We start from the raw sequence: 57,671 nt of genomic DNA, 5'->3' as shown, positions 1-57,671 counted from the left end.
TGTTCTAGAAAAACAAAAAAATACGAGTCGCATCGACCCGCATCCTAGTCCTAACGTTATCGGCCATGCATGGAAACCGAAGCTTCCGCATATTCCGTATCGTCGGCTACGCAAACCCATCAGCCAAAGCCGATCAGGTGAGAAGCGGGTGCTTCTGCTTGCGCGTGCTGAAAGATTTACATAAATCAGTCACAACGAACACTATATCACTACGCGGCAACGATGTCAACGCCTACGTTCTGAAGAAAAGAAAACCCCGAGAAATCTCGGGGAGTCGTCGTTTGCCTACATTTGTTTGCCTTGCACTTCTTCCAATCGAATGACGCGAGTATGCTCCGTATGGCTCCAAGTTTTGTTGTTCTGGGTGAAGAAGGCGTAGAACGCGATCGGCCACCAGGACAAGAAGAAGACCGGGAACAACAAGAGCCTCAAGTATACTTTCCAGTTCACTTTCTCGAGCAGCATCGCGATCGGACATTGAAGGTAGCCGTAGAGCACGATCGTCAGCGACAAGCCTAACGGCATCTGAGAATAGATGGACGTCAAGTGCGGGTCACCCGGCAACATAATGTCAAACCAAAGCGTCATCGTAACCATGAAACCGATCAAGTAAATGAACGCGTTAAAAATATACAGCGCCGCATCGATCTTAACGATGCTTCTTTCTTTAATCCCTTGCCAGAACAGCGGAAGCATATAGCGGCGCGAGACGTCGAAGTGACCTTGCATCCAGCGCAAGCGTTGACGGGCAGAAGCCCTGAACGTAATCGGTTTCTCGTCGTAGACGCGAGCATCGTAATTGAATTTAGGGTAAATGCCCCGTTGGATACACCGGACCGTGAACTCCAAGTCCTCGACCAAGCTAGTCGCGCCCCAGCCCATATCCTTCAGCAGCTTCGTTTCGAAACACATTCCCGTGCCGCCTAGAAAGTTGGACAGCTTCAGGTTGTAGCGCGGCAATTGCCACAGCCGGTTACAGAACCAATAAGTAATGCCGTTCGCGGCGCTGATCCAGGAATCGTGCGGGTTTTTCGTATCCAAGTACCCTTGGATGACGCGATGCCCGTTGCATAGATCTTCGTTCATATATTGCAGGAAGTTCGTCGCGACAAGATTATCGGCATCGAACATCACGATGGAATCATACTGTCTGGGATGTTTCCACAATTCTTTGAGCATCCACTCGATGGCGAATCCTTTGCCTCGCTGGTTGGGATTCGTTCTTTCGAAAGCATATACGCCCTCATAGCTACGCGTGATCTTAGCCGTTCCATCGGTGCAGTTATCGCAAATGACAAAAATGTCGAACAGCTCGCGAGGATAGTCCATCTTCAGAAGATTTTCGATCAACGCTCCGACGACCGTCTCTTCGTTGTGCGCCGCTACGAGCAAAGCGAACGACTTGGTCGGTTTGTGCGTAATCCGTTCTTTCCTGCGGTACCATCCGAAAAACGATAGAATGATTTGGTACACGCCAATTGCGGCAGCAAGTCCCTGAACAACCAAAAGAAGATTGTTAAACATATTCAGTTGTACCCCCTAGATCCCTTTTTCTTTTTCTCTGTTTTTTCTCTGTTTTTTCTCTGTGTTTTTCTTTGTGTTTTTTTCTCTGTTTTTTCTCTCTCTAATGTGATTTAGCCTGCCTGAAGCGCCTTGCAAAAGTGACATCCTTGATTTTGTTCGCTTTCCAACCGTTTGTCAAAAGGGTATTGCCTCCATATTTACGGCTCACAGCCGAGATGAGGGGATCTTGGCATCCAAGCATCGTACATAGCGGCAATTACTACTTACAGCGTAGATTTTCATCGATTTCCATTCTTTTTCTATCCGGAGACCTATGCCCTGTTCACAGTATATTAACGAATAAACAACGAGCTATGTTGCAACCCCCGCCCTGGTCGCTTCTTCCATGCTTATCTTCAAACCGCCGAACACCTCGTCCCAAGAGCGGTAATCCGCTTCCTGGCTACCTGCTGCGGAAAGCCGGGCGCGCAAGGAAGCGTCTTTATACAACTGCTCCAGCTTCCCCGCGAATTCGCCGGCATCTCCCGGCAAGCAAAGCAGGCCGTTCTCGCCGTGCCGGATCGTATCGGGTACCGCCCCTCCCGCTGCGGCCAATACGGGCAATCCGCATGCCATCGCCTCCAGCAGTACATTACCGAAAGTCTCGGTGGCGGAAGGGAAGAGGAGAACGTCCGATGCCGCCATCCACTTCTGTAGAGTAGGTTGCGGGACTGCGCCCAGAAACCGGGCATTCACCCCTCGCTTTGAAGCTAAAGATTTAATCTCGCTTGCGGAAGGTCCATCCCCGGCAATGACAAATTCCACGTCTGCCCCTGTCTTGGAAACAAACCGGGCTACTGCCTCAATGGCTACTTCCGTTTGCTTCTCAGGCGCTATTCTACCTGCATACAAGATGACAAACCGAGAGCTTGGCATCCCGGCCTCCCGCAGAAGCGCTTCACGATCAACACGAGGATGGAACCGCTCCGTATCGACACCCCGGCTCCACACCTCCAGCCCATCCCAGCCGTCATTCCGGCATTCTTCCAGCACGGATCTCGATGGGACGTATATCCGCGCGCAAGGCCGGTGAAACCAATGCAAATATCTCCATAAAAGTTTACCCATCCATTGGAGATTGTAAAACGGCAAATACCGCACGAAATGAGTATGATGCGAGGCCATAAGCGGAATTCCGTGTTTCATCGCCAAATATCGGCCGGCCATTCCGGTGCCGAACGGTGTCGCAACGTGTACGACCGTCGGATTGAAGCTCAGCAGCTTGCGTTCTACATTGCCCGTCTGAGGGACGGCAAGCCTGCATTCCGGATAAAGAAAAAACGGCAGGCTGACAAGCCTTTCGGCCGTTTCCGATACCGTCTTTTCCTTCCTAGGCCTTGAGGGTGCGAATACGATGCATTCGATTCCTTGCTTGCGTAAATACCCGATCCACCGTTCCAATGTTTTGGCTACGCCATTCACCTCAGGCGAATACGTATCGGTAAATAAAGCCAAGCGGAATTCCGACATCTGCAATCCCCTCTCCGTTTAATCCTTACATTTTACAGAAAGGACATTAACGGAGTATCAAAAGCAAGTTAATACTGAGGTGACAATCAGGCTGTATTCTTAAGTAAGCAAGAGCCGTCAGCCTAAGAAGGCTGATCAAACCCACTTACGTAAAGGAGAGGGAGTATGAGCCGAATTTATCGCCTGCTTCAGGAGGTCGAGCGCCCGCTATTCCTGCACGTCAACATTCGTTGGAACCGTTCCGCCTTGAACTGGCTCTTTCATATTTTATCTCTGATTGCCGGGGCGACCTGCAGCCTCTGTCTCTCGCTCGCCGCGGGGTTGTTCGCGCCTGAACCGTGGAGCAGCGCGGGATGGTTAGCTTTCGCCGCCGTTATTGTTAGCCATATCCCCGTCGCTATCGCCAAGAAAAGCGCGCCAAGGCTCCGTCCTTACCAAGTATTCGCCCAGATCAATACCAATCGCCGTCCCCTTAAAGATCCCTCCTTCCCTTCCGGCCATACGACTGCGGCATTCGCCATGCTGACTCCTTGGATGCTGGCGGAACCGAAGCTCATCCCCGCCCTGTTGCCGATTGGAATCGGAGTCGCTTTATCTCGCATTTACTTTGGACTGCACTTCCCTAGTGATACCGTCGTAGGCGCCATGCTAGGCAGTTCTACCGCCATTCTTCTTTCCGTCTGGATATAGGGCTAGTTAGCATCGCGACAAAAAAATAACGTGCTCGCCCTAAGGCAAGCACGATTATTATAACGGCCGTACCTGGCTCTCACCCGGGTACGGCCGCTGTTTATTCTTCTTCGGAATCGTCGCCCGATTCATAGTTGCGCGTCGGCCCTCTGCTGGATTGCTTCTCTAATTCCTCAGCCACGGCGCGACGGTGTTCCTGTTGCACTTTCTCCCCGAGAACCGCTTCGAGTCTGTAGATCGGCATTCCTTGCCCGACGAATTTCGTCTCGTATTCCGTCAGCACGAGATCCTCACGAATGCCATGGCGATGAAGATCCAAACTAATGTTGCGCATCTGGTACTCCACGGCGGAAAAACTGTTTAACGAAAACTCGAACAAACTTAAGGAATCCGTCTTGAAATGGATTTCCCCGATATCGTTCAAAGCTTCCTTGTATTTCATAAGGAACCGGGGATGCGTTAATCTGCGTTTGCCATGTTTGGACTTCGGCCAAGGATCGCTGAAGTTCAAGTAAATGCGTTCCAGTTCCCCCGGCTCGAACATTTTCTCCAGAAACTCCACGTTCCCGCGAGCGAGCGCCAAATTCGGAACCTTATCGACGCCCTTCTCGTTTTGCCATAATGCCCGGGCCTTCTCGCTCCCTCGACGCAACAATTCGTCATAAATATCCATGCCGATATAATTGATATGCGGATTGTTACCGCTCATGCGGCTAATAAATTGCCCTTTGCCCATCCCGCACTCGATATGGATCGGATTATCGTTACCGAAAAACTCGTGCCAACGCCCTTTTAACCGTTGCGGCTCCAGCACGACAAGATCAGGCTGCCGTTCCAAACTTTCCCGAATATTTTTTCTACCGCGCAATCTCATGCTCATCCCAATATCCTCCCGCAACGCTTCGTTGCCCAACGTCAATGAATCTTATTTTGCCCAATGTGGCGCCTGTTGTAAAGGGAGATCTGACAATCTAGGCAGATTGAGGAATGATTCCTGCAGGATCGCCTTTGTTCGGCGCCTGCTCAAGCACTACCCAAATATATCTGTCCATTGAGGAGCGATTATTTCTCGAGAATAAAGGACATACTACCTCCCATTAAAACCTCAGGAGGAATACTCGAATATGAAACTTAAACCCAGTTTGTTTTTCACTGTAGCCCTTGCAGCAATATTCGCTCTTAGCGCATGCGGAAGCAACAACGCGAACAACAATAACCTTTCACCGTCACCGTCGGCTTCAATAAGCCCTCCCGCTTCTTCCCAAGCCGCTGGAGGCGCAACGAAAGAAGTTACAATAACCGCAACTAACTGGAAATTCGATCAAACGGAAATCAAAGCAAAAGTAGGCGATACGCTTAAACTGACTTTGAAAAACACGCAGGGAGCTCACGGTCTTGCGATTCAAGATATGAATGTGAATATTAAAAACAACGAAACAGCAGAAATTAAGCTCGATAAAGCAGGTACGTACGAATATCATTGTTCCATTCAATGTGGTCAAGGTCATGACAACATGGTTGGACAACTTATTGTTGAATAGTCATGATTAATCTTTTAACAAGGGAGGGGGCTGTCCATCTGGACGGCCCCCTCCCTTGTTAATATGAAATACACGATCAGTTAGCAATTCCATTCCTTAGATGTGCTTTTGGCTAATTAGTTTTCCGTAAATCTGATCCAGAAAAGCGATTTCCACGTCAGTAAGGCAAGCAAAGATGTGATCAAACGTTTGATCCCTGACGGTTTCCAATGATTTAAGTACCTTACGGCCATCCTCGGTAATCTCCATGAGTACCGATCTACGATCCTGGTATTCATCCCGCTTTCTGACGATAAGCCCTTGCGAAACCATTTTATCAGCTATGACCGTTATTCCCCCGGAGGTAATAGAAAAATAATCAACCAATTCCTTGGATTGTTTGGGTCCTTGCTCATCCAAAATGTTTAATATCAGTAATTGCGAAAACGAAAAATCCGTCATGTTCCTACGGTTCCATTCCGTCTCCCACATTCGCCGATGCACCGAAAATTTCTTCGAATAAGAAATCAGAAGCTCTCTTCTATTTATCATCTGCCAGTTCCTTTCTGGAAAATGAAACTACTATAACTATATAATAACATAAATAACCGCGTCTCACGACGCGGCAATTACTCTGGATCCGGTTGTTTGCTATTTCAGTTCGCCCTTAATGTTACGTGGAGCGTCCGCCGTCATTTCGATGAAGGAGGAAGGCAACGAATCTCCTGCTTGGAGTTCGTCCTTCTCGATAAACTTGCTCATATTCGTTTCGAAAAAAGTCGGGTTTTGCTCCCAGACTTTTGTAGGAACCGTAATAGAAAAATTGCCCGCTGCATCCGGTATGGTTACGGTATAATTTACATCTTCCGCAACATCAAGACCAACTAGCAAACCAAGGTAAAGTGCACCTGGAGCTGTGTGACTCACGAGAGTCGGCGGTTTATCATCGATCACCGAGCCCTCGGAGGGTAAAGTGATATCAACGTTCAAACTGGTATCCTCGGGAAAATGAAATACTTTATTCTCGGGAAGTGTGTACTTGACGGAATTATAATCGACAGTTAAGTTCGTGTCCTCATCTTCCTCGGGTAAGTAGAACATACTATAATATCCATTCTCGTCCGTTGGAGAGGATTTAGCAAATCCTTCACCGGTATCCCGATCGATCCATACGATCGCTCCTTGAACCGGTACTCCGCTCGAGTCTTTCACTATTCCGGAAATTCGGAATTTATCCTCTTGGAAGAAAGCTACAGAAGCTGTTTTATCTGCCACGAGCCTTCCTTTGATTTCTGTTTGCTTGGGATCTTGAGTTGAGACTGCGGTAGAGAGAATCTCGATCGGATAATAAACATTCAATGATAAAGGAGCAACCTTGTCTATGTCTGACTGATTCTTCGATAGCGGTTTACCCCCAATTGTAGCATGATCGAGTGATACCACTTGCACAGGCGTCTCGCCTAATAAGCTTTGGTCGAGAAGAATCTGGAAGGAGCCGTCATCACCGGTCTCAATGCTCCGTTTGTTTTTTCCAACCTGTAAGACTGCATTTACGACTGGCTTTTCACCTTGCATAAATGTACCACTAATATGATTGCTATGGGAACCGTCCACTTTCCATTGCTTTAAAGCAAACGTAGTTTCGTCCATTTTAAGTTGTAATTCTTGAGCTTCTTTGTCCGAATTCGAATCGGTACAACCTGCAAGAGCAGCAGCTAGTGTGCATATTGCAATCATTTTTGTATATAACTTCATATGCAATTCCCCTCTCTTACAGTATGAGAAGCGGGTTCCAAGGAACCCGCTTCGTTGCGGTTTCAATATTCAATAATTATTATTATTTACTAACATGAACGTTGCCATTGTCAGCTGAACCTTCGCTACCTTGCGTTTTATCTCCGCCGAGCGCAAAAACGTGAATTTTCGGTTTAGTGCCACCAGAGGTAAAGGTCAGATATTGTTTGCCATCGACAGTATAGAATGCAGGTGCTGCTTGGATATTGTCGCCAGCTGTCTGGAACGTCCAGAGAACTTTACCTGTCTTAATATCCATCGCATTGATCTTACCATCCAATTCACCATAGAACGCAAGACCAGTAGCCGTACTAGTCAGACCGCCACGCATCATATCTGTTGTTTTGTTCTGATACACTTGTTTACCTGTATTTACATCAATTGCCGTAATTGTACCGTAAGGAATGATATCAGCAGGCGTCTCGCCCAAAGCCGTGCCGAAAGCCCAAGCTCCGGTATTCGCTTCGTTGAACGCTTCATCTTCGTTAGCAGCGCTCTTCATCAGAGATGGATATTCGATACCAGGGATCAGTACATAATTAGTAACTGGATCGTAGGTTTCTGGAGCATAATTCTCTCCGCCGAGAACACCCGGATAGACGAGTACGCCTTCGATAGTCGGTTCTGGATGATCGATCTTAGCGAACGGAATGCCATCCCAGACAACCTCGCCAGTCGCTGCATCCCAAGCCCACCATTGACCGGATTTACCGCCTTCAACAACAACCTTTTGTGCTTTTCCATTAACGGTCGCATTGAGGATCATTGGAGAAGCTGCAGCATCATAGTCCCACAAGTCATGGCTGATTTCTTGCTGTGCCCAGACAAGCTTGCCTGTTGCGCTATCTACGGCTACGACAGAATCCGTGTGCGGATTTGCACCAGGACGGTCTGCACCATAGAAGTCCGGAGCTGGGTTTCCTACTGCAAAGTACATGAGACCTGTTTCTTCGTCAATGGCAACTGGATTCCATACTGCACCACCACCATGATACTTACTATTAGCCAACCAGTCTTGACCTTTCGGAGGTACGGTCCAGAATGGGGAATCCCATGCCGGAGTCAGATCGCTTGCCTTGTAAGCTGCGACAAATCCCCGAACGCCGTTGTCGCCGCCGCTGCTGCCGATATAGATATTTCCCTTATAATAAATCGGTACAGTTGTTTCATAATAGCCGTTCTCGACTGTTACTCCTTCAATGGTGTCCGCAATCTTGACCGAATTCAACAATTCGCCAGTTTTCTGATCCAATGCCACGATTTGGTTATCGATAGTCAGCATGAACACTTTACCTTCACCAACGGAAACACCACGGTTAGCTACGATTCCGGCTTTACCGAAGTCTTTAGCCATATCAGCAGTCGGTTTGAAGTGCCAAACTTGCTTACCTGTAGCGCCATCGAAAGCAAAAACCTGGTTACCACTTGTTGTAATATAGATTACTCCGTCTACAACAACCGGATACGATTGGTTTCCGTTTTTAACGTCTGCATCCAGTGTTTTAAGATCTGCCGACCACACAACGCCCAGTTCATTAACATTGTCTGCAGTAATTTCTTTAAATGGAACGTTGCGCGTATTCGCTAAATCATATCCGTAAGTCGGAAAGCTTTCAAATGCTGCAACCGTTGCCGAAGCTGATGCAGATGCAGAAGGTGATGCGGAAGGAGACGGTGAAACCTCCGAATTGTTATTGTTACTGCTACACGCAGAGAGTGCGAGAACCGCTGCCATAACGGCACCGGACAAGGCTAATTTCTTTTTCAAAGTGTGTTCCCCCTAAAGTTGGTTTCTTGATGGTTCTGAATGAAAATGAATTCTCTCTAACGAAAAATACACGCACAGAAAGAGCCGCCAGATTGGACCGCATAAACGATCTGACAGCAAGCCGACTTTTCGAAGAAAGAGCACTTTTTCAAAATGACATGACGGGTAGATACCTTACTAATAAGATATATTTCAATTCCGAATATACGCCTAGATTCACATAACGTCAACATATATTCTAGCATTTTACAAAACGATTCAATATATAAAAGGATTGTTTAATGTATAGTTGACGGGTATATATTTCAAGGAGTATAATGCTTTGTTGACGGGTTTCTTACTAGTAAGAAATATATGCATCTAAGTACATTAAATTCTGGAGGAGAACATCATGAAAAAACAATCCAACAAATTATCTCTATTCTTTGCACTAGTTGCCCTGGCGGCTGTACTGGCCTTGAGCGCATGCGGTAACAACAATGACTCAGCATCGAGCCCTTCGGCCTCTGCCGAGGCGCCAGCTTCTGCTTCTGCAAGCGCACCAGCAGCAGGCGGGGAAACAAAAGAAATTACGATTACTGCGACTAACTTCAAATTTAGTGAAGAAGTGATCAACGCTAAAGTCGGCGATACGCTTATTCTGAATTATAAGAACGAAAACGGTAACCACGGTCTAGGAATCAATGATCTGAACGTGAAACTTAAAAACGGCGAATCGGCAACGATTGTATTGGACAAAGCAGGCACATATGAATTCAACTGTTCAATCATGTGCGGTACAGGACATGACAACATGGTCGGCAAACTGGTTGTTGAATAATCCGATTATTTTGCTCGCTTGACACACAAAAAAGTACTTGGACAAGGTTTACCTTCCAAGTACTTTTTTTGCTTTTAAGCAATCGCTAACTGTGTATGATTCAAGGTTCTAATTGACTCAATGGCTCTTGTACCGATAGGTTATTATACGAAATACTTCAATCATGAGTCCAAGCCATACTCCGCTAGCTAAATAGCCCCCTACGATGTCGCTTGGATAATGGACTCCCAGATAAACACGGCTAATCCCGATGCTAAAGACGATAATCGCGCCAATCGTTACTAGAAGTGCCCTGCCTCGGCCGCTTTTCACATGCTTCCAAAGCAAATAAGTTAACGCTCCGTATAATGCAAACGCCGCCATGGAATGGCCGCTCGGGAAGCTATACCCCAATTCCTCAGCAAGCCTATGCAAATTGGGCCTTTCCCGTTGAAAAGTGATCTTCAGTACACGATTAAGCAATGAAGCTCCGCCAAGCGACGCTATCAAAAACAGTAGCTCCATGCGATGACCAAGAATAAAGGCCAAAAACAATAAAATCAACAGGGCAATCACTATGACAACCGATGTCGAACCCAGCCAACTGAACGTTTTCATTACACTCGTAAGCCCATTGCTTTCCCAGCCTTGAACTTCCGATATCACGCTCGAATCAAACCCCGAGATCCCTTCGGATCGGATAAGCAAGCTGATGATTACGAATACTACGGCGGCCAAACAAGCCCATACATACGCTTTTCTTAGATGCTGCTTACTGCTCACTACTTCAACTCCTTGTCGCAATTCAAACACTTTGAGTGAAGTGTATCATATTTTTCCGACAGGATGAAAATTGAGATGACCTACCCTGTTATGGTATCCTAAGATTAAGAAACGAAGGGGGGACACAGAATGAAGAGACCGATTCAGCCATTTCGCAGCCTAATCTTCGTCCTTGTCTTGCTTGGTGCCTTCGTTCTGCTTAGCATGCCTACCATGATGGTTGGCGACAACTTCACTACATCGGACAGCGCGGTCCTCATTCACGACGTTCCGAACAGCGTCAAGTCGACCAAGCGGCCTACTGTTTCCATAAACAGCAAACTGCTGCTTCTATCCGTGCTGCTTCTGCTTGTGGTCCACTTCCGTTTTCGTGCTTTCCTCCCTTATCGAATGCCCCATCATAAGTCTGCCTTTCTCCCCTTATTCACTGTGCATTTGCGCAAAAAATTACTCATGCCCCTAAAGTTCACCACTTCTTACGAACGCGTCTAAAGACAACTCTAATTCACCTCAGCAGCCATTAGATGAGGTTTATTTGAATTGTCCATTTGTCGTTCGTCGGAAAGTGAGTCATAACTTTAGGAGGTTTTACCCATATGAATATCCGCGAAATCGATCTCCCAGGAATAGGCAAGAAATTTCAGATGAATACCCGTAACGGCGACAAACTCGTCATTATCGTTCACGATGACGGTCGTCGCGAATGTTACCACTTCGATCATAAAGATCCCGATAATAGCATTTCCTTGGTCACATTAGACGATGATGAAGCTCGCATGGTCGCGGCTATGATCGGCGGCATGACCTACAAACCCAAAATGCTGGAAACGATTGAAGTCGCTTTGGACGACCTTATCATTGAGTGGTACAAACTTGAAGCCCACTATGCTTGCATAGGGCAAACAATCGGCGAGCTTCACGTTCGCAGAAACTCTGGGGCCACGATCATCGCCTTGCTTGGGGCCGACCACATCAAGCATATTAACCCGGGCCCTGATTTCAAGCTGGCTCCGGATATGACATTGGTTGTCGCGGGAGAGCGCGCGCAACATAAAGAACTTAAAAACATTCTAGTACACGGAAGCGATTGATCGAAGATGGATCATATCGTTCTGGAAGTCGGCCTCGCGATCGCTCTCATCGCCTTGGCTGGTTTGTTGTCGGCAAAATTCAGGTTTTCCGTCATCCCCTTCTATATTCTCGTCGGGATGGCCGTCGGGCCCCATTCCGTCGAGCTGTGGCATTTCGATTTCCGCTTCATCGAAAGCGCGCCGCTAATCGAATTCATGGGCAGGCTCGGCGTCTTGTTCCTGCTCTTCTACCTCGGATTGGAATTTTCCGTCGGCAGGCTGATTAAATCCGGCCGTTCCATCGCCGTAGGCGGTACAATCTATATCGCCATTAATTTCACGCTTGGTCTTGCATTTGGTTGGGCCGCCGGGTTTCCTTTTCAAGAAACGCTTGTCGTTGCAGGGATCACGACGATATCCTCCAGCGCGATCGTGGCCAAGGTGCTCGTGGACCTCAAACGGACGGCCAATTCCGAAACCGAGATGATCCTCGGCATCATTATGTTCGAGGACGTATTCCTTGCGGTCTATATTTCCATCCTTTCCGGGCTTGTGCTTAGCGGCTCCGCATCGGTATGGGGAGTCGCTCTATCCGCCCTAATCGCGCTTGTCTTTATGCTTGCCTTGCTTATTATCGGACGCAAAGCCGTCCCTCTGCTCAACAAGGTGCTAGATATCCGATCCAATGAACTGTTCGGACTCGTAATCTTCGCAGGGTTGTTCCTTGTCGCCGGATTCTCCGAAACGATCCATGTCGCGGAAGCCATTGGAGCCCTATTGATCGGCTTGGTGCTGGCGGAAACCGCGCACATGAAACGAATCGAGAAACTTATTCTTCCCTTTAGGGATTTCTTCGGAGCGATTTTCTTCTTCAGCTTCGGCTTAACGATCGATCCGACGACGCTCGGCGGTGCGGTATGGTTGTCGCTTGCGGCGGTCGTCGTGACCTTGTTCGGTAACTTTACTGCAGGCATGCTAGCTGGAAGAAGCGCCGGATTATCGCCCAAAGCTTCCGTGAATATCGGATTTACGATCGTTGCGCGAGGGGAATTCTCGATTATTATGGCCAATATTGCCAAGGCGGGTGGGTTATTGCCTATTATTCAGCCCTTCGCTGCGCTATACGTGCTCATTCTGGCTATTCTAGGACCTTTGTTAACAAAGGAAACCAAATGGATCTATACCGTGCTGGATAAAGTTTTCCGGTTCAGCAAGTCTGATAAGAAAGTCGAGTCCTCATAAAACAAGAAAGGGTGAATGCGTCATGGCTAACACGCGCGTTTCATACCGGCTTGCCTACGTGATGTTTGGTTCGATCTTATCCGCGATCGGCTTAGAATTGTTTCTCGTCCCGCATAATATGCTCGTCGGAGGGGTTGCCGGGGCATCCGTCCTCCTCTCCTATTTAACGGAGATGCGGCTTGGTCTATTTCTGTTCTTCCTTAATTTACCTTTCCTACTCTTCCGGTATCGCCGATTCGACCCGAATGCCAGACTTTTAACCCTTGTGGGCATATCCACGCTTTCAATAGCCGCGTTCTACCTGCATCCCGCTCCGCCTTTGATGGAGCACTCTCTTACCGCGGCAGCGGGTGGTGGAATCGCTTTGGGCGTCGGCATCGGAATGGCCCTTCGCTACGGTGGATTTCTCGATGCAGCCGATACGGCGGCGCTGGGAGTTACGTCGAACCATTTGGTTAAAACAAGAAGAAGGTTTTGGTTAATAAACGGCGGAGTTCTATTGGCGGGAGGATTCGTGTTCGGTTGGGAAGAAGCATTGTATTCCATCGTCGCTTTCCTGCTGGCCTTCCGCATGACGGATTTCTCCATGAGCGGTTTTGCCATGACGAGAATGATATGGATTACGAGCGAGCGAAGCGAAGAGATTCGCTTTGCGATGCGCAGCCGGTTCGGTAAAGAGGTCATCCTGTTGGACGATAACGAGCCGAGACGCATAAGAGGGGGCACAATAATGCTCTGTACGGTTAATCGCATCGAACAAGCCAAAGTGATGAGAGAGATCCGGGAATTGGATCCCGAATGCTCCGTAACTTTTCACGCCGTCCACCGTTAACGAACTAAGAGGGCAGTCCGAAGGATCGATAAGATCCACGGATTGCCCTCTTCCTTATACGGTCGCTTTGCGAAGCAGCACATAGGATACGAGGATACAAATCAACGTGCCTACGAACAAGCCGTTTGCCAGTTCAATGACGGCGAGATCGGCAAACCAGTCGATTATGGCTTTCCATTTATCGTACTTGGATATGAAGTAGCTCGCGGCAGTAAGTACGACCCCTAGTCCAATGAAGAAGAAGAAAACGCCGTTTCGTCCGAATTTACGATGAATGCTAGAGATCGCGAAGCCGCAGAAGTAGAGGTTGATCATCATCGTGAAATAGACCCAGAATCGTTCCAATATCGGACCGTCGCTCAAGTATCTCACATTGAAGAAATACAATCCCACTCCCCAATAGCCTGTTTGCCGTTCAATATATCCGAGTATGATCAACACTATTGCGGATAAGACGCTAATGATGGTTATCGATGCTATCGTTCCCAAGAAATAATCTTTTCTTCTAGCTCCGAATCCAATAATGAACGGAAAAGTCTGCCCTACGGTAACGATTCCAAGTACGAACAAGTAAACATAAATGGAAGCCAAACCGCCCGTATAAATCTTATCGTCGGCTAAACTGCCAATAATCAAATTACACACGAAGCTCATACCCATGATCACCCACGGTAGGACGAGCCATGCCCATCTATCGGCTAGATGCGTCCTAACGATGCCAATGACTCTATTCATCGCGCTTCCCCTGCCTCTCTATGGCTTCGGCCATTCGTCAAATGAACAACCATCTGTTGCAAAGAAACAGGCAAGATTTCCAGGCCTAGCTCGGTCGCTTGAATACGATCTTGCGCGTTGAGATGACCTAGTATCGTCGCGGACATAAGGCCCGCGAAAGGTTCGCGATGGATAACTTCCTTTCCTGCTAAGAACGCCTCCACCTTTGCTGCCGTTCCCGCTACCGTCGATGCCCTGCCGCGCAATACGTCGGCCTCTTCATTAAGAATCAGCTTCCCTTGATCGATAACCATCACATGTTCAAGCATCTGGCTGACCTCGTCGATTAAATGGGTGGACAGGACGATCGTCCGAGGATGTTCCGCATAATCTTCCAACAATCGGTTGTAGAATAAACTTCTGGCTACGGCATCCAATCCTAAATAAGGCTCATCAAAGATCGTTAGCGGAGCACGGCTTGCCAGCCCTACGATAATTCCAACGGAGGAGAGCATTCCCCTGGAGAGTTTCTTGATTCTACGTTTCAACGGAAGCCCGAAATCTTGAATTAACGAATGCGCAAGTTCTTTATCCCAATTCGGATAAAAGAGAGGGGAGACGTTCAGAACGTCTATGACTCTAAAGTTCTCGGGATATTTCTGGCTTTCTTTAATAAAGCAAATCCGTCTGAGTACCCGATCGTTCTCGAACGGTTCCTCCCCGAACACTCTAAGCTGTCCGCTCGTAGCGAATAACTGAGCCGTGATCATATGCATGATCGTCGTTTTCCCCGCTCCGTTCCTTCCCAACAGACCGTAAATCTTGCCCTCTTCAAGCGTAAAACTAACGTTATCGACAGCATTTAATTTACCGTATGTTTTCGTAAGCCCGTTAACCTCAACGATACCGCCCATTATGCTTTATCCCCTCTCCGTATCATTTCGGTTAGCTGCTCCGCCGTAATGCCGAGCTTCTCTGCTTCCCTGACCATCGACACGACGTATTGCTCATAAAATTGCTCTTTGCGTTTCTCCATAATTTTCGCTCGGACGCCTGTAGCCACGAACATGCCTATCCCTCTTTTCTTATACAAGATTTCTTGATCAACGAGCAGGTTCACGCCCTTCATGACCGTTGCGGGATTAATCTGATAGAATGCCGCGAATTGGTTCGTCGATGGAACTTGCGACTCTTCCGGCAGCCTTCCTTCGATAATGTCGTTCTCTATTCGTTCTGCGATTTGTACGAAAATCGGGCGGCTGTCGTCCATCTCTATCGTCATTTCTTCACCACCAAGTTAGTCGGTTAGTTACTCATGTAACTAACTATATAACTACTGTACGTCAAAGTCAAATAAAAAAAGGCCGAATCCCCAAAATGGGCATTCGGCCTTTCGTATCATAAGGTTACGCCTTAATTAATCGGTTTGTGTTCTTCGATGTAATGATCCTCGATGACGCTATTGATTTTCTTGCGGGCGGATATTTCAATGCTGTGGTTATTCGGGAACTTCGCTCCCGCCAATGCCATTGCCTCTTTAACCGTTAATTCGATCTTTACTGTATCGTCCCCTTGCGGTATGCGTACGCTTGTATTCATTACAGTCACCTCTCCAGTCGGATAATTTGAATGGTGTACCTAATCTGCCCGAGATATGGAAATGGTATGAATTGGGTTGTGGATAAGATGAACGATGTCAGATAAGTTTGTTGATTTGACGCACTTTTAATATAACACTTCATGTTAGGTATTGCAAGTTGATCAGGCGGTATTTTTGCCTGTTTTTCGATGTTAAATGACGATGGAATTCGCTGTCATTCATCGGTATTCGGAATGAATACCTCTATCCTCGCAATTTGCCCTGATTTTCGCTACAATTATACCGACTTCTATTAAGGACGGATGCATTCATGACAACGATTGAAACTGACCAACAAACTCCGCTCTTATGGGCGGACAAAAGATTTCATACTTGGAATTCCGAAATGCGGGACACGTTCGGCAATAAAGTTTTTAAAGTGATGCTGGACGCGGGCTTCACATGTCCGAACCGCGACGGTAGCATTGCCGCCGGCGGATGTACGTTCTGCAGTACGCGAGGCTCCGGGGATTTCGCCGGGAGTAGGCGCGACGACTTGGTATCACAGTTTAACCATATTCGCGACCGCCAGCATTTGAAATGGCCGGAGGCGAAGTATATCGGTTATTTCCAAGCCTATACGAACACTTACGCACCCGTCGAAACGCTGCGCGAATATTATGAAGTTATTCTCCAACAACCCGGCGTTGTCGGCTTATCCATCGCGACCCGGCCTGATTGCTTACCGGATGACGTCGTCGATTATTTGGCCGAATTGAACGAGCGTACTTATTTATGGGTGGAAATGGGCTTGCAAACGATACACGAGTCGACGTCCAACCTGATCAACCGCGCTCATGACACGGACTGCTTCATCGACGCGGTTAACCGGCTAAGAGCCCGGGGCATCCGCGTTTGCGCGCACATCATCCATGGCTTACCGGGAGAATCGCGCGAGATGATGCTCGAGACTGTGGAAGCCGTAGCCAACATGGATGTACAGGGAATCAAAATCCATCTGCTTCATCTTATGCGTAAAACCCCGATGGTCCGGCAATGGCGCGAAGGGTTGCTACGTTTTCTAGATCAGGAAGAGTATGTCTCGCTAGTCGTCGATTCTCTAGAGATGCTTCCACCCGAGATGATCGTCCACCGCTTAACGGGAGACGCGCCTAGAGACTTGCTCATCGGACCGATGTGGAGCTTGAAGAAATGGGAAGTGCTGAATGCCATCGACGCAGAGCTCGTTCGCCGCAACAGTTGGCAGGGGAAAGCATGGAAGGGGCGATAAGATGGGTTTTCTCTCTGTCTTGAGCCAAGCCCAGCGATGGGTGAAGGAACGTGCCCAACCGGGGGATATCGTCGTGGATGCGACGGCCGGCAACGGATCGGATACCCTCTTCCTCTCGCGTACGGTAGGCGCTCGCGGTTCGGTGTACTCGTTCGATATCCAAGCCGAAGCGCTCGAAAATTCAAAAGCAAGACGGGATGCGGATATAGACCCTAGCGCACTCTCTCCTATATATTGGATTCATGCCGGGCACGAAACGATGGAGTCTGTTATCGACTCGAAGCATCATGGCCGAATCGCCGCGATTATGTTCAATCTCGGCTATTTGCCGGGCGCGTCGCCCGACGTCATTACGAAGCCACCGACAACGTTAGCCGCCCTGGATGCTTCGCTGCGATTGTTGCGAAGCGGCGGAGTGCTCACTATAGTCGTCTATCCCGGCCACGATGGCGGGCAAGAAGAAGCCGACGCGGTAGAACGTTGGGCATCGAACGTCTCTCCTTCCATCGCCCAAGCCGTCACGTATCGGTTTCCTCAGAAGAAAGCTTCGCCATACTTAATCGCGTTGAACAGAAAATAGGAGGTTGATGATCATGGCTGTACGTAAAATCGAGCATGTTGGCATCATGGTAAGCTCATTGGAACAATCCATTCCTTTCTACGAGAATGTCGTCGGACTTAAACATACCGAGACTCTCCTACATACGAATGGCGTTATTCGGCTCGCATTCCTCTCCTTCGCTTCCTCTTCGGAAACGGAAGTCGAATTAATCGAGGGCTATATGGGCGAGTTGGCTAAAGCGGGACGAGTGCATCACATCGCGTTTACCGTGGACGATGTCGAAGCGGAATTCGCACGTGTTCGTCCCTTGAACTTAGCCGGTCTTGATGAGGCGATTACGACATTGCCTAATGGCAGCCGGTATTTTTTCTTCGATGGCCCGGACGGCGAAGCGATTGAATTTTTCCAAACTACCCGAGGAGGAACAAACTAATATGAGCATTCAACCTTATCCCTTGCATTTTAAACCGGAATTCAAAGAAAGAGTCTGGGGCGGACGCGCGCTAGAGAAATTCGGCTTCGACGTTCCCGCGGGCGCAATCGGCGAAGGCTGGATGATCGCGGATCACCCGAACGGAGTTTCTCACGTGACGAATGGAGCGTTAGCCGGCAAAGGGCTTGACGAAATTCGCGAGCTCGTCGGAGCTAGCTGGTTCGGAACGAAAGGCGGAGGTTCAAGCAACGGCCGTTTTCCCTTATTGATCAAGCTGCTCGATTGTAACGACGATCTGTCGATCCAAGTCCATCCTAACGACGAGTATGAAGGACTGCCGAAAGGCGAGTTAGGCAAGACGGAAATGTGGTACGTACTTGACGCCAAGCCGGATGCCAAGATCATTTACGGGCTGAAGCCAGGGGTCGATCGGACGGAAATGGCCAGAGCGATCGAAGAAGGCCGGATCATGGACAGCCTTCAAGAAGTATCCGTTAAAGCCGGCGATACGTTCTATATTCCGGCCGGTACCGTCCATGCGCTGTGTGCAGGAGTCGTCGTGGCGGAAATTCAGCAGAATTCGGATACGACTTACCGCTTGTACGATTACAATCGTCCCGGACTGGACGGCAAACCTCGCGAGCTGCATATCGAGGATTCCTTGAACGTTACCGCTTACGAAGATTCCGGCGCTGCCCGTATGGACACGGCCGGAGCGAAACCGGGCAAGTGGCTGACGCTCGCGAACTCTCCGTACTTCAAGACGGACAAAGGTATCGTAAATGGACAATGGACATTATCTACCTCTACCGATAGCTTCGTCATCGTCATCGTCTGCGAAGGATCAGGCAGCATTAGCTGGGCTAGCGGTTTGGTGGACGCCAAAGCCGGAGATTGTTTCCTGCTCCCGGCTAACTTGGGAACGTATACGCTTGACGGTTCGATGACCGTTCTTCGCAGCTTGGTGCCTTAAGAGGAATTCGACGAATCTCGTCGAATAAATGAGCAGATAGTCACACTAAGCGAATCATCGAAAGGACGGGTCCTCATGCGTCAATGGCTTACATTAACAGGCTTGGGAGTCGCGGTTTGGGCTGTGCCAACCCTCTTCTTCCTCTTATTCGGAGATTGGGTCGTGCTTCAGGTCGGGGATCCCTATTTCGGATCGTCTCTGTTCCTCTTAGAAATGCTCAGCTTCCTACTACTAATCGGATTGGCTTTAATCGTGAGGCTGAGACTGTGGCCAGAACGAGGCTCGGCTACTCGCTTCGGATTTATGGCAACCGTCATCGGCTTGTTGCTCAATACGTTCTCGATATGGAATCGAGACTCCGTTTTTCCGTCGTTTTCAGAAGGTCAGCATCATGCCTATACGCTCTGGATGACTCTAGCTTATATGTTGACGCTTGTTGTTCCGGCTATCGTGGACCGACTGGTGAAAGAGCAGGCTAAGCCTGAAGCTGCGGAACAACCGGTTGTTCCGGCTCCATCCGCCGAAGAGACGATCGAGGAGAGCGATCCAACTTCTCATCCCGCACAACCCTAAAGTAATTGGAAAGGGGCTGATCGATAAGGTCTTTAACTAGACCTCATCGATCAGCCCCTTTAAGTTATAAATACGATCCTAATATCTCGTTAAATCGGATCAAATACGTAAGATCGACACTGTCGAATCGCTTAAACAACGGGCTATCAATATCCAACACGCCAATCAATTGGCCATCGCCCGTTCGCAGCGGAACGACGATCTCCGAATTGGATGCGGCATCGCAAGCGATATGGCCGGGAAATTCATGCACGTCATCTACGACGATTGGCTCGTTCTTCTGAGCGGAAGTTCCGCATACCCCCTTGCCGAGGGGAATACGAATACAAGCGGGCAAGCCTTGGAAAGGGCCTAGCACCAATTCCTCCTTGTCCAACAAATAAAACCCCACCCAATTGATATCATCCATAAACTGCTTCAGTAAAGCCGACGCATTCGCCAAATTTGCAATTCGATTGGATTCATCCTCGACCAGACTCGCTAGCTGACGGAGCAAAACTTCGTAATTCTGCTCCTTCGTACCTGAATATAACTCCTTGTCAAACATCCGTATCACCCTTCCTTAACCGCTTCCTCGCTGCGATCGGTCGCCAATGGCGGATCAATCGATAATGCCGTGATTTCTCCGCGCCATTCGGCCGTGAAGTCGAGATCTACCGCCGCGAGCGAGGGCTCCAGTTGTTCAACGTTACGCGCTCCGATAATCGGCGCCGTGATTGCCGGGTTACTGAGCACCCATGCTACCGCCAACGTAGCCGGGTGAACATCGCGCTCTCGGGAATAGGCGGAGAATCTGTCTGCGATATCGAAGTAAACGCCCTCTTCATAACGCTTCGTATAATTGCTCTGATCGACCAATCTGCCAGAAGCAGGTCTCTTGTCGACTCCGTATTTGCCGGTCAACAACCCGCCGCCAAGCGGGCTATAGCTGATGACTCCCAATTGCTCCGATTCCGCTAGAGGAAGAATTTCTACTTCGGCTTGGCGCTTAACCAGATTATACATCGGCTGGATTAGCTCGAAGCCCGCTAACCCTTCCTTAGCAGATATGCCTAATGCTTTGGCAATTTGCCATGCCGCCCAGTTGCTGACCGCGGGGTACAAAATCTTGCCTTGCTTCTGCAAATCGTCCAACGCCCGCACGGTTTCCTCGATGGCGGTCAAAGAATCGAAGCGGTGGATAAAATAAAACTCTACGCGATCGGTCTTTAATCGCTGTAAGCTTTGTTCCACGGATAGGAAAAGATGACGGCGCGAAGCTCCCCGCGCGTTTACATCGGTTCCGGTCGGAAATCCGGCCTTAGACGTAATCACGAGTTCATCCCGATTGCCTGCGATCAGCTCGCCCAATATTTCTTCCGCTACTCCTCCGCTATATACGTTCGCGCTATCGAAAAAGTTGATCCCTTTGTCCAAACAACGATGGAATAGCTTCTTGGACGTTTCCTTATCGGCATTCCCGCCGAATGACATCGTCCCGAAGCATAGCTCCGACACTTTGATCCCCGTTTTGCCCACCGATTTATACTTCATCTCGTCTATTTCCTCCGCTAGTCGATTTCATTGCTTTCAGATCGTTAATTTGCGATATTGCGCAGCGGGGTGATGCTCCGGAAGCAGTCTTTGCCCCTCACCGAATAGCTTCTCCCGAAGGGTTCCCCGCTCGTAGTCCAACTTATAAATCCCTCGCTCTTGAAGCTCGGGAATAACCGAATCGACGAATTCCCGCAAGCTCCCCGGAGTAATCAAGTGCGCTAGATTAAAGCCATCCAGTCCGGTTACCTCGACTTGTTCTTGCATATAATCCGCGATATCCTTCGGTGTCCCCGTTCGTAACCACCCTTGTCCGCCTAACGTTCCGATTCGATCCATTACTTCCTTGACCGTCAACTTATTCGGGACATTCTTGGTGAACTGCGCCGCTCTGGATTGTCCGTGATCCGTATGCTTGTATTCCAAATAAGAGTTAGGCTCGTATGAAGCCAAGTCGTATCCACTCGAACCGCCGAACTGCGCTAGCGCACCCTCCTTGCTCCATAATCGGGAATAATCCTGCAGCTTCAGATTAGCTTCCTCTATCGTATCCCCGATAATAACGTTCAGACCGGTGAACATCTTAATGCTCTGAGGATCTCGACCAAGCTTCTCCGCCTTATGACGGATGTCCTGAATATTGAACTTGAGGGCTTCCGTCGTCCCTCCTCCAACGAATACGCATTCCGCATGCTTCGCAGCGAACGCTCGCCCCCTCTCCGAGCTTCCCGCCTGGTACAGAACCGGCGTCCTCTGCAAGGAAGGCTCGCTGAGATGAGGACCAGGCACTTGATAAAACCGGCCCTGATGATTGATTTTATGTACCTTGGCAGGATCCGCGTACACGTTACGTTCCACGTCTCGTACGACAGCCCCTTCCTCCCAGCTTCCTTCCCACAGCTTGTAAACGACTTCCAGAAATTCATCCGCTAACTCATAACGGTCATCATGCTTGATCATTTCGTCTAAACCATAGTTTAACGCGGCATTCGGCAAATAGGAAGTCACGACGTTCCATGCTACTCTGCCTTTAGTTAGATGGTCAAGCGTAGAAAACCTTCTCGCATGCGCATAAGGGTGCTCATACGTGGTCGTAACCGTTATGGCGAAAGATAAGTTGTTCGTTACCGCCGCCATAGCCGGAACGATCAATGCGGGATCGTTCAACGGGACTTGAACCCCGTCCCGAATGGCCGGCGCGCCGCTTTGCTTATAGACGTCGTATATCCCCACAACGTCCGCCAAGAATAACGCATCGAACTTCCCCCGCTCCAGAAGCCTTGCGATCTCTACCCAATAATCCAGATCCGTGTAACGATGCCGCTCATTGTCGGGATGTTTCCATAAGCCATGGGAATTGTGCATCGCGCTGTTCATGTCGAAAGCATTCAATATGATCTTCTTCCCCATTATTCCGCCTCCATTATACTTTGTACTCGTGATAGACCCCGTTGAGAAACCACTTGCCCACATGGTGAAGCTTAAGGCGCGCCGGATCATGCAGCGTATGGATACGGACATTCCGCCAGTGCCGGTCATAATTATGCTTCCGATCCATGGAAGAAGTTCCCGCGACCTCGAAGAGGGCATTCGTAATTTCAACGGCCGTCTCCGTCACTAACCATTTAGCGGAATCCACCGTTAGCGACGCTTTCCCCGCCGATTCCGCATTCAAGCTTGCTCGCGCCTCGTCGATCGCATCCGCGGCTCGATCCAACAGAGCTTCCGCCGCTTGCAGACGTATGCCAAGCTCTCCGAACCTGCGTATCAAGTCCGGCTCATCGGAAGCTTTCTCCACTCCGCTGTTATACGATGGCCGCGCATGCTCCCGAACGAACAACGCTGCATCCTCTAAAGCGGCTTTCGCGATTCCAACATCAATAGCCGCATGCATGATCTGACCGAAAGCGGAGAAATACTGCGGCCCCTCGAATATTCGCCAATGGGGGAGAATATGCTCCTCGGATACTTGCACTTCCTTGAGAATAACGGTGCCGCTCGCCGTAGTGCGCTGCCCGATCCCCGACCAGTCGTCGAGAACGGTCACTCCCTTGTGATGCCTCGGGACAAACACGGTCATCCTTTTCTCTTCCTCATCAAGCGCAGTAACCGGTATCCAGTGGGAATACAAGGCGCCGGTTGAATAATACTTGCTGCCGGACAACTCATAACCTGCTCCATCCCGCTTCCTTAATCGGGTCGACATGTTCTTGATACCTCTGATGCCTCTCTCCGCGAGCGCGTTACCGAATTGCGATCCGTTCAAAACTTCTTCGAAAAAAAAGCCCTTCTGCTCATCGGAACCAATCAACTCGATCGTCTTAACGAAGAAATGATGATTTTGCGGAATTTGCCCGATCGCCCCATCCGCTCTGGAAATAATTTTGAACACCTCTACTAATGTTCGGGTGGTGACGTTAGGACCGCCATAAGCCTTAGGCACAACTAAACCAAGCAACCCGAATTCCGCAAGCCGCTTCATCTCCTCAAGAGGAAGATTGCGGTAACGATCCCGATCCGAAGCCCCCGGCTTAATCTGCTCGGCGAACGCCTTCGCAGCCTCGATCGCTTCTTCATCGTTCTTCAACAAACGTGCCGGTTTACGGTCCGTAAAAAAAGCAAGAGGCAAATCGCGATCCGCATAGTCCGAGATCGGTTCCGTGAGAGGAGCATCGATCTCTCCCCTACCGATTAGAGATCGAGCCCTCTGGAGAGTCTCCCGGTCCAAAGCTTGATCCAAGTCAAAGTTTTGACCCAACAACCCGTGGGCTAATAATTGTTCTTTATATTGAAAGAGACGAGCCCGCTTTTCCTCCGTAATGTTCAAGCTGAATTGCTTATGCAGTTGTTCCGAGAAAACAGACTCTATCGCGTTCTCCGATAAATCTAACCCTTTGGCAACCAATCTATTCGCTTCTTTACGGTTATCCGAAGCCCACTCTGCGGCAAGCACGAGGTGCCCGATAATTCTATCCACCCATTCCGGATGTCTTTCTATTAGTTGAATCGGTGCCGATAATACGGATAGCTCGGGAGAATAGGAAGTAAATCCGGCTATCTCTCTGACGCCTATGTGCCGTTGCGCCTCCGCGGCCAATGCTCCGCTCGCGTAGATAACATCCACATCTCCTCGAAGCAGAGCTTGCAGCGCCCGCGGTCCGGAATCGGAGCTTTGCCGCTCCGGTCCCCCAAGCTCGATCCAAGTGACGTCTTCTGTCGTTAGTGCTTGACGGAACAATTCCAATTCGATGCGCTTGACCGCTTCTAGCTTGCGAATTTGTTCTATTGGATTGCGGGAATAAGCGATTCCAAGCTTAGCCCCTCGCAGATCGTTCATATTTCGCAGATACGAATCGCCTCTCGTGAGCAGAGTCTCCCTCTTATCCTGCAATGTCAGTCCGATGACCCTATGATCGTCGTTACGGGACAATGTTAGTAAAGACTGGGCTGGATTCTCGAAGCGAATCGCATCATGCTGATCCGCATCAAGCCATATTTGATTACCTGCTTCATGCTGGCTCATCGTGATGCCTTTCCGCCTTAGATCCATCTGCAATTCGCCGAGCTGCAGAGCAAGCCCGATCGCGTCGGCACCTTCTAGTCTTGTCAGTGAAATACTATCCAGCTTGATCGACATGTCGCTCCTCCTTCGTCAGGTCAAGGTCGGTTGCTTACGGTATCGCGCTCCGGGATGATCATCAGGCAATCTCTGCGCTCCTAACCCGAACAATCTTTCGCGCAAAGTACCTTCCTCGTATTCCTCCCGGAATAATCCCCTTCGTTGCAGCTCGGGGACAACGAGCTCCACGAAATCGCGGAGCGTATCCGGAGAGAGAATCTGCGTGACGTTGAATCCATCGATTCCCGTTTCGTCTACCCAATACTGGATTTTATCGACAATCTCCTCCGGCGTACCGACGACAAATAACCCTCGACCGCCTAAAGTGCCTAACGTTTCAATCACTTCCCCAACCGTCTTCTTGCTCGGACTGTTCTTAGTGAATTGCGCCGCAGCCGTTTGCCCATGATCCGTCTCCACGTATTCCAGATAATCGTCAGGATCGTAGGCCGATAGATCATACCCGCTTCCCCCGCCATAATGGGCAAGAACACCTTCAACGCTATATAGTCGCTGATATTCCTCGTATTTTTTCTCCGCTTCCTCCCGCGTTTTCCCTACGATGGCCAGCAGTCCTGTCATAAGCTTGATATGATCGGGATTCCTTCCGAAGGATATCGCCTGCTTGCGTATATCCAGAACATATTGCCGTAGCGATTCGACCGTCCCTCCGCCAAGGAATACGGCTTCCGCGTGTTTGGCCGCGAATGCCCGTCCTCGAACGGAAGTTCCTGCTTGATAGATAACGGGAGTCCGTTGGATCGAGGGCTCGCTTAAGTGCGGTCCTGGAACCTTGAAATACCGGCCCTCATGGGAGACAAGATGAACCTTATCCGGGTCTGTGTATATTTCTTTGTCCGCATCCCGGATAACGGCGTCATCCTCCCAACTGCTTTCCCACAATTTATAGGAGACGTCGAGATATTCCTCGGCGATCTCATAACGCTCATCATGGCGGACCATCTTTTCCAGACCGAAGTTTCTTGCCGCGCTCGGCAAGTATGAGGTGACTACGTTCCAAGCTAGCCTCCCCTTCGTCAAATGATCCAAAGTTGATATCCGCCTAGCATGGCCGAATGGCTTCTCGTAGGTCGTGGAGAAGGTCACGGCAAATCCTAAATTTTTCGTTACGAGAGCCATTGGAGGAACAACGAGAAAAGGATCGTTGCATGGAATCTGCACGGCTTCCCGAATTGCCGTATCCTCCCCTTGTTTGTAGACATCGTAGACTCCAACGACATCTGCGAGGAACAGAGCATCGAACTTCCCCTTCTCCAGCAACTGCGCCAGTTCCGTCCAGTAGCTCAAATCCGTGTATCGATGCCGATTATTGTCCGGATGACGCCATAATCCGTGCGAGATGTGGCCGACGCAATTCATTTCGAACGCATTGAGATGGATTTTTTTCGCCATAACCTCTTCCCTCCTCTACAACCGTTTATCTAATTTGCGAACGATGAAGTTTCCCGTGAATTGAAACGCTTGAACGAACAGCACCATGATGATGATCGTAACGAACATGACGTCCGTCTGATAGCGGTAATAGCCGTAACGGATAGCAAAATCCCCAATCCCTCCACCCCCCACAAGCCCTGCAACGGTGGAATAGGAAAGGAAGCTGACCGTAACGATCGTAATCGCGTTCGCTATTCCGGAGCGTGCTTCCGTATATAACACCTTCCATACGATTTGCAATTTATTCGCTCCCATGGACTCCGCCGCATCAACCACTCCGCGGTTCACGTCTAGCAAGATTTGCTCGATGAATCTAGCGAAATAAGGAATCGCGTTAATGATCATCGGTATCGTCGCGGCGGTGCTGCCGAGTGCGGTACCTACGAGAAGCCGGGTGAAGGGAATAATGGCAATCATGAGAATGAGGAACGGAAACGACCGCACCAGATTCACGACCCCGTTCAGGATAAGATAGAATTTTGGCCATTTAAGGAAGGAATCCGGTCTTGTCAGGAACAAGATCGTCCCGAGCGGCGTACCGATAGCTACGGCAATCGGGATCGTCAAGATAAGCATGTAGAAAGTCTCGATAAGAGCTTGAACGAGCTCCGGCCATGCATAGATGACATTATCAAGCATATTGGACCTCCCTCTCGCCCGCTAAGACGATCTCGTTCTTGAACAAGAACTGGGCGATGTTGGACTGCGGGACGATATTCTTCTCTCGCAAATCGAATTTCTCCACGATTTGCCCTTGCTCCATCACCGCTACCTTATTGCAGATCGCATTAATCACGTTCATCTCGTGAGTGACGATAACGATCGTAATGCCGAGCTTCCGATTGATCTCCTGCAGCGCTGCCAATATGCTTCCCGTCGTCTGGGGATCAACGGAAGAGGTCGGTTCGTCGCAGAGCAGAATTTTCGGATTGTTCGCTAATGCCCGTGCAATCGCTACGCGCTGCTTCTGGCCGCCGCTGAGCTTGGCCGGGAAAGCCTTCGCTTTATCCAAGAGGCCGACCATTTCCAGACAGTTCTCGATGCGCTGCTTGCGCTCGGCCTTGGACACCTTCGCGATCTCCAACGGGAACGACACGTTATCGTATACATTCAGATTGTTAAGCAGATTGAAATGCTGGAAGATCATGCCGATCGACAAGCGTTTCTTCCTTAGCTCGCGCACGGAAAGTTTCGTTAGATCTTGCCCCTCCACGATGACCGAGCCTTCATCCGGTCTCTCCAGCAAGTTGATCGTTCGCAACAACGTCGATTTGCCCGCACCGCTGAACCCGATCAGTCCGTAAATATCTCCCTGCTGAATATGCAGGCTGGCGTAGGAAACTGCGTGCAGCGGTCCTCCGGCCGTATCAAACGTTTTGCTAATATTTTGTAAAGTAATCATCTCAAATCACTCCTTATTAGGTATTGAAGTTAGACAATCCACTTATTTGTTTAACTCATCCAAGAAATCGATCGCATCGCCGTATTTGGATTTATAGAAATCTTTAATCTCCTGGCTTTCGTAAGCTTTCTGCAAAGCTTTGATCTTAGGCGAACCGAGCAGATCGTTGCGCACGGCTACGATTCCTTTGTAAGGTAGCCCTTCGCCCGTCTCCAAAGCCAGCGCGTCTTGTTTGGGTTTTAATCCGATCTGCACGGCCGTTCCAGCGAATAAAAAACCGACATCCACATCATCCAGCGTGCGTTGCAACATTAACTGATCGACTTCTTTGAACTTGAATTTGTGCGGATTGTCCGTAATATCCTTAAGCGTCGTATGAATAACCTCGACACCGTCTTTCAATTTGAGTAAGCCCAAATCCCGGAGCATGAACAGCGCGCGGCCGTTGTTGGCGGGATCAACCGGTATACCGATCAGTGCCCCGTCCGGAACTTCCGCGAAAGATTTGTACTTCTTGGAATACAGGCCCGACGGGGTAAAAGTCGTGTAGAACGCTCTAGAGATGTTCTTCAGCCCTTGATCCGCTACGAATTGATCGAAATAAGCCTCGTGTTGGAACGAGTTGCTGTCCGCTTCACCGTCGTTTACGATTTTATTAGGCTGTATAATGTCGTTCACGACTACGTGATCTAACGTGTATCCGTCTTTGGCTAGCTGCTCTTTCAGAATTTTGACGATATCCGCATTGAAGCCGGCATCGCTCATGATATGATGAATGACTTTATCCTCCGGATCTTCGGAAGACGATTTATTGGCTTCGGAAGAGACATGGGTCGCACTGGCTTGCGGATTACCCGCTGCCGATTGATTCGCTTCATTGTTCTTGTTGCCGCATGCCGATAGGACAATAGCTAGGATCGTTAATAGGACTAATACAGTTGTTTTTCTCATTTCCGGAACACTCCTTCAATTTGGTTTTATCTATTTGTTGTAAAAAAAGAAGACATCGACGGCAGCATAAGCCGCATCAATGTCTCCAGTTGTCTGGTCAACACTTGAACTCTTCAGGTTGAATCATGGCTAGCGGCCAATAGATCGCCTTCGGGTAGATGGATGTTACCCGTTCGCCAAGCAAAGGGCGGACTCGTTCCGTTCACCGTATAATCTCCCACTACTCTCTCTTTATAGATGAGAGGATTATGGGATGCGATCGTCCGGGCGTTGCGCCAGTACCTATCTAACCCCTTGCTTCGGGCTGTGGCCGAAGCACCCAGTGCGTTAAATATCAATTCTGTAGCATCCAAAGTTAGCTTGGTGATCACGGTCTGTGCCTGAGCGACTTCAATTTCAGCCTCGATATTCGCAAGCTCCTCATAGTCCGCATCCCCATATGTACGGGAATCATAAGCTCTTTGGACCGATTCCGCCGCTTGCTGGACAAGCGCACCTGCAGCATAGGCAAGACTGTGAACGGCTCCAACCACTTGAAGAACCTGCGGATCTTCGCTTGATCGTGAAGCTGCCGCATGAGAGTAGGTTCTCTGACGTTTCCCAACCTCCCTGGTGACTTCTTTGGCAGCTGCGCGGGCAATACCGGCAAGCGTCGCGAGATGTACCATTTGAACGAATGCGGTACCATACCTTGTGCTCGTCTCCGTATCCAGAACTTCATTCTTTTGGATCGGGGTATTAAGAAATGTCGTCGTACCGCTCCCCGTCAGGGTTTGGCCAAAGCCATCCCAGTCATCCAAAATGGTGACTCCGTCGGCTTGCGAGGATACGATTACCGAGACCAAGTTCTCGTCTTCATCCGATGCCGAGACTACGATCCAATCGGAATAAATCGTCCCCGTAGAATAATACTTGGTTCCGTTCAAGAGCAAATGCTCCTTGTTGCCGGTCAGCTTCGTTGCATAGCTGCCCACTTTCGCTTCGCCGATCTCGGTCAACGCATTCCCGATGAGGTCTCCATCAACTATGCGCTTGAGCCATTTTTCTCTTAACTCGCCCTTAGGTAAATTCAGAATCCTCTCTACGAAACCATAATGGATTCGCAAAGCTTGAGGCAAGTTCGATTCCGCTTCGGCTAACTCGAGCAGGAGGTTGAACAACTGGGGAAGCGTCGCTCCAGCGCCACCTTCCTCCCGAGGTACACGAACAGCTCCTATACCGGCTTCGCGAAGCCACTCAATTTCTTCATAAAGCAGCTTTCTCTCCCTCTCCCGTTGAACGGAGTTATTGCGGATACGATCAAACACTGACCTGAACCTTAATGCCAACTGTTCATATTCCGCAGAGGGATCGGTGCCCCATACTCCATCTGAATGTCCCATCCTTCTTCTCCTTTCCTTCCAACACAATGCAGCTTGTTTAGCAGCCTTTGTTACACTCGCGCAATTCCGCCTTTGCTTGCCTGTTTCAGCAATTCCCAGATCGGGTCGATGAGGCGGTCTTTATCGTAGCCGAGATATTGGTTGGCATATCCTCTTACCGGGTCGCCCGCATAAAACCGTTCATACAACTCGTGCCTCGAGCCTAGCGGACTTCCGATCAAATCCCATGCAAGCTTGAATAGCTGTACTTTTTTCTCGGCGCTTACGGTTGCCCCTTCGAAATAGAGATGCATCAGCTTAGAGATCGGCCCGTAAAAGTCTTCCATGCCGGAAGGCGTCTGCATGAAACCGCCGGCACCGATCTGCTGCAAAATGTCTACCGCCCGCGGATAGAACTTCGTCCCGATGTTCCTCGCGGTATCGATGTAGGACAGTTCCGGAACCAGAACGCCCGAGTTGTCCGGCTTGGCCTGCGTTTCCGCGGCGATGATCAAAGCCTTAATGACATCCATTTGGGTAATCAGTTCACCTAGCTTCTCTTGAACATGAAGAAAACCGGTCACCCCTATCGACTCCGCCACCGCGAACGTTACGCCTGTAATGAACTCCAACTTAGCCACGAAACGAACGACGTTCTGATGGAAGGCTAGAGCATTTGCCGTTTTGTTGGCTCTTAAAGCCAGTACCTTCTCCGAGTTCCCATGCAGCAGCACCCTTTCCCAGGGGATGAGTACGTCGTCGAAGAATAAAACGGCATCCATCTCGTCGTACTTCGCGCCCAATGGATGGTTCTGCTCGAACTGATCCGCGAACGACTCCCGACAAACGATATGCAACCCGGCGGAATTTGCCGGAACGATTAGCACATGTGCATGCTGGGCGTCCTTGGCAGTGAATTTGAGGAAAGAAGAAATAACGAAATCGTGCGTGTAAGGTGCTCCAGTTGCGATCATTTTGGCCCCTCGCACGATAATTCCATCCTCCGTCTCCCGGATGACGTGCAAGAACCGTTCCGCTATTCGGCTATCGTCCAACCCGTTGGACCGGTCGATCTGAGGATCGATAATCGCCGTAGTCAAGATCAGATCTTGATCTCTGGCATGCTCGTAATAGCTTGTGATTTTATGCTCGAAATGCGGATCAAGGGCCTTTAACTCGTGCCGGGCGGCATACCACCCCGTTATCAGGGAACGCGCATAGTCCGAGAGGCGGCTCATCATGCCATGGGTTTCCGCCGACCAATAGGAGAATGACCGATTTCTCTGAGTCAACTGCTCCTGCGTATAAGGGACGAGAAACGAGCTATGCGCATAGCGTTCGCGGCCAGGAATCTTGAATCCAACCTTGTCGCGGAGATGCGGCTCATCCAGCATCTGGAATAGATCTCGTATCGTGGACAATGTTCCCTTAAAGGCGGGGTGATCGCGGATACTTTCGAGCCTTTTCCCTTCGAACCAAACCGATCGCCCATCATTTAAGCTATTAAGGAACTTTTCTCCCCTCACCTGCTTGCATCTCCCCCTCGAAATCAATAACCTAATATTCCGATTGATTTTGTTTGATTTATTCACTATGATAGCTATTAAATTAACAAGATCAACACTCAGTTTCCTTTTTATTGATGTTTAAACGATAAAAAATCGACTTTTAATTGTTTAACTGAGAAATAACCCTACATGAGCATTTATTTTGTGGGGGAATAAATCGGGGGGGTCTACGGGGGGGATTGCCCGTTGGCGGCAACCGTTCGTTACTTCAAGGTCCAAAGCGCCTAATTCCATTTTGTCGGATAATCAACGTTAATGAATATTTTGTTGTCTTAGGAGGGAATTCCAATGCCAGAGCATTCATCCAAAGCCCTATTGGACCGTCGCATTCTCCGCACCCAGCAACTTATTATCGATGCATTTCTCTCTCTTTGCTTAGAGAAGGAATATGGGGATATCATCATCAAGGACATCACGGAGCGGGCCAATGTTAATCGTTCCACCTTCTATGCGCATTATAACGACAAAGAAAGCTTGTTGAGAAAAATTACGGGAGACAAACTGGAGGAATTGATCAGCTTGTCTAGCGATATCTCCCCCTCCGATTATTCGCCTCATTTCGATGTGCCTGATCCTTATTTCGTCGATCTGTTCGAGCATCTAGCCGCTCACAAAATGTTCTATAGCGTTATGTTAGGCAAAGTAGACGCCGCCCTCTTCTCGGACAAAATGCTCGCAGTCATCCGTGAAAGCTTCTATCAGCGCATAGCGAGAATTAGCAAGGATCAGAAGCTGCTTATTCCCATGGATGTTTTATTGGATTACATAAGCTACTCTATACACGGTATAATTACGAAGTGGCTCACCCATCAGATGATCTATTCCCCTGAACATATGTCTCTACAGCTTACTCGCTTATCATTGCTAGGTATCTATAACGCGATGGGAGTCACGCAAACCAATTAAGCTTATACGGCTAAAAAGGAGTACTCCAAACTCATGACAACTTCTACCGAGCAGCATCGGCGGGAAGCGCCCAAAAGCGTTGCCTGCGCGATTATAACCGTGTCCGATACCCGCACGCCGGAGACGGACAGCAGCGGACAACTCATTCGCCAACTGTTAGAGGAACATGGCTATACGGTTGCGGAGTATGCCATCGTGAAGGATGAGTACGACGGGATCTCCCAGCTACTGCGCGAGGCTGCCGATAATCCCCACGTTGAAGCCGTGTTGCTGAACGGTGGGACGGGCATTGCGGGCAGGGATACGACGTACGAGGCGGTACGCGATCAACTGGTCAAGGAGATGCCCGGTTTCGGCGAAATTTTCCGCTTCTTGAGCTTCACCGAAGATATCGGCTCGGCCGCAATCCTGTCCCGCGCGATCGCGGGAACGATCGGTAAGACCGCTGTCTTCTCGATGCCCGGTTCGACCGCCGCGGTACGGCTCGCGATGACTCGCTTGATCGTGCCCGAGCTGGGCCATGTGATGCGGGAATTGTATAAAGATAAGTGAGCTGTTCAAGCTGCGTCGCATGGAAAAAAAAGCGGCAGAGCCGCTTTTTTTTCTGATCCCGCGTTAGCAAACGACAGGATATCCAATCCAACCGCAGACCACTCGCGGATAACCGCTACTTCAGTAATTTCTCGGCAATGAATTGAAGAGCTTGACGGTTCTGGTCACCCGTTACCGCATGTCCCGTGAAAGGGTAAGGGACGATCTTCTTCTCCGACTGAACCCGATTATAAGCGGCATAGATCGTCTCCGGCATCGTCACCGGATCCTTCAGTCCAACGGTTACGAAGAGGGGAATGCGAATACGATGAGCTAGGTTCATCAAGTCATAGTAACTGAGAGTCGTAAGCACCGCATCCAAATGATGAGGAAATCGTTCGACGAAGGAAGCCGCTTCCGATAACGAGCTGCTAGAATTCAATATTCCGAAATCCATATAACACATGTTAGGAATGTGCGGAACCGCTATCGCAGGCTTGTCCGAAAGCGCCGCGGCGATCATCGCCAGCCCTCCGCCTTGACTGCCCCCCATAGCGCATATCCGGGCGGCGTCCACCTCCGGCTGCTCGCTGGCCCAGTCCAATGCTTTAAGGGCGTCTATCGTAATCGCTTTGTAGTAACACGTATCCCGATCCAGAATGCCCTGCGTGATCCAGCCCTTCGTCATTCCGAAATCCTGAGCGAGTAAATTTCCCGTATCTCCCGCTTGGCCCCTCACGTCAATCGCGAACACGGCGATTCCCATTAATAGATAAGATGCGTAATCCTCCGGGTAACCTTTGCTCCCCGTATATCCGTGATAGAGCACGACGCATGGAAGCTTCTCTTCACGGTTATGAAAACGAGGAAGCAAATACCAGCCATGAATCGGCGTAGTATCAAACCCTTCATACTCTACCTTATAGGCTTCCATGTATGGAAACGGCGTCTCTATTAGCGTTCTCTTCGCATTCAAGGGCTTACCGGCAAATTGCCGGAGCGTCTCATCCCAGTATTCGTCCAAATCAGGTTGCGCCGTCAATGGCGGGCTCAGTTTTTCAAGTTCTTCGATTCTTCTTGAAATCGCGTTACTCATAGATTCGTTAGCTCCCGTATTAGAGATATATAGTGCAAAAACCCGCCAACGATCGGCGGGCTCATCCTGATATTTTATTTTAATATTTCTTCAATGCGCGCAAGTTCGGCCGCAGAGAAATCCAACCGGCTCAGCATCGCAACGTTATCGTCCAATTGGCTAACTTTGCTTGCGCCGACCAGAACGCTCGTCACGCGTTCGCCGCGAAGCACCCATGCTAACGCCATCTGGGCAAGGGACTGACCGCGTTCCAACGCGATTTCGTTCAAGCGGCGAACCTTGTCCAACTTCTCGGCTGTCAGGTTGTTCTCGTTCAAGAACACGGAAGCGCCCGCCGCGCGGGAATCTTTCGGAATGCCGCCCAAGTACTTATTCGTCAATAAGCCCTGCTCTAGAGGCGAGAACACGATGGAGCCGACTCCGCCCTCTTCCAACACGTCCTGCAAGCCGTCTTCGATCCAGCGATCAAACATGCTATAGCGTGGTTGATGAATCAGCAGAGGCGTTCCCAGCTCTTTCAGAATACGAATCGCTTCTTTCGCTTCGGGAGCACGGTAGTTGGATACTCCGACATACAGCGCTTTGCCCGAACGGACGATTTGATCCAAAGCCATCATCGTTTCTTCGAGAGGAGTGTCAGGGTCTGGACGATGGTGATAGAAAATATCGACGTAATCCAAGCCCATGCGCTTGAGGCTTTGATCTAGGCTGGAGATCAAATATTTGCGCGAGCCGAAATCCCCGTAAGGCCCATCCCACATGCCGTATCCGGCTTTCGTCGAGATGACCATCTCGTCGCGATATGGCTTCATGTCGGTCGCCAACAACCGGCCGAACATTTCTTCCGCGGAACCCGGAGGCGGACCGTAGTTGTTCGCCAAGTCGAAATGAGTAATCCCAAGATCGAACGCATGGCGTACGAGCGCCCGTCCGTTCTCGAATGTGTCGATTCCGCCGAAATTATGCCATAGTCCGAGCGATACCGCCGGAATTTTGAGGCCTGAACGTCCTACTCGATTGTATTTCATCGTTGCGTAACGATCGGAGCTAGCTTGATAGACCATGTTCCGTCACCTCATAAGTTAGGATTGTAATGTTGCCGTTACACCTTGCTGCGGCAGTGCCACCAACTGCGGTCCAGCCTCTTCTCCCGAGTATAGGAACACGAGGACGGAAGGATTGGATAGATCCACTCGCCCTTCCTCTACCCATACGCCGTAATCGAACGGAAGACGGTCCAGCGTTCCCTTTTTCTGCAATTCGCGGTCATCCATGCCAAGCTTCTCCGCCGCGTACTTCAAGCCGGCTGTCCATTCTTTCTTCTCTAGCCGGTCTTCCCACCAGAGCTTGCGCGGCTTGTATTTGTGCTGCAAGTAGTAGTCAATTTTCAGTAAACCGAACGCAACGTCGCGATCCAGCTCCTGCCTTGCGTCATGCTCCAAGAATGCCCATAATCGGGAAAACAGATCTTCCAATTGATGCCCGATCCGGCTCCAGCCTTTCGCTTCCCAGAAGTCTCCGAACGCTTGGAAAAAGTCGAACGGAGAAGGATACGCCTTCTCGATCAAATATTCCATCGTCCGATCCATCCGGTGGGCATTCCAGAATTTCTCCAACACGTCCTCGACCCGCTTAATCCGCACAATATCGGCGAATGGCATCAGATCGTTGCCTAGCATCTCATAAGGCGCGCGCTCCGAGTACACATACCCGAACTTGGCGGCATCGATTCTCAGTCCCGTGCCCCGCAGCATTTTCAAGAAACCGAGCTGCAGCTCTTCCGGCCTTAAGGCGAACACGTCGTTAAACGTCTTGCGGAACGTATCGTAATCCTCATGCGGCAGTCCGGCGATTAAGTCCAGATGCTGATCGATTTTGCCGCTTTCCTTTACCTTGACGACTGTACGGGTCAGCTTCGCGAAATTCTGGCGGCGTTGAACGGCGAGATTCGTCGGATCGTTCGTCGATTGGACTCCGATCTCGAAGCGGAATACCCCGGGAGGCGCATTGTCAGCAAGGAAGTCGAGTACCTCAGGCCTCATGATGTCGGCTGTAATCTCGAATTGGAACACGCAACCTCTATGGTTGTCGATCAAGAATTGAAAAATTTCCATCGCGTACTCGCGCTTGATGTTAAACGTCCGATCCACGAATTTGATAAGCTTGGCTCCATTATCGATCAAATACGTAAGCTCCGCTTTAACCCGCTCCATATCGAAATAACGGACACCCACCTCAATGCTGGACAGGCAAAACTGGCAGCTAAACGGACATCCTCTGCTCGTCTCGAAATAAACGACGCGGTTCCGCATCGACGGAATATCCATATCGAAGCGGTGCGGCGAAGGAATGACGTTCAAATCCAGCTTCGGACGCGGAGGAGTGATGACCACTTGCCCCTCCTTGCGGTAGGCCATTCCGAACACGAAATGATATTTCCGTTCCCCGGAAATCTGCCGAAGCAAGTCGCGGAAAGTTTCTTCCCCTTCGCCCATGACGATAAAATCGACGGAAGACAAGCGATTCATCCAATATTCCGTATCGTAGGATACTTCCGGGCCGCCCAGCATAATTTTTACGTCTGGCAGCACTTTGCGCAGCATATCGACGACGACGATCGTTTCTTCGATGTTCCAAATATAGCAGGAGAAGCCGATCACGTCCGGTTTCTTGGAGAACAGATCGGCCGCGATTCCCATTGCGGGATCTTTAATCGTATATTCGGCAATGTCCACCTCGAATTCGTCCTGAGCGAAAGACTTTAAGTATCTCAAGGCGAGCGAGGTGTGAATGTATTTGGCGTTCAGCGTCGCTAAGACGACGTTCATGGTGTATTCCTCTTTCCTAGAAAGGCATGTTCTTTTATTGTAACGGAAAACGCCCTAGGAATAAACCTCTTGTGAACGCGCGTTTATCATCGTGTCGGAAAAACCGGAATGCTTGCGCACCCCGGCCCATGATTACATTTATACTTCAAAGCCGTCGTTCTTAATGACATCCTGGATGAAATAGTAGCTGTCTTTCGGATGGCGTTCGAGCGTTTGGTAGTTCGTATAGACAATTCCGAAACGCTTGCGATACCCTTCAGCCCATTCGAAATTATCGAGCAACGACCAAGCGAAGTAGCCTTTAAGCGGCACGCCGGACTCGATCAGGCGGTGGCATTGGATGAAATGCTTGCGGAAATATTCCGTGCGCAGAACGTCGTGAACCCGGTTTTCCTCGGTCAGAGCGTCCTCGTAACAAGCACCGTTCTCCGTAATATAGATCGGCGTGTCTCCGTATTCTTCATGCGCCCAAGAGAGAACTTTATACAATCCGTCCGCGTAGACGTTCCAATCCATATACGTTTTGTCGAAGCCGATTTGAACTTCTTCGCAATCGAACAAACCTTCATCCTTCTTGTAACGGCCGAATCCGCCGCTGTAGAAGTTCACGCCGATGAAGTCGATTTTCTGCGAGATCGTCTCCATATCCCCAGGCAGAATAGGAACTGAAGCTCCTTTGGCTTTGAACCAATCCACCATGAATTGCGGGTAGGTTCCTTTGAAGGTCGGCTCCATAAACCATTCATTGTTGTAAGCGCGATTGCGATGAGCAGCCGCAACATCCTCTGGAGAAGTAGAATACGGCTCGAACCAATACAGGTTGTGCGTCGTTCCGATTTCCCCTTGAATGCCGAGCTCGCGGAATTTCTTAACCGCTTCCCCATGGGCAACCATGCAGTGGTGAGCTACGTTAATCGCTAATTGAAGATCCGTATTCCCCGGGGCATGAGCGCCGATGTAGTTGGATAGGAACGAAACGCACCAAGTTTCGTTGAACGTGATCCATTGTTTGATTTTACCGTTGAAAGCTTTGAAGATGACTTCGGAATATTTCACGAAAGCATCGATCGTGTCGCGATTGTCCCAACCGCCCTTATCTTGCAGTGCTTGCGGTAAATCCCAGTGATATAGCGTTACGCAAGGCTCGATGCCCGCCGCGATTAACGCATCCACTACCTTATGGTAATACTCCAACCCTTTGGCATTGACTTCACCCGTGCCTTGCGGAAAAATGCGTGGCCAAGCGATCGAGAATCGGTATGCCTTCACGCCCAACTTCTTCAGTAGGGCAACGTCTTCTTCGTAACGGTGGTAGCTATCGCATGCGACATCTCCGTTATCGTTATTGAACACTTTACCGGGAGTCTTAGAGAATGTATCCCAGATCGATGGACCGCGTCCATCCTCTTGCCAAGCGCCTTCAATCTGGTACGAAGCCGTTGCCGTGCCCCACACGAAATCCTTCGGAAATTCAATTCTAGCCAACGTAATCCCTCCACGAATAAATTACAGAAAACGATTTCTATAATTATTAATTTCGCTAGAGAGCTCTTAAATCCTGCTTTTCGAATTATGCGATTTTGGCGTGTCTTTATTTAATTTTTACCTGCGGGAAGTTTGGATCGTGCCGAAGACTGTATTTTATCGCGGAATTGCTTCATTTCCGGAATATCTACTTGTTCCCCATTTTTGTCTTTGGTGAATACCGCACCCTTAGACTCGTTAAGGATGGCAAGCATTCCCTTAGCCATTTGCCCCGTAATCGTTCCAGCATGCGAGGCCGCCATTTGCTCGTATTGTTTTTTCACCTCAGGCAAAATAATAAAGGTATCGTAATCGAATATCGGCGTATTATCCAAACCGATCAAGTATAAGGTGAGGTAGTTCAAATATCGTTGCTCGATAGCAGCCCTTTCCGGCGTATCCGGGAACGTCACAACATAACTTTCCGCCGCCAGCGTCCGTGAAGCCAACTCGTCCCAACTAATGATCAATCCTCCATCGCTAGCCGTTGCTGAATCGGACTCCGTCGCCATGACATCCAAGTAGGCCTTCATCGAAATCGACAGCTTATCCGCGTAAGTAAGCAACTGTCCATAATCAACAACCGGGAAAACAAACCCTTCCGCAGTTTCCAGCTTGTATCCGCCCGCAACAGTCTGCTGAACAAGCTCCCGCGTCGAATCGTCCTTAATTTCTTGAATTTGTTGGTCGGTAATTGGCCATTTCATTTGCATAAGCTTTTGTTGAACTTGATCGGCTTCGAATTTCTGCTCCGCTTCGGGCAGGTTTTTCTTATAGTACGCTTCAAGCGCGCGAATGAAATCATCCGCCTGCGCAGGCTGTACGTCTACGATGGATTGTTTGAACGAAGCGAACAATTGATCGGCCGTCGGGTTTGCCATCGCCAAATCTCGGAACTGCTTCAGAATGAGCTCGTCATTCTGTTCGTCTGGCGTAGACGATGCTGTTTCCGTCGGGGCGGGGGTCGAGGAGGAAGTAGGTGTTGGAGATGGGCTATCCGACCCCGTGCTTTTATCACTGCATGCGGCAAGCGCTAAACTTAATACGAGTACCGTGATTCCTATTTTGATACGATCTTGTGATCTCTTCATGATGAGGCCTCCTGTTGACTTTATTTTCTATACGTTAAAACGAAATGGAAGCAGATGATGTTGCAAGACTTAGGTGATCCGGATCGATTCATACGGTGAACCTCGGTAGGTAGATAGCATCGATGCTGGGTGCACATTGTAAAAACCGCCGCAAATCGCGACATCCTTTCAGATGAGGTGTATTAAAGTTTAGGGAGAGTCCGCTTCTCAACAAACTGCCTCGGCGAGCAGCCGAAATGCCTTTTGAATAATTGATAAAACTGGGCTGGACTGGTAAACCCTACTTTGCCACTAATTTCAGTTACAGACCACGCCTCTGTTAGCAAGAGCTGCTCTGCTCGTTTCATTCGGCGCATCTGGACATAGGACGTAAACGTCATACCCATTCCTTTTTTGAACAGCTTGGCAAAATAGCTGCTATTATAGTTCAGCTTGTTGCTTATATCCGCAATTTGGAAAGAAGTTTCCAACTGCTGTTCGATATAGACAAGTGCAGGACGCAGTTTCTCCGCTAGTTGTGGATCCATCGGTTTTATGATGTGGGCATCATCAATCTGAATTAACGTGTACATGAGCTTTTTCAAGCTAGCATTTATAGAGAGCTCGTAGCCCCGCTGTTGTATCGTCATATCGAGCAGCATCTGATGGATTAATTGATGAATGACCTGTATGCTTGCCGGATATTTGCGCAGCATTTCATTGAACTGTGTTAAATTGGCCGAGCGGCCTGTAAATGCGGTGAGATACGGAAGCAAGGATGGATCCATAAAAGCTGCCATATCTACATGGCAGACGATATACAGCAGATCGTCATGTCCATGTTTATGGGATCTGTGCAGTTCATTGGAGCCCAACATTACCACATTATCAGCTTGCAGATTATAGCTGAGATGTGATGTTTCCATCGTCAGGGTACCTTGCAGCACAGCGATCAACTCCACCTCTTCATGATAGTGCCAGGGCCCATATTGATCGGATGGTTGGATAGGATGATGTATGGTCCATATTTTAATCCGGAAATTTGGATCTTCATAATCCACATGTTCTTTATCATAAGCTGTCAGACTCACTGGCACGGGGATCCTCCTGCACTTAATTGTTATTCCCATCATATCACAAATGTCCGTTTTCAAGATAATTATTGCTTATATCAAGAGGCATTTTGGCATGTACTCTTTTAAAATAAAGAGAAGAGTCTACATTTCGAAGGAGCGATAGACAATGCATGAGATCGAGATACTCCCCGATGACCATGATCTTAGACTGCCTACTTGGGGACCTTTTACCAAACAATACATGGGTATCTCCCATATCAGCGATCAAGCGCGAGGTTTGCGTTTTGATCTTAGTTTAATGCCTGGCTTCTACAGGAGAAAAATGGATATTCCCAGCGTACTGTGGGAATCTGGCTATCATCCATGGGAGGCAACGGCGGATTACAGCTTCTTCTCCCACCGCCATGAGCTTGAATGGAAAGATCGAGTCTATACCGACATTTCCTTCAGCCGTATCGCCGATCAGTGCCGTCTGATTCGAGTATCCTTCGTGAACCAATCCGAGCATCCGCAAAACTTGATACTGCACTGGATGGCTTCGCTACAGCCGCCTCGCCTTCTAGGGCACGGTGACGTACAGGTATGTGCAGATGCGCAGCTGCCCGAGGGTGCTGTGTGGATTGATGCGCTAGATTATAGCGAATTGAATTTCGCACGTCCACGACCGTCGGACGGCTTGGTCTATGACGGTTTTCTTAGGGGTGAAGTTCGAGGCCAGCATTTTACGGGGGGGTCCGCAATAGGATGCAACTTCGGTGCCGACCAAGGAGACTTGCTGCGTTATGAGATAAACCTCGCAGAGCCATTAAAAAACGGCGTGTTTTTGCTGCGCTACCAAACGGAGAAAAGCGGGAAGCTTGAGCTTCAAATTGGATATCAGACATACCGATTCGATGTAGAGACTTCCAACTCCCTCAGGGTTGCCCGTCTACCGATCGGGACGCTTGCAGCAGGAGCCTTCACGCTCTCCTTATATGCTTGCGACTCTGGCCCCTTGGTGCTGGACGGCTTTACCCTGCTAGAGCACAACGCTATCGAGGAGGTTGTCTTTGTCGACCGGCCCTGGCACATCGAGCCTGAATTACTGGAAGGGCCTGTTACTGGTAGCCTGATCCTCCGATATAAAGATTGCCCGTATCATTACGGCCTTTTATGGAACTACCCCAATGTAGAGATACGACAATACAAAAACGACGAACTGGATCGGTATGCCCGTCATACGGTGCATAATCACGTTGATGCCGTCTTGCAAGGTAATGGGAAGGGTCACTTTACTAATGTGTTCATGCGTCCCATTCATGTCTTACCAGCTTCATCGAAGATCCTTCATGGCATGGTCTGCTCTGGGACGTACGAAGAAGTGCTTGCCTCCCTAACTGCGGTTTCGCTAGACTACGACAAATGCGAAGCAATTTATAAAGCTGAACGTGCGAAGTTAATTCCGCCTCCCTCCTATGCTACCGGTGGCACCTACGCGTTTAGCCAGCAGCTTATGCGAGCTACGCTGCTAACCAATACAGTCTTCCCTGTCTACACCAAACGCAGGTATATTCGCCACAATACGCCAGGGCGCTGGTGGGATTCCCTATATACATGGGATTCAGGTTTTATCGCACTCGGGTTCTCCGATTTGGATACAGGGCGCTCAATTGATTGCTTGAACGCGTATATGACAGAACCTGGTGACCGCCAGGCTGCCTTCATTCATCATGGCAGCCCGGTGCCCGTGCAGCATTATGTGTTTCTTGAACTGTGGAACCAAAGGCAGTCTTTCGCCTTCTTGAATCATTTTTATCCGCGATTACGTCAATATTACTTGTTCCTAGCCGGGAAAATTAGCGGGTCTACTACTGGCCTACTGCGCTCCGGACTACTTAAGACATGGGATTACTTCTATAATTCCGGGGGATGGGACGACTATCCGCCGCAACAATATGTGCATGCGCAAACGCTGGAAGCAACAGTTGCCCCTATTGTGACAACGAGCCAGGCCATTCGTATTGCTAAAATCCTGAAAATGGCCGCCGCAATGTCGGAGAATTGGCAGGAAGACATAAGGGAATACGAGCAGGATATAAAACGATGGAGTTATGCTTTGGAGAAGCATGCGTGGGATGAAGAAGCCGGTTATTACGGCTATGTAGTGCATAGCGAGCAGGGTGAGCCAGAAGGCCTTCTACGGCACAACTCCGGGGCCAATTACAACATGGGGATGGATGGGCTTTACCCGCTAGTAGCCGGCATCTGTACCAAATCGCGTGCGGATCGCCTAGTTGCCGCTCTGTTCGATGAAAAACATCTATGGACGCCGATCGGCCTGTCCACCGTTGACCAAAGTGCGCCTTATTATCGGGCGGATGGCTACTGGAACGGTGCGGTTTGGATGCCGCATCAATGGTTTTTCTGGAAAACCATGCTCGATTTGGGTTACTCCGATCTTGCTTTCCGCATCGCGGATACCGCTTTAGACTTATGGAAGCGTGAGACCGAGGCCACCTACAACTGTTATGAGCACTTTATCGCGCAAACAGGTCGAGGCGCAGGATGGCATCATTTCGGCGGTTTGTCGGCTCCGGTCATCAATTGGTTTGCTGCTTATTACCAACTTGGCAAAGTATCCACTGGTTTTAATGTATGGATGCTACAGCAGTCCTTTAACGAAAGCTATACGGTGTATCAGGCGGAATTTCGCTATGCCAGTGAAGCTGAACAAGCTTTCAGCATCGTGGTCAACATGGCAGAAGGCGTGCATTATGAAGTTGAGGGAACAGGGTGTACCGTACACTGGACGATTAACAACTGTGGTGGTGTAGAAATGTGCATTACCGATTGCATGCCACAGGCCGCTGTGCGGATCCGAGCGTGTTAAATGATTTTTACCCAACAGAACCAGCCTATCTTTGGCGGGTTCTGTTTGTGTTCTCCATATATTAAATGCAGTCCCCGTTTGAAAGATTAAACCAATGATAAACTCGTACAAATATCCGCAGATGTTCGCCGACAAGTCCTTAAAAGCGGCCAATTTTGCGCTTTTGGACATGGCGTTGTATCGGGCCAACGGTCAAGGTGAATAAGCGATGAAAGTTTGACCCGTACGTTATGCGAGGATGATCCTGCATATGTGATCATGCACAACCTACACCTGATGGGAACTGATAGAAAAATCTGCAAGGGACGCGGGAACTATATAACCTGACAGACGTGGAAGAAAAAATGCTAGCCAGTAAAAGCGCGAACATGCAGTACTCATGATCGGTTCAAACCGAACGCATGTCCACTCTGAATTTCCCGAGTACAAGTTCGTCTATATGGGAACGGCGGGAGGAATATAATATAATTTATAATCCGCACCGCAGACAAAACCGTGACTTTCAGAAGGGGGTGCCGGTTCCGTTAGGCCTTGCCGTGTAGAATAATGCTTTGGTGCAAGCGGCTTCGAGGCCACTGACTTCAACACGTTTCGGGTCATTCATAAATCTACCCGGTGCTTGATATATTCGTATGGGACGGAGTAGTGCATTTTCTCGACGCTAAGATTCGGAGCCCTTTTTATATTTTCAAGGAGCCATACTTTCGATATACAGGTTTAGTGTTAAAGAGAGGGAATCTTGACGAATACTGTCGTTCCTTGACCTATCCGACTTTCTATCTCCACCCCATAATCTTCTCCAAACAACAGCTTTATTCTGTTGTTAATATTGGAAAGACCGATACTTTTCCCTGCAACGCTGTTTTCCGCTCTCTCCGAATCTTCCCTATTCAGTTTCGCTTTTATGGTCTCAAGTAGCTCCTCGCATATCCCTCTACCGGAATCTGACACCCGAAAACATATATCTCCATTTGCATCTATACTCCCGTTCACGCTAAGATGCCCTCCTGCATCCATACTTTCGAGTCCATGGTACACAGAATTTTCAACAATGGGCTGCAAGATCATTTTAGGCGTTTTCATTTCCAATAGCGTTTCATCCACATTTACTTCCATAGAAAACTTGTCTTCGTATCGAATAGAGATAATATTCATATAGGCCTTAATACTTTCAATTTCTTCACTTATCAAAACCAGATCGTCGTTTTTAATACTGTATCGAAATATCTTAGACATACATGAAGTGATCTGAGCGATTTCCTTGCTTCCGTATTCAAGTCCGATACTGCTAATGCAATTTAATGTATTATAAAGGAAATGCGGATTGATTTGATTCTGCAAGGCGGAAAATTCAGCCTGCTTTTTACTCAGTTCGGACTCATATAATCTCGCCTGCGTGTTGAACATATTTCGTGTCATTTCTTCCATCTTGTCGATCATGCTGTTTATCGCATAGGCCAAAACGCCAACCTCGTTTGTCGAGCGCACCTTTACTCTAAAGCCCATGTCTCTTTCGCCGATTTTTCTCATATCCGCCACAAGCCCCATGACAGGTCGTGTCAGATTATTCAACAATAAATACCCCAAAATAATCATACTTAGAATGATGCCGATTCCAGCTACAATACTTATTCTTTTTATATCATTCATATCCGTCGTCAATTCATGCACCGGTATTATACTTACAATGCTCCACCCTTCCGCCTGTTCCAGCCCTTTTTTCTGAACGATTACGTCATTCCCGTTTATATTTGTTTTCAGCCCATTGGTTAAACTAATTTTATCTACAGAAAGGATATCCTCGAATAAAATACTGCGGAAATGTTCATTATTTGATGCAACAACCTCATTTTCGCTGTTTAGAATATATAAAGTAGAATGAGGCGTCAATTCCGTATTCTCGACAAGTTCTTGCATCTTTTCCATATTGACCATAACCGAAATATAGCCTGTTTTTTGAGAAAAATGGACCCCGCCAATCGATTCGATAATGGGAGCTATATAAAAGAAATTTTCTCTTCCTGTTTTTTCCTCTTTTAGAATTTGTGTAAACGTTCCTTTATTAATAGGTTCGCTTTCATTTTTATATGTATTGATAAATTCATCGTATTGTTTTAAAAAAAAACATCACCATTTACGTAAGCTAAACTGCTAACTCGTCTTTCCTGTTTATCATTAATAACAATTCCGTTCACATAGGAATTAAAGAACCTCATATATTCCATTAGATCAATGACATATGGGCCTGATTCAAAATCCCTCTTAAAATTATCATCTTCAATGGTAAATTCCTGTATCTTTTTATTATTGGCAGCTATATTTGTACTGACTTTAATATCATTAAAAACGGAATCTATTTTTTGGCGCGTTTGTTCAATGATCGTATTTCCGTAATTGGCGGCTCTTTTCTGAGTCAGATTATAAAAACTGTAATAAAAGAAAAATTCCATTACCGTAAATAAAATAATCGCAAACAAAAAGATCAGTAAGATCTGATGTTTAAGTTTCACTCTGCTAATTTGCACATGCCTCACTCCGATCAACTTTTCTGAATCTCGTAGGCGTTATCCCGCATTGTTTCTTGAATACTTTATTGAAATAATAGTAATCCATAAATCCAACTTTTATCGCGACTTCTTCAATGGACAACGTCGTGTTTTTCAAAAGCTCGCCAGCTTTTTTTATCCTCAAATCGGTGATATATTCCGAATAGGTTTTGCCCAAATTTTTTTTGAATAATTGGCAGCAGTACACTTGGTTAATAAAAAATTTTGAGGATAAATCTTTAAGATAGAGCTTGTTTTGAAAATGATTGTCTATATATTTTACCATCTGGATAAAGTAAGAGTTAATATTCCCTTCATGAATATGCTGATTATTCAGCTCCTTGATATAGATAAAAACATCATGTAAAAAACCGCATAATGAATCAAAGTTTTCAAAACGCTCCTTCAGCTCGGAGTAATTCAGGAAATCAAGTTCCATGTCCTTCAGTTCTTCGTAAAATGTGCCAAGCAGTATGCTGACCACTTGATTCCATAAATAAACCACCTCGCCCATGCCCAGATCATGATGCTTGATAAAATAGACGAATCCATTTATAACTTCATCCATTTCCTCAAACTTCTTCTCTTGAATAATCGAAGAGATCTCATCAATTAACGGCTTGATGCTGCTTAGCTTTTGCTCATACCTAAATATACCTTTTTCTTCATAGAGGAATACTTTTGACGCTGCGAGATCGGCTTCCTTGATCAGCTTCGAAATATGGTCGCTATTATTAGAAATACTGCTGACTCCTACCGCTTTTATATCCAGGCTCGCGAAAGCCGCACCATCAATCCGATCAATCCCATCCGTTTCTTTTTCGCTTCTGAGAATATACAGTTTCTTTCTTGATCCTAATTCAACTTCCAATATATTTTCCATATCCAATAATTTTGTTTCGCTACAATTCTTTTTCTCACTGTTCGAATAAATAATAAGCACGCGAAAGTAATCGTTAGATGAACGATCGAAAAGTGGAGTTATTCTCTTCAATTCATTTTTATCCGTTGAGGTTAACGCCTCTAAGATTACGTTATTTCTCATACTTCTCTTTTGTGAAAAATGCAATGCCAGCTTTTCGATTAATGGATCTGCCATTTCAATATCTATAGGTTTTAGGAAATAATCCAGAGCTCCATATCTTAAGGCATCCTGTGCATAAGCAAATTCCGAGAAACCGCTTACAATTACAAACTCAACATCCAATCCCTTTTTTTTAGTCATCCCGATCAGGTCGAGGCCGGAAATTTCAGGCATTCTGATATCCGTAAAAACCAGGTCCGGACTCTCCTCGCATATAAAATCAAATGCCTTATGGGCGCTTGTAAATTGACCCGTTATTTCGAACCCGTATTTATTCCAGTCAAATGCATTCCGTATTCCTTTTATTGCCCAGGGTTCATCATCTACAATAATAACACGATACATAAGTACCCCCCTTGAAACTCGTAAATTCATATAAGCCGCTGATCCGTCAACGGCCTATATGAATTTATCATTTTTTATTATTTATTCGCTTGCATGGCTTCGTAAATCTTCACATTTTCATCCATAACGGCCTTCCCGCCTGCTGCCATAAACTCTGTAACCATCTTATCATACAAATTGTCGAATTCAGAAGGCTTGCAGGAAATGAGCTTATCCGTCATTTGCTTGTTCATATCCTCAAGTGTTTTGCCAAACTTAATTTTGGACTCATTTGGCGTATCAAAGTAGTAGAGTGTGTAAGTGTCCGTAGTATTGATTTTGTACGATTGTTCTGCAACCTCTTCCAATCCCGGAGCCGATGCAGCTAAAGCTTTAATATTCTTCTCAGGGTCGCCAAGCTCCACACCATTTACAACCAAGGTATAATCCAGATTCATATAGCTAGTTTGCATATTGTCCCCTGTTTGGTTGATCACCTGAGGAATGCCATTAACTATGTTGTGATTAACCCCTTCTTCCCCGTATTGCAGGAAGGATAATACTTCAGGGCTGGACATCCAGTCTAGATATTTAATGGCCAATTCCGCATTTTTACTGCTTTTAGGGATGATGACATTTATTCCGTTTTCGTTGTACGCGATTTTCTTGTGCTTACCCTCGTAATTCGTAAAGGTGTCAATCGGAATATAGTTTGCTTCGGGCACATTCGCTTTTAAGGGCTCGCTGATTTTTTGCCTTAACGGATAGTCCCAGTTGGCACTGAAGAATCCGACTTTACCGTTTGTAACGTCGGCATCCACTTGCTGTGCTGTTTTATCCAGAGCAAAATCGGGGCTGATTAATTTTTCATTATAGAGCTTGTTGAGAAACTTAAGCGCTTCCTTGTTTCCAGGTCTTAGCCAACCCCAACTCTCAGCTGTTACGAATTCTTTCTCCGGTTGCTCCTCCCAGAATGACTCGGGTAAATTTCCGGTGTTGTAGTTCATACCGGTTGTTGCCAATCCCCAAGGGATAACCCCATCGACGCCTCCGGGATTTTTATCTCTGAATGCAACTAAAGTATTATATAATTCATCCCGGGTAGTCGGGAGCGGCAACCCCAATTTATCGAGCCAATCCTTTCTGATAAACGTGCCACTCCAAGCCAGTGAAGTTCTCTTCGCGGGTATGGCCACCTGACTCCCGTTATACTTGCCATACGAAAGAACTTTCTCCCCTAGATAATTCTTTAAGTCCTTACCATGCTCCGCCAACAAATCATCCAATTGCATAATACCGTTCATTTTAGCGTATCTGTGTACGGTGTTGACGTCATAGGTAAATGAGATATCCGGCGCCTCGCCTGCCGCCATCAATACATTAAGCTTATCCACTTCCTGAGATCTGGGGACCGGAACAAATTTCACAATCGCATTGTTCTGCTTTCCGAAATTGTCATTGATATATCTTGTCCATGTATTGTTGTTCATGTCCGGCTGCCCCTGTATGCCTCTGTCGAATATTTCAACTGTTAGCGTAACCAGCGGACCTGAAGGCTTCTCCTCTTTGGCTGGCGTAGACGTTGAGGTTGAGGTTGGAGATGACGTGGGCTGGCTTTCTTTCGCATTATTGCTTCCGCATGCTGCCAATGAACTTGTTAGTAACGTAATAGCTGACAATACAACCAACATTTTTTTAATTTTCATATTAACCCTTCCTTCATCGATTAGTCACTTTGAAACCCCACTGCAATTCGCGTTAGCCTCTCCGGAGTCGAGGCGCTTCTTTCCCTACCGCTGCCCGATTTACAGAATATCAACCCCCTTCAAGCCAGTAAGTGATCACCCTTTAATTGCCCCCGTCATGACACCATCAACAAAATATTTTTGAAGTTTAGGGTAAATAAGCAATATAGGAATTGTTGCAAACATTACGCTTGCAGCCTTCAATGACTCAGGAACAATATAAGCCCCCATACTGCCTTCGCCTTGCTGGGAATCTAACTGCTGATTTGCCGTTATGATTTGGTACAGTTTTAATTGCATTGGATACAAGTTCTTATCGGTGATATAAAAAAGCGCATCCTGGAAACCATTCCATCTATCAACCGCGTAAAAGAGGCTTAAAGTTGCTATGGCAGGCAAAGATAACGGAAGAACAATGCGAAAAAGTATCCCCAGATCATTGCAACCATCTATAGCTGCCGACTCTTCCAAGCTTTCTGGAAGCGCTGTAAAAAAGGTTTTCAGGATAATCATATTGAAAACGCTCATAGCACCGGGCAAAATTAAGCCCATCATGGTATTTGTCAATGCCAGTTCCTTTACCAGAATGTAGCTCGGTATTAATCCTCCGCTAAAATACATGGTAAACACCATAATGGATAAGATCGTGTTTCTTCCTTTTAATTTTTTCTTTGTAAGCGGATATGCCGCACATATCGTTAAAAACATACAAGCGAATGTATATAGAATGGTAAGCACAATCGTGTAGCCAAGTGTATAAATCATCTCCATATCGTTTAAGATCGTTTTGTAGGTTTCAATTGTGAATTCGACCGGCCAAAGTGTAACTTTCTGAGAGATAATCGCATTATTCGAACTTAAAGAAAGCGCAATCATATATAAGAATGGAACCAGACAAGTAATCGCTACGCCAGTAAGAAATAGGATAATCACGATATCAGCAACATTCGTTTTTCTTTTTCGTATCAACAGTCTCGCCCCCCTTACCAAATTCCTTGCTCACCAATTTTTTTGGCAATATAATTTGCCGTTACCAAAAATACTAATCCTACGACAGACTGAAAAAGTCCAACTGCTGTTGCCTGAGAAAAATCGCCAGAGCCGATCCCTACCCGGTATACGAATGTACTAATTACATCGGAGTTTTCGATTACGAGTGAATTTCCCATAACGTATGGTCGATCAAACCCGATCGAGAGCATCCTTCCTACTTGTAAGATAAGCAAAATAATAATTGTAGGCTTAATTCCAGGCAAAGTAATATGCCATATTTTACGAAGTCTGCTGCTCCCATCAATGTCCGCTGCCTCGTAAAGCTCCCTATTGATTCCAGTTATCGCCGCTAAATATAGGATGGTACCCCATCCTGCATTTTGCCATATCCCAACAAAGACATACATGATCAGCCAGTTCGTTTTATCAGAGAGAAACTCAATTCTGCCCAAACCAAGTTCGTTTAGAACGGTATTCGCCATGCCATTCGAAGAAAATAGCAGATATACTATCCCTCCGATAATGATCCAGGACAAAAAGTGCGGCAAGTACAGAACAGTTTGGGTTATTTTTTTAAATCTCTTAAATTGGATTTCATATAGCAAAATGGCCAGTATGATGGGTGCCGGGAAACCCGCTATTAAATCCAGAAAGTTCAAAACAAGTGTATTAGTCAGAGCGCGGTAAAAACTATTTTGTTCAAAAATGAATTTGAAGACATCAAGCCCGACCCATTCGCTCCCGCTGATTCCTTGAAAGATGTTGTAATCTTGAAACGCCATTAAAATTCCGTAGATTGGGGCATATTTAAATATGATCATATACGCCATTGGCAAGAGTAAGAGCAAATACAGCAGATAATCTCTCTTTATGGCTTGTATGAAATTGTTCTTTCGGGTTTTTCTGTTGATTGTGGCATTTGCTTCGATGTCTAAAACCGCTTTCATTTTTATCATCCCTCTTTACGTAAGTTCTAACTCAACACCCGTCTGTAGAAAAGTTGGCGCTGCAGCTCTGAGCGGCGATGTCATGTCATTAATGATACTCCCTACCGAAATTAATAAAATGGAATTAATTAAATGAATTTTGTACTATTTTTAATTCTGCATTCCAGGACGAATTCCACGGCTACACATCTTGTACATTTAACATAGGTTTGATTCAGTTTTTTTTGTTTTTCCGATATTGGGACGGAGGAATGCCGACAATGTCGCTAAAAGTCGAAGAAAAATAATGCTGATCTGCAAAGTTCAGCTTGACGGAGATTTCGTTGACCGTGAGATGGGTATTCAGCAAGTAATGCTTGGCAAGTTCGATTTTGTGTTTGCGAAAATAAGCATAGGGGGTAATCCCGTACGTTTCCCGAAACAGCTTGATCATATGATTTTTCGAATATCCAAGCTGCATGCAAACATCGTTCATATCCAGCTTGTTTTCAATGTTCACGTCCAGGCATAATTTGATCCGCTCCGCGGCGGAAAGCACTTTATGCTCCAAATGGTTTTTTAAATGCAAAACGATCTTGAGCAGCATGACCGAGACTTCATCGATCAAATCGGAATAGCTCTTATTGCTGGCGGACGAGATGTTGATTATTTCATTCATATAAGAAAGAATGCTGCAGTCCTTTACGATATACGTATCTGCTGGCAAATACCGCTGAAACAAAAACTCGGCGAATTCCCCGTAAAACACAATCCAAATTTTAGTCCACGGATGATCTTCGCTGGAATAATAGACGTGGTCACTGTCGCGGGTCAAAATATAGACGTCATTTTTTTGAGGGTACACGGTTTGGGAGTTAATCTCCAGAACGCCGCTGCCATCGATAATGTATTCGAACGAAAACAGGTTCTGTCCATGCCGCTCGATCCTGTAATTTTTGTCGCAATAAGAGATTCCCGACATGGCGACATTCAGTGGAAACTTGGAATCGCACATATGCCAGAAATTATAGACTTCTTCACGCATGATGATAATCCTCACATTTTCGTTTATTTTTTCACTTATTATAACCATATTAAAATGATAAATTAAACCACAGATAGTATATTTGTTTTTTGCATCATACTTTATCCAGAGCGAAAACAGGAGGAATGAAAATGAATTTGCGGGCTCCGGCTGTTCCACTAATTACCGTAGATCCTTATTTTTCAGTTTGGTCGATGGCAGATCGTTTGAATGATTCGGACACCAAGCATTGGACGGGTCAACCTCACCGGATGACCGGCACTGCTTCGGTAGATGGCAAAGAGTATCTATTTATGGGCGATACGCCAAACAGCTTGAAAATGGAACAAACCAGTCTGGACATCACTGCACTCTCAACCGCCTACCGTTTCGTATGTGACGAGATTCAATTAGAAGTGACATTCACGACTCCCCTACTGATGGATGATTTGAAACTGTTGTCGAGACCCGTATCTTATATTCATTCGAAAGTCCGGTCCAATGACGAGAAAAACCATAGGGTGACGATTACCATAACGGTGGATGACGAGTTATGCCAAAATTTGAAATACGAGTTTCCGACCGAATATGCCGATCTTAGCCAACCGGGTTTTACCTGCGGCAGGGTAGGCAGTAGAATCCAGAACGTATTATCCGCAGCCGGTGATGATATAAGAATTAATTGGGGATACCTATATCTCGCTTCTAATCATAATCAGGCCGTTGTTTCATCCTCAGCTGGCGTGAATAATTATGGCACCCTAAACCATACGGTGTCGCTGTCGATCACATTGGATACGGAACAAAATGCAGACGGACTGTTTGCCGTCGCTTATGACGATATCAAGGCGATAGAATATTTTCACGAGCCGCTGAATGCTTATTGGAAAAAAGACGGCCAAACCATCGAGGAAGCGATCCAGCAAGCACTGAGCGAATATGATCGTCTTTCTAAGAAATGCGAACTCTTTTCGTCCAAGCTATATCAGGATGCCAAGGAATCGGGCAATGACAAATATGCGGAACTGTTATCCCTTGCCTATCGCCAGGCTATTGCTGCGCACAAAGTTTGCGTGGATGCCAACGGGGACGTATTGTTTATCTCCAAGGAGAATTTCAGCAACGGTTGCGCCGCAACTGTCGACGTAACCTACCCTTCCATCCCTCAATTTTTGATTTATAACCCGGAGCTTGTAAAAGGGATGCTACGACCGATTTTCAAATATGCCTCCATGGATGTTTGGCATTTCGATTTTGCTCCGCACGATGTCGGGACCTATCCGCTCCTTAACGGACAGGTTTATAGCAAAGGGACATGCCCTGATTGGCAGATGCCAGTAGAAGAATGCGGGAATATGCTGATCTGTTGTGCGGCAGTTGCGCTTGCGGAAAATGACGTCTCGTTCGCCCAGGAGAATTGGAGCCATCTCGAAAAATGGTGCAATTACCTCATCGATAACGGCGTAGATCCGGATAACCAGTTATGTACGGACGATTTCGCGGGGCATCTGGCCCATAACTGCAATTTGTCGATTAAAGCCATCATGGGAATCGCCAGTTTCTCCCTTCTGAACCGCTTAGCCGGAAATGAGGACAAAGCAGAGGAACTGATGCAAATTGCCGGTTCCATGATCGAGAAATGGCTGGTTATGGCCGCAAATGAAGACGGAACTTTCCGTCTGGCATTTGATCGTCCCGGTTCCTTTAGCATGAAATACAATGCAGTATGGGATCAAATTTTCGGTCTGAATTTATTCCCTAAAGATACTTTCAAGGCGGAGACGAAAGCTTATATCGAGAAGCATTCCGGCCCTTACGGCCTCATGCTGGATAATCGCAACACCTATACCAAGTCGGACTGGCTGGTGTGGAGCGCAACGCTCTGTGAAAACAAGGAAGATTTCACGACCATCGCAGATCGCCTATGGATTGCGTATAACGAGTCGGAAAGCCGTGTTCCGATGACGGATTTCTATTCAACGACCACTGCAAAAATACAAGAATTCCAAAACAGATCCGTTCAGGGCGGGCTATTCATTAAACTGCTTATGGACAAGGGAATTGATTGCTTTCAAAAGTGAATAGCGTGAATGGTTGACAAAAAAGCACGCCTCCCGACGGATTTCCGCAATCCATTGGGGGGCGTGCTTTGCGCGTATCTATTTATTTTCATTTACATCCGCTCGAACTCTATTCTTAGGAGACGTCTACCATGCAATCGGGGAAAGTAACATTAGATACCATTGCGAACCTATTAGGCATAACGAAGGTTAGCGTCTCTAAAGCGCTTAACAATCAACCGGGCGTAAGCGAGGTACTTCGCAAGAAGATCATTCAAACCTCGAACGAGCTATGGTATTTGCACAAAAACGCGGCTAAACTCGCCAAGTCCGTATCCAAGCTGGGTATAATCGTTCCCAAGCGTTTCTTTCTCGATACGGATAACTTTTACACGAAAATATACTACTTTATTAACCAAGAATGCTCTCTTAGAGACATCAGCCTATCCATCTATTTGCTTGATCCGGAACAAGAGCAATCCAGCAGCGTCCCGCTGTCCCTTGCTCAAGACCTATCCGATCTTAACGGATTGTTCATTGCGGGAGAAGTAAGCGAGGATTATGTCCGCATGTTGGCCTCCTATCCTTTTCCGGTTATCGCAATAGACTTTTACAAATCGGATATCGAGCTGGATCCCTTTTTTATTATACCTGGCCTGTTAGAACAATCCGGTCACGAGTTCTAGCTGACTCCATACAAGCATCGAGCAGAATCATATTGCTTACCGCGTCCTGAGCGGGATAGGTAGGCGATTCCTCTCCCCATACGACGCGGGCGAATTGATCGGATTGCGCGACATAAGCATCCACGCCATAAGGGCCTTCCTTACGGATCTCGTCTCCGACTTGGATAGTGATATCGTCATTTTCTTTCGTAGGCAGGAAAGATGGCTTAAGAACGATTGTCCCTTTCGTCCCGACGATCTCCAGCTCGTTACGGAAATTCGCCCACATCCCGCAGTCGAAGGTTAACGCTACGTTCCCCGGAAACTCAACCAAACCGGAAGCCATCATATCCACATCATCGTGCTCGGGGGAAAATAACGCATGAACCGTCACCGCCTCCGGCTCGACTCCCATAATCAAACGAGCCGCGCTCAGCGGGTATACTCCCACATCGTAGAGGCCGCCACCGCCCCATGCTTTGACTTGGCGAATATCCCCTTTGCTCTCGGCCCCGTTATACGTAAATACGCCGCGAATACCTCTTAAATCACCGATCTCGCCGCTAGCGATGATTTCCTTCACTCTCGCGATTCGAGGATGATGCCTGTACATGAACGCTTCCGCTAGATGGACTCCCGCTTCCTTGCAGAAGTCGACCATTTCTTGCGCTTCCGCCGCGTTTAACGCGAGCGGTTTCTCGCACAATATATGTTTGCCGGCTTTAGCCGCGGCAATCGTCCATTCTTTATGCAAGTGATTCGGAAGCGGAATGTAGACGGCGTCAATGTTCGGGTCGGCTAATAATGCCTCATAACTCCCGTAGGATGTAGGAATATTGAATTGCTCGGCTTTCGCTTTTGCTTTATTTTCATCTCTGCTTGCAATGGCAAGCAACTCGCCGGTTTCAGAGGCTTGGATCGCCGGTATAACGGCACGGTCGGCGATTGCCGCGCAACCTAGAATTCCCCAACGTAATCGTTTCATCGTCCACTTCTCCTTCTTTCATCCGATTTCCCCATCATTATAGCACGTATGCCTGCCTTTTCGACAAAGCGGATATGAGTTACAATGGTACGATACACCAGAGACAGAAAGGGAGAAACCGATGACATACCGCCTAATTGCCATGGACCTCGACGATACGCTCTTAACGGACGATCTGAAGGTATCCGACGCGACTCGTCAAGCGATGACCGAAGCGATTGCCCAAGGAGCTCACCTTACGATCGCTACGGGAAGAATGTTCGATTCCGCACAGAAAATCGCTCGCCAAGTAGGGCTGAACGTACCTATCATCACCTACCAAGGCTCGTTGATTAAGAACTTGCTCGACGAGGAGATCTTATACGAGCGCTCCGTCCCCGTAGATGTCGCCAAGCAGCTCTATGATTATTGCCAAGCTCATGGCCTGCACCTCCAAAGCTATATCTCGGACAAGCTGTACGTCTCCGAGGATAACGACAAAATCAAAGGCTACGCCAAGCAGTCCAACATTCCTTATACGATCGAACCGGACTTCTCCCGAATCATTGAGAACGACAGACAAACGAAGCTGCTCATTATCGACGAGCCGGCGAAATTAGACGCTCTGCTTCCGGAATTAAAGGAGCTGTTCGGCTCTAAGGTTCACTTGACCAAATCGAAGCCGAACTATCTGGAGTTCATGCATCCCGAAGGTACGAAAGGCCATGCGCTGCGTTTCCTTGCCGCGCACTACGGCATTCCGATGGAAGAGACGATCGCTATGGGCGACGCGATGAACGATCACGAGATGGTTCAAGCTGCCGGTCTTGGCGTTGCGATGGAAAACGCAGTCCCCGCCTTGAAAGAAATCGCAGACTTCATCACGCTCAGCAACAACGACGATGGCGTCAAACACGTGCTGGAGAAGTTTGTTCTGAACGTATAGTAGACAGTTGAACACAAAGGAGCTATCCCCAATGTTGCGGGATAGCTCCTTTTGTCGTTTTCTTATGATCCCGCTTCGGGATTCTTAACGATGAACATGTCCGTATAGTAATAATGAGGTCCCGGATCGGTGGTAACGTTGGTCGCTACGGGAAGCACGTAAACCTGAAGCCTATCGTTTGTCTTGAATGCCGTAATCTCTAGTTCATGACGACCAGCCGGTAACGTGAGTTCGGCGAATTGCCTCTCATGCGTACGGTGATACGCCGGCATGAAATCATCCCCTTCGACACTTTCGATAATGGCTTCTCTATTTAATACCGCTTGTATCGGAACGTTGGAAGCGACGTTAAACCTCATATTCCTCTCGGTCGGGTTGATAAGCCAAGCGCGGGCGCGATAACGACCTTCCCGTTCTTCGCCGGTTCCCGCTCCCCATTCGATAAGGTTCCCGCTGGCGTACACCACGTTCTCCACTTGACTGCCTGGCGCCAGAACGGACCACTCCATCATTGGAACCAAATAGATCGGTTCTTTTAACTTGGTCCATGTCGCGTTGTCATGCAGCCGTTCAATAATCGCTATAAGCTCATGGCTAGCTTCTAATTTCCCGGTTGCACGCATCGTAAAAGCAAATTTCCCTGTTTGCGACGGAGCGAGCTTAAACGCTTGCCCTGGCGTCCCCTGCCATTCGGCCGGCAATTGCAGCGATAGGATTCCTTCCCATTGCTCTTGGGTGTGGTTATGAAGGGTAAGCTCGATCGTCTTGGATTGCCCATGACCGATTGCAGGACCTTGCTCGCCGTATTGAATCCTGAGCTCAATACCTTGATCTTCCAAGGAATGCCTTGGCAGAAACCGGCTATCCGAAGTCACGTCCCGATCCCATAGCTCTCGTACCGCTTCATCGGATTCAAGATTCCGAACATCGATCCGCGTTTCCAGATCGG

At 47.9% G+C, this 57,671-nt stretch carries 54 protein-coding genes (1 of these 54 only partly in view); 18 read left to right on the top strand and 36 right to left on the bottom strand.

Annotation, left to right across the window (positions count from 1 at the left end):
- Window positions 1–285: 285 nt before the first annotated feature.
- Together L3D05_RS04685 and L3D05_RS04680 are read right to left on the bottom strand one after the other, a co-directional pair.
- Window positions 286–1,524, bottom strand: coding sequence for a glycosyltransferase family 2 protein (locus L3D05_RS04685; RefSeq protein WP_239614854.1), 1,239 nt, complete (start codon window positions 1,522–1,524; stop codon window positions 286–288).
- A gap of 351 nt (window positions 1,525–1,875) precedes the next feature.
- Window positions 1,876–3,033 (bottom strand): glycosyltransferase family 4 protein, encoded by a 1,158-nt coding sequence (locus L3D05_RS04680; protein WP_239614853.1) that lies wholly within the window; start codon window positions 3,031–3,033, stop codon window positions 1,876–1,878.
- A 165-nt stretch (window positions 3,034–3,198) separates the two neighbouring features.
- Here L3D05_RS04680 and L3D05_RS04675 point away from each other — a divergent pair, with 165 nt between their 5' ends.
- Window positions 3,199–3,723, top strand: coding sequence for a phosphatase PAP2 family protein (locus L3D05_RS04675; protein WP_239614852.1), 525 nt, complete (start codon window positions 3,199–3,201; stop codon window positions 3,721–3,723).
- A gap of 100 nt (window positions 3,724–3,823) precedes the next feature.
- Here L3D05_RS04675 and trmB read toward each other — a convergent pair whose 3' ends face one another.
- Complete coding sequence (trmB, locus tag L3D05_RS04670; protein ID WP_239615339.1) at window positions 3,824–4,597, bottom strand: tRNA (guanosine(46)-N7)-methyltransferase TrmB; 774 nt, start codon at window positions 4,595–4,597, stop codon at window positions 3,824–3,826.
- Window positions 4,598–4,847: 250 nt separating this feature from the next.
- Between trmB and L3D05_RS04665 the strand changes: the two genes are divergently transcribed.
- Window positions 4,848–5,264 (top strand): cupredoxin domain-containing protein, encoded by a 417-nt coding sequence (locus L3D05_RS04665; protein ID WP_239614851.1) that lies wholly within the window; start codon window positions 4,848–4,850, stop codon window positions 5,262–5,264.
- A 96-nt stretch (window positions 5,265–5,360) separates the two neighbouring features.
- Here L3D05_RS04665 and L3D05_RS04660 read toward each other — a convergent pair whose 3' ends face one another.
- The 3 genes from L3D05_RS04660 to L3D05_RS04650 all read right to left on the bottom strand — a co-directional run bounded on the left by L3D05_RS04660 (window position 5,361) and on the right by L3D05_RS04650 (window position 8,805).
- Window positions 5,361–5,795 (bottom strand): MarR family transcriptional regulator, encoded by a 435-nt coding sequence (locus tag L3D05_RS04660; protein ID WP_239614850.1) that lies wholly within the window; start codon window positions 5,793–5,795, stop codon window positions 5,361–5,363.
- 99 nt (window positions 5,796–5,894) lie between these two features.
- A complete protein-coding gene (locus L3D05_RS04655) occupies window positions 5,895–6,998 on the bottom strand; it encodes a carboxypeptidase-like regulatory domain-containing protein (RefSeq protein WP_239614849.1) in 1,104 nt (367 codons plus the stop codon).
- Between the two features lie 82 nt (window positions 6,999–7,080).
- Window positions 7,081–8,805 (bottom strand): pyrroloquinoline quinone-dependent dehydrogenase, encoded by a 1,725-nt coding sequence (locus L3D05_RS04650; RefSeq protein WP_239614848.1) that lies wholly within the window; start codon window positions 8,803–8,805, stop codon window positions 7,081–7,083.
- Between the two features lie 391 nt (window positions 8,806–9,196).
- Between L3D05_RS04650 and L3D05_RS04645 the strand changes: the two genes are divergently transcribed.
- Window positions 9,197–9,625: a cupredoxin domain-containing protein gene (locus L3D05_RS04645; protein WP_239614847.1), complete on the top strand. Its 429-nt coding sequence runs from the start codon at window positions 9,197–9,199 to the stop codon at window positions 9,623–9,625.
- Between the two features lie 117 nt (window positions 9,626–9,742).
- On the opposite strand, the gene L3D05_RS04640 is transcribed toward L3D05_RS04645, so the two are convergent.
- Window positions 9,743–10,387 carry a phosphatase PAP2 family protein gene (locus tag L3D05_RS04640; protein WP_239614846.1) on the bottom strand — a complete coding sequence of 215 codons (645 nt, stop codon included), beginning with the start codon at window positions 10,385–10,387 and terminating at the stop codon, window positions 9,743–9,745.
- Between the two features lie 129 nt (window positions 10,388–10,516).
- Between L3D05_RS04640 and L3D05_RS04635 the strand changes: the two genes are divergently transcribed.
- The 4 genes from L3D05_RS04635 (at window position 10,517) to L3D05_RS04620 (ending at window position 13,531) form a co-directional block, all read left to right on the top strand.
- The gene (locus L3D05_RS04635) at window positions 10,517–10,879 is read left to right on the top strand and encodes a hypothetical protein (RefSeq protein WP_239614845.1); all 363 of its coding nucleotides are present in this window, start codon (window positions 10,517–10,519) and stop codon (window positions 10,877–10,879) included.
- Window positions 10,880–10,983: 104 nt separating this feature from the next.
- Window positions 10,984–11,478 carry a cation:proton antiporter regulatory subunit gene (locus tag L3D05_RS04630; RefSeq protein WP_239614844.1) on the top strand — a complete coding sequence of 165 codons (495 nt, stop codon included), beginning with the start codon at window positions 10,984–10,986 and terminating at the stop codon, window positions 11,476–11,478.
- 6 nt (window positions 11,479–11,484) lie between these two features.
- A complete protein-coding gene (locus tag L3D05_RS04625; RefSeq protein ID WP_239614843.1) occupies window positions 11,485–12,699 on the top strand; it encodes a cation:proton antiporter in 1,215 nt (404 codons plus the stop codon).
- A gap of 22 nt (window positions 12,700–12,721) precedes the next feature.
- Window positions 12,722–13,531, top strand: a complete 810-nt coding sequence (locus L3D05_RS04620) for a YitT family protein (RefSeq protein ID WP_239614842.1) — start codon at window positions 12,722–12,724, stop codon at window positions 13,529–13,531.
- A gap of 54 nt (window positions 13,532–13,585) precedes the next feature.
- Here L3D05_RS04620 and L3D05_RS04615 read toward each other — a convergent pair whose 3' ends face one another.
- The 4 genes from L3D05_RS04615 to L3D05_RS04600 form a co-directional block, all read right to left on the bottom strand.
- A complete protein-coding gene (locus tag L3D05_RS04615) occupies window positions 13,586–14,266 on the bottom strand; it encodes a hypothetical protein (protein WP_239614841.1) in 681 nt (226 codons plus the stop codon).
- The gene (locus L3D05_RS04610; protein ID WP_239614840.1) at window positions 14,263–15,159 is read right to left on the bottom strand and encodes an ABC transporter ATP-binding protein; all 897 of its coding nucleotides are present in this window, start codon (window positions 15,157–15,159) and stop codon (window positions 14,263–14,265) included. Before L3D05_RS04610 ends, L3D05_RS04615 begins: the two co-directional genes overlap by 4 nt.
- Window positions 15,159–15,527 carry a GntR family transcriptional regulator gene (locus L3D05_RS04605; RefSeq protein ID WP_239614839.1) on the bottom strand — a complete coding sequence of 123 codons (369 nt, stop codon included), beginning with the start codon at window positions 15,525–15,527 and terminating at the stop codon, window positions 15,159–15,161. The genes L3D05_RS04610 and L3D05_RS04605 overlap by 1 nt, the downstream gene beginning before the upstream one ends.
- Before the next feature lie 131 nt (window positions 15,528–15,658).
- Window positions 15,659–15,844 carry a hypothetical protein gene (locus L3D05_RS04600; protein WP_239614838.1) on the bottom strand — a complete coding sequence of 62 codons (186 nt, stop codon included), beginning with the start codon at window positions 15,842–15,844 and terminating at the stop codon, window positions 15,659–15,661.
- Between the two features lie 311 nt (window positions 15,845–16,155).
- On the opposite strand from L3D05_RS04600, the gene mnmL reads away from it, so the two are divergent.
- The 5 genes from mnmL (at window position 16,156) to L3D05_RS04575 (ending at window position 19,656) form a co-directional block, all read left to right on the top strand.
- Window positions 16,156–17,115 (top strand): tRNA modification radical SAM protein MnmL/YtqA, encoded by a 960-nt coding sequence (mnmL, locus tag L3D05_RS04595; RefSeq protein ID WP_239614837.1) that lies wholly within the window; start codon window positions 16,156–16,158, stop codon window positions 17,113–17,115.
- Between the two features lies 1 nt (window position 17,116).
- The gene (mnmM, locus tag L3D05_RS04590) at window positions 17,117–17,695 is read left to right on the top strand and encodes a tRNA 5-(aminomethyl)-2-thiouridylate-methyltransferase MnmM (RefSeq protein ID WP_239614836.1); all 579 of its coding nucleotides are present in this window, start codon (window positions 17,117–17,119) and stop codon (window positions 17,693–17,695) included.
- Window positions 17,696–17,708: 13 nt separating this feature from the next.
- Entirely contained in the window at window positions 17,709–18,110 is a 402-nt protein-coding gene (locus L3D05_RS04585; protein ID WP_239614835.1) for a VOC family protein, read from the top strand.
- Between the two features lies 1 nt (window position 18,111).
- Window positions 18,112–19,083 (top strand): type I phosphomannose isomerase catalytic subunit, encoded by a 972-nt coding sequence (locus tag L3D05_RS04580; protein ID WP_239614834.1) that lies wholly within the window; start codon window positions 18,112–18,114, stop codon window positions 19,081–19,083.
- Window positions 19,084–19,158: 75 nt separating this feature from the next.
- On the top strand, window positions 19,159–19,656 hold the full coding sequence (locus tag L3D05_RS04575; RefSeq protein WP_239614833.1) for a hypothetical protein: 498 nt from the start codon (window positions 19,159–19,161) through the stop codon (window positions 19,654–19,656).
- A gap of 64 nt (window positions 19,657–19,720) precedes the next feature.
- Here the strand turns inward: L3D05_RS04575 and L3D05_RS04570 are convergent, their stop codons facing one another.
- The 10 genes from L3D05_RS04570 to L3D05_RS04525 form a co-directional block, all read right to left on the bottom strand.
- On the bottom strand, window positions 19,721–20,203 hold the full coding sequence (locus tag L3D05_RS04570) for a free L-methionine (R)-S-oxide reductase MsrC (RefSeq protein WP_239614832.1): 483 nt from the start codon (window positions 20,201–20,203) through the stop codon (window positions 19,721–19,723).
- Between the two features lie 5 nt (window positions 20,204–20,208).
- Complete coding sequence (locus L3D05_RS04565) at window positions 20,209–21,189, bottom strand: aldo/keto reductase (RefSeq protein ID WP_239614831.1); 981 nt, start codon at window positions 21,187–21,189, stop codon at window positions 20,209–20,211.
- A gap of 36 nt (window positions 21,190–21,225) precedes the next feature.
- A complete protein-coding gene (locus L3D05_RS04560) occupies window positions 21,226–22,599 on the bottom strand; it encodes an LLM class flavin-dependent oxidoreductase (RefSeq protein ID WP_239614830.1) in 1,374 nt (457 codons plus the stop codon).
- Between the two features lie 13 nt (window positions 22,600–22,612).
- A complete protein-coding gene (locus tag L3D05_RS04555; RefSeq protein WP_239614829.1) occupies window positions 22,613–24,826 on the bottom strand; it encodes an SfnB family sulfur acquisition oxidoreductase in 2,214 nt (737 codons plus the stop codon).
- A 15-nt stretch (window positions 24,827–24,841) separates the two neighbouring features.
- Window positions 24,842–26,221 (bottom strand): LLM class flavin-dependent oxidoreductase, encoded by a 1,380-nt coding sequence (locus tag L3D05_RS04550; RefSeq protein ID WP_239614828.1) that lies wholly within the window; start codon window positions 26,219–26,221, stop codon window positions 24,842–24,844.
- Between the two features lie 15 nt (window positions 26,222–26,236).
- Window positions 26,237–26,902, bottom strand: a complete 666-nt coding sequence (locus L3D05_RS04545) for a methionine ABC transporter permease (protein WP_239614827.1) — start codon at window positions 26,900–26,902, stop codon at window positions 26,237–26,239.
- The gene (locus tag L3D05_RS04540; protein ID WP_239614826.1) at window positions 26,895–27,665 is read right to left on the bottom strand and encodes a methionine ABC transporter ATP-binding protein; all 771 of its coding nucleotides are present in this window, start codon (window positions 27,663–27,665) and stop codon (window positions 26,895–26,897) included. Before L3D05_RS04540 ends, L3D05_RS04545 begins: the two co-directional genes overlap by 8 nt.
- Before the next feature lie 42 nt (window positions 27,666–27,707).
- Entirely contained in the window at window positions 27,708–28,616 is a 909-nt protein-coding gene (locus L3D05_RS04535; RefSeq protein WP_239614825.1) for a MetQ/NlpA family ABC transporter substrate-binding protein, read from the bottom strand.
- A gap of 113 nt (window positions 28,617–28,729) precedes the next feature.
- On the bottom strand, window positions 28,730–29,998 hold the full coding sequence (locus tag L3D05_RS04530) for an acyl-CoA dehydrogenase family protein (protein WP_239614824.1): 1,269 nt from the start codon (window positions 29,996–29,998) through the stop codon (window positions 28,730–28,732).
- Window positions 29,999–30,048: 50 nt separating this feature from the next.
- Complete coding sequence (locus L3D05_RS04525) at window positions 30,049–31,503, bottom strand: 4-hydroxyphenylacetate 3-hydroxylase family protein (RefSeq protein WP_239614823.1); 1,455 nt, start codon at window positions 31,501–31,503, stop codon at window positions 30,049–30,051.
- A 330-nt stretch (window positions 31,504–31,833) separates the two neighbouring features.
- On the opposite strand from L3D05_RS04525, the gene L3D05_RS04520 reads away from it, so the two are divergent.
- Both L3D05_RS04520 and L3D05_RS04515 read left to right on the top strand, forming a co-directional pair.
- Window positions 31,834–32,451: a TetR/AcrR family transcriptional regulator gene (locus L3D05_RS04520; RefSeq protein ID WP_239614822.1), complete on the top strand. Its 618-nt coding sequence runs from the start codon at window positions 31,834–31,836 to the stop codon at window positions 32,449–32,451.
- A 33-nt stretch (window positions 32,452–32,484) separates the two neighbouring features.
- Window positions 32,485–33,003, top strand: coding sequence for a MogA/MoaB family molybdenum cofactor biosynthesis protein (locus L3D05_RS04515; RefSeq protein ID WP_239614821.1), 519 nt, complete (start codon window positions 32,485–32,487; stop codon window positions 33,001–33,003).
- A 115-nt stretch (window positions 33,004–33,118) separates the two neighbouring features.
- On the opposite strand, the gene L3D05_RS04510 is transcribed toward L3D05_RS04515, so the two are convergent.
- The 6 genes from L3D05_RS04510 to L3D05_RS04485 all read right to left on the bottom strand — a co-directional run bounded on the left by L3D05_RS04510 (window position 33,119) and on the right by L3D05_RS04485 (window position 40,591).
- Window positions 33,119–34,078 (bottom strand): acetylxylan esterase, encoded by a 960-nt coding sequence (locus L3D05_RS04510; protein WP_239614820.1) that lies wholly within the window; start codon window positions 34,076–34,078, stop codon window positions 33,119–33,121.
- A gap of 74 nt (window positions 34,079–34,152) precedes the next feature.
- A complete protein-coding gene (gene mgrA / locus L3D05_RS04505) occupies window positions 34,153–35,142 on the bottom strand; it encodes an L-glyceraldehyde 3-phosphate reductase (RefSeq protein WP_239614819.1) in 990 nt (329 codons plus the stop codon).
- An 18-nt stretch (window positions 35,143–35,160) separates the two neighbouring features.
- Entirely contained in the window at window positions 35,161–36,906 is a 1,746-nt protein-coding gene (locus L3D05_RS04500) for a B12-binding domain-containing radical SAM protein (RefSeq protein ID WP_239614818.1), read from the bottom strand.
- 138 nt (window positions 36,907–37,044) lie between these two features.
- Window positions 37,045–38,391 (bottom strand): GH1 family beta-glucosidase, encoded by a 1,347-nt coding sequence (locus L3D05_RS04495; RefSeq protein WP_239614817.1) that lies wholly within the window; start codon window positions 38,389–38,391, stop codon window positions 37,045–37,047.
- A 110-nt stretch (window positions 38,392–38,501) separates the two neighbouring features.
- Window positions 38,502–39,521, bottom strand: a complete 1,020-nt coding sequence (locus L3D05_RS04490; RefSeq protein WP_239614816.1) for a hypothetical protein — start codon at window positions 39,519–39,521, stop codon at window positions 38,502–38,504.
- Window positions 39,522–39,703: 182 nt separating this feature from the next.
- Window positions 39,704–40,591, bottom strand: coding sequence for a helix-turn-helix transcriptional regulator (locus L3D05_RS04485; RefSeq protein ID WP_239614815.1), 888 nt, complete (start codon window positions 40,589–40,591; stop codon window positions 39,704–39,706).
- A 151-nt stretch (window positions 40,592–40,742) separates the two neighbouring features.
- Between L3D05_RS04485 and L3D05_RS04480 the strand changes: the two genes are divergently transcribed.
- Window positions 40,743–43,445: an MGH1-like glycoside hydrolase domain-containing protein gene (locus tag L3D05_RS04480; RefSeq protein WP_239614814.1), complete on the top strand. Its 2,703-nt coding sequence runs from the start codon at window positions 40,743–40,745 to the stop codon at window positions 43,443–43,445.
- A 723-nt stretch (window positions 43,446–44,168) separates the two neighbouring features.
- On the opposite strand, the gene L3D05_RS04475 is transcribed toward L3D05_RS04480, so the two are convergent.
- The 7 genes from L3D05_RS04475 to L3D05_RS04445 form a co-directional block, all read right to left on the bottom strand.
- Entirely contained in the window at window positions 44,169–45,371 is a 1,203-nt protein-coding gene (locus L3D05_RS04475) for a sensor histidine kinase (protein WP_239614813.1), read from the bottom strand.
- A 188-nt stretch (window positions 45,372–45,559) separates the two neighbouring features.
- A complete protein-coding gene (locus tag L3D05_RS04470) occupies window positions 45,560–45,970 on the bottom strand; it encodes a hypothetical protein (RefSeq protein ID WP_239614812.1) in 411 nt (136 codons plus the stop codon).
- The gene (locus L3D05_RS04465; RefSeq protein WP_239614811.1) at window positions 45,960–47,420 is read right to left on the bottom strand and encodes a response regulator transcription factor; all 1,461 of its coding nucleotides are present in this window, start codon (window positions 47,418–47,420) and stop codon (window positions 45,960–45,962) included. The genes L3D05_RS04470 and L3D05_RS04465 overlap by 11 nt, the downstream gene beginning before the upstream one ends.
- A 77-nt stretch (window positions 47,421–47,497) precedes the next feature.
- On the bottom strand, window positions 47,498–49,105 hold the full coding sequence (locus L3D05_RS04460; protein ID WP_239614810.1) for an extracellular solute-binding protein: 1,608 nt from the start codon (window positions 49,103–49,105) through the stop codon (window positions 47,498–47,500).
- Window positions 49,106–49,240: 135 nt separating this feature from the next.
- Window positions 49,241–50,110, bottom strand: a complete 870-nt coding sequence (locus L3D05_RS04455; protein WP_239615338.1) for a carbohydrate ABC transporter permease — start codon at window positions 50,108–50,110, stop codon at window positions 49,241–49,243.
- A 17-nt stretch (window positions 50,111–50,127) separates the two neighbouring features.
- Window positions 50,128–51,084, bottom strand: a complete 957-nt coding sequence (locus L3D05_RS04450; RefSeq protein ID WP_239614809.1) for an ABC transporter permease — start codon at window positions 51,082–51,084, stop codon at window positions 50,128–50,130.
- 214 nt (window positions 51,085–51,298) lie between these two features.
- Entirely contained in the window at window positions 51,299–52,108 is an 810-nt protein-coding gene (locus L3D05_RS04445) for an AraC family transcriptional regulator (RefSeq protein WP_239614808.1), read from the bottom strand.
- A 125-nt stretch (window positions 52,109–52,233) separates the two neighbouring features.
- Here L3D05_RS04445 and L3D05_RS04440 point away from each other — a divergent pair, with 125 nt between their 5' ends.
- Complete coding sequence (locus tag L3D05_RS04440) at window positions 52,234–54,168, top strand: glutaminase domain-containing protein (RefSeq protein WP_500786037.1); 1,935 nt, start codon at window positions 52,234–52,236, stop codon at window positions 54,166–54,168.
- A gap of 131 nt (window positions 54,169–54,299) precedes the next feature.
- The gene (locus L3D05_RS04435) at window positions 54,300–54,833 is read left to right on the top strand and encodes a helix-turn-helix transcriptional regulator (protein ID WP_239614806.1); all 534 of its coding nucleotides are present in this window, start codon (window positions 54,300–54,302) and stop codon (window positions 54,831–54,833) included.
- Here the strand turns inward: L3D05_RS04435 and L3D05_RS04430 are convergent.
- A complete protein-coding gene (locus tag L3D05_RS04430; protein ID WP_239614805.1) occupies window positions 54,793–55,797 on the bottom strand; it encodes a Gfo/Idh/MocA family protein in 1,005 nt (334 codons plus the stop codon). The genes L3D05_RS04435 and L3D05_RS04430 overlap by 41 nt on opposite strands.
- Window positions 55,798–55,918: 121 nt before the next feature.
- Between L3D05_RS04430 and L3D05_RS04425 the strand changes: the two genes are divergently transcribed.
- Window positions 55,919–56,722: a Cof-type HAD-IIB family hydrolase gene (locus tag L3D05_RS04425; protein ID WP_239614804.1), complete on the top strand. Its 804-nt coding sequence runs from the start codon at window positions 55,919–55,921 to the stop codon at window positions 56,720–56,722.
- Between the two features lie 62 nt (window positions 56,723–56,784).
- On the opposite strand, the gene L3D05_RS04420 is transcribed toward L3D05_RS04425, so the two are convergent.
- Window positions 56,785–57,671, bottom strand: partial view of an ADP-ribosylglycohydrolase family protein gene (locus L3D05_RS04420; protein ID WP_239614803.1) — the 3' end only. It continues 1,003 nt past the right edge of the window; only the last 887 of its 1,890 coding nucleotides appear in the window; its start codon lies beyond the right edge, outside the window; the stop codon is at window positions 56,785–56,787.

Origin of the sequence: Cohnella mopanensis (assembly GCF_022352055.1) — a bacterium.
In the GTDB taxonomy this organism is placed as follows: domain Bacteria; phylum Bacillota; class Bacilli; order Paenibacillales; family Paenibacillaceae; genus Cohnella; species Cohnella mopanensis.
Note: the sequence above shows the minus strand (reverse complement) of the source record. Positions and strands in the feature narration are given on the sequence as shown.

What these genes read in the sequence shown, in the direction of transcription:
- L3D05_RS04680 (WP_239614853.1), bottom strand. Translation starts at nt 3,033, where the DNA reads ATGTCGGAATTCCGCTTGGCTTTATTTACCGATACGTATTCGCCTGAG.
- L3D05_RS04530 (WP_239614824.1), bottom strand. Translation starts at nt 29,998, where the DNA reads ATGGGACATTCAGATGGAGTATGGGGCACCGATCCCTCTGCGGAATAT.
- L3D05_RS04625 (WP_239614843.1), top strand. Translation starts at nt 11,485, where the DNA reads ATGGATCATATCGTTCTGGAAGTCGGCCTCGCGATCGCTCTCATCGCC.
- L3D05_RS04675 (WP_239614852.1), top strand. Translation starts at nt 3,199, where the DNA reads ATGAGCCGAATTTATCGCCTGCTTCAGGAGGTCGAGCGCCCGCTATTC.
- L3D05_RS04550 (WP_239614828.1), bottom strand. Translation starts at nt 26,221, where the DNA reads ATGGCGAAAAAAATCCATCTCAATGCGTTCGAAATGAATTGCGTCGGC.
- L3D05_RS04655 (WP_239614849.1), bottom strand. Translation starts at nt 6,998, where the DNA reads ATGAAGTTATATACAAAAATGATTGCAATATGCACACTAGCTGCTGCT.
- L3D05_RS04465 (WP_239614811.1), bottom strand. Translation starts at nt 47,420, where the DNA reads ATGTATCGTGTTATTATTGTAGATGATGAACCCTGGGCAATAAAAGGA.
- L3D05_RS04480 (WP_239614814.1), top strand. Translation starts at nt 40,743, where the DNA reads ATGCATGAGATCGAGATACTCCCCGATGACCATGATCTTAGACTGCCT.
- L3D05_RS04560 (WP_239614830.1), bottom strand. Translation starts at nt 22,599, where the DNA reads ATGGGGAAGAAGATCATATTGAATGCTTTCGACATGAACAGCGCGATG.
- L3D05_RS04445 (WP_239614808.1), bottom strand. Translation starts at nt 52,108, where the DNA reads ATGCGTGAAGAAGTCTATAATTTCTGGCATATGTGCGATTCCAAGTTT.
- L3D05_RS04600 (WP_239614838.1), bottom strand. Translation starts at nt 15,844, where the DNA reads ATGAATACAAGCGTACGCATACCGCAAGGGGACGATACAGTAAAGATC.
- L3D05_RS04570 (WP_239614832.1), bottom strand. Translation starts at nt 20,203, where the DNA reads ATGTTTGACAAGGAGTTATATTCAGGTACGAAGGAGCAGAATTACGAA.
- L3D05_RS04540 (WP_239614826.1), bottom strand. Translation starts at nt 27,665, where the DNA reads ATGATTACTTTACAAAATATTAGCAAAACGTTTGATACGGCCGGAGGA.
- L3D05_RS04585 (WP_239614835.1), top strand. Translation starts at nt 17,709, where the DNA reads ATGGCTGTACGTAAAATCGAGCATGTTGGCATCATGGTAAGCTCATTG.
- L3D05_RS04645 (WP_239614847.1), top strand. Translation starts at nt 9,197, where the DNA reads ATGAAAAAACAATCCAACAAATTATCTCTATTCTTTGCACTAGTTGCC.
- L3D05_RS04460 (WP_239614810.1), bottom strand. Translation starts at nt 49,105, where the DNA reads ATGAAAATTAAAAAAATGTTGGTTGTATTGTCAGCTATTACGTTACTA.
- L3D05_RS04685 (WP_239614854.1), bottom strand. Translation starts at nt 1,524, where the DNA reads ATGTTTAACAATCTTCTTTTGGTTGTTCAGGGACTTGCTGCCGCAATT.
- L3D05_RS04535 (WP_239614825.1), bottom strand. Translation starts at nt 28,616, where the DNA reads ATGAGAAAAACAACTGTATTAGTCCTATTAACGATCCTAGCTATTGTC.
- L3D05_RS04500 (WP_239614818.1), bottom strand. Translation starts at nt 36,906, where the DNA reads ATGAACGTCGTCTTAGCGACGCTGAACGCCAAATACATTCACACCTCG.
- L3D05_RS04510 (WP_239614820.1), bottom strand. Translation starts at nt 34,078, where the DNA reads ATGAGTAACGCGATTTCAAGAAGAATCGAAGAACTTGAAAAACTGAGC.
- L3D05_RS04575 (WP_239614833.1), top strand. Translation starts at nt 19,159, where the DNA reads ATGCGTCAATGGCTTACATTAACAGGCTTGGGAGTCGCGGTTTGGGCT.
- mgrA (WP_239614819.1), bottom strand. Translation starts at nt 35,142, where the DNA reads ATGGTCTATCAAGCTAGCTCCGATCGTTACGCAACGATGAAATACAAT.
- trmB (WP_239615339.1), bottom strand. Translation starts at nt 4,597, where the DNA reads ATGAGATTGCGCGGTAGAAAAAATATTCGGGAAAGTTTGGAACGGCAG.
- L3D05_RS04615 (WP_239614841.1), bottom strand. Translation starts at nt 14,266, where the DNA reads ATGAATAGAGTCATTGGCATCGTTAGGACGCATCTAGCCGATAGATGG.
- L3D05_RS04605 (WP_239614839.1), bottom strand. Translation starts at nt 15,527, where the DNA reads ATGACGATAGAGATGGACGACAGCCGCCCGATTTTCGTACAAATCGCA.
- L3D05_RS04435 (WP_239614806.1), top strand. Translation starts at nt 54,300, where the DNA reads ATGCAATCGGGGAAAGTAACATTAGATACCATTGCGAACCTATTAGGC.
- L3D05_RS04580 (WP_239614834.1), top strand. Translation starts at nt 18,112, where the DNA reads ATGAGCATTCAACCTTATCCCTTGCATTTTAAACCGGAATTCAAAGAA.
- L3D05_RS04620 (WP_239614842.1), top strand. Translation starts at nt 12,722, where the DNA reads ATGGCTAACACGCGCGTTTCATACCGGCTTGCCTACGTGATGTTTGGT.
- L3D05_RS04520 (WP_239614822.1), top strand. Translation starts at nt 31,834, where the DNA reads ATGCCAGAGCATTCATCCAAAGCCCTATTGGACCGTCGCATTCTCCGC.
- L3D05_RS04440 (WP_500786037.1), top strand. Translation starts at nt 52,234, where the DNA reads ATGAAAATGAATTTGCGGGCTCCGGCTGTTCCACTAATTACCGTAGAT.
- L3D05_RS04610 (WP_239614840.1), bottom strand. Translation starts at nt 15,159, where the DNA reads ATGGGCGGTATCGTTGAGGTTAACGGGCTTACGAAAACATACGGTAAA.
- L3D05_RS04665 (WP_239614851.1), top strand. Translation starts at nt 4,848, where the DNA reads ATGAAACTTAAACCCAGTTTGTTTTTCACTGTAGCCCTTGCAGCAATA.
- L3D05_RS04515 (WP_239614821.1), top strand. Translation starts at nt 32,485, where the DNA reads ATGACAACTTCTACCGAGCAGCATCGGCGGGAAGCGCCCAAAAGCGTT.
- L3D05_RS04555 (WP_239614829.1), bottom strand. Translation starts at nt 24,826, where the DNA reads ATGTCGATCAAGCTGGATAGTATTTCACTGACAAGACTAGAAGGTGCC.
- L3D05_RS04565 (WP_239614831.1), bottom strand. Translation starts at nt 21,189, where the DNA reads ATGAAGTATAAATCGGTGGGCAAAACGGGGATCAAAGTGTCGGAGCTA.
- mnmM (WP_239614836.1), top strand. Translation starts at nt 17,117, where the DNA reads ATGGGTTTTCTCTCTGTCTTGAGCCAAGCCCAGCGATGGGTGAAGGAA.
- L3D05_RS04475 (WP_239614813.1), bottom strand. Translation starts at nt 45,371, where the DNA reads ATGGAAAAGATGCAAGAACTTGTCGAGAATACGGAATTGACGCCTCAT.
- L3D05_RS04635 (WP_239614845.1), top strand. Translation starts at nt 10,517, where the DNA reads ATGAAGAGACCGATTCAGCCATTTCGCAGCCTAATCTTCGTCCTTGTC.
- L3D05_RS04490 (WP_239614816.1), bottom strand. Translation starts at nt 39,521, where the DNA reads ATGAAGAGATCACAAGATCGTATCAAAATAGGAATCACGGTACTCGTA.
- L3D05_RS04630 (WP_239614844.1), top strand. Translation starts at nt 10,984, where the DNA reads ATGAATATCCGCGAAATCGATCTCCCAGGAATAGGCAAGAAATTTCAG.
- L3D05_RS04545 (WP_239614827.1), bottom strand. Translation starts at nt 26,902, where the DNA reads ATGCTTGATAATGTCATCTATGCATGGCCGGAGCTCGTTCAAGCTCTT.
- L3D05_RS04450 (WP_239614809.1), bottom strand. Translation starts at nt 51,084, where the DNA reads ATGAAAGCGGTTTTAGACATCGAAGCAAATGCCACAATCAACAGAAAA.
- mnmL (WP_239614837.1), top strand. Translation starts at nt 16,156, where the DNA reads ATGACAACGATTGAAACTGACCAACAAACTCCGCTCTTATGGGCGGAC.
- L3D05_RS04425 (WP_239614804.1), top strand. Translation starts at nt 55,919, where the DNA reads ATGACATACCGCCTAATTGCCATGGACCTCGACGATACGCTCTTAACG.
- L3D05_RS04430 (WP_239614805.1), bottom strand. Translation starts at nt 55,797, where the DNA reads ATGAAACGATTACGTTGGGGAATTCTAGGTTGCGCGGCAATCGCCGAC.
- L3D05_RS04660 (WP_239614850.1), bottom strand. Translation starts at nt 5,795, where the DNA reads ATGATAAATAGAAGAGAGCTTCTGATTTCTTATTCGAAGAAATTTTCG.